This is a genomic window from Vibrio sp. V33_P6A3T137 (genome assembly GCF_009904835.1).
Taxonomy (GTDB): Bacteria; Pseudomonadota; Gammaproteobacteria; order Enterobacterales; family Vibrionaceae; genus Vibrio; species Vibrio metschnikovii.
This window is the reverse complement of sequence record NZ_WXWK01000139.1, coordinates 1-57,671: the sequence shown is the minus strand read 5'-3', so window position 1 is coordinate 57,671 and position 57,671 is coordinate 1. Positions and strand designations below refer to the sequence as shown.

54 protein-coding genes and 9 tRNA genes (1 of these 63 running past the window's edge) are annotated in these 57,671 nt (G+C 45.2%); 23 read left to right on the top strand and 40 right to left on the bottom strand.

Going from position 1 to position 57,671, the window contains the following annotated elements; all coding sequences use genetic code 11:
* A protein-coding gene (locus CAG60_RS13410) for a glycosyl hydrolase 2 galactose-binding domain-containing protein (RefSeq protein WP_161439159.1) crosses the window boundary here: on the top strand, positions 1-53 show its end. 739 nt of this gene lie to the left of the window's left edge; only the last 53 of its 792 coding nucleotides appear in the window; its start codon lies beyond the left edge, outside the window; its stop codon occupies positions 51-53.
* Between the two features lie 37 nt (positions 54-90).
* On the opposite strand, the gene CAG60_RS13405 is transcribed toward CAG60_RS13410, so the two are convergent.
* The 5 genes from CAG60_RS13405 to argR all read right to left on the bottom strand — a co-directional run bounded on the left by CAG60_RS13405 (position 91) and on the right by argR (position 5,877).
* A complete protein-coding gene (locus tag CAG60_RS13405) occupies positions 91-492 on the bottom strand; it encodes a DUF2061 domain-containing protein (protein ID WP_154169264.1) in 402 nt (133 codons plus the stop codon).
* A 118-nt stretch (positions 493-610) separates the two neighbouring features.
* Positions 611-1,048: a universal stress protein gene (locus tag CAG60_RS13400; RefSeq protein ID WP_161439145.1), complete on the bottom strand. Its 438-nt coding sequence runs from the start codon at positions 1,046-1,048 to the stop codon at positions 611-613.
* Between the two features lie 68 nt (positions 1,049-1,116).
* Positions 1,117-3,699, bottom strand: coding sequence for a TRAP transporter permease (locus tag CAG60_RS13395; protein WP_161439144.1), 2,583 nt, complete (start codon positions 3,697-3,699; stop codon positions 1,117-1,119).
* 359 nt (positions 3,700-4,058) lie between these two features.
* Positions 4,059-5,027, bottom strand: coding sequence for a TAXI family TRAP transporter solute-binding subunit (locus tag CAG60_RS13390; RefSeq protein ID WP_154169260.1), 969 nt, complete (start codon positions 5,025-5,027; stop codon positions 4,059-4,061).
* Between the two features lie 379 nt (positions 5,028-5,406).
* Positions 5,407-5,877, bottom strand: coding sequence for a transcriptional regulator ArgR (gene argR / locus CAG60_RS13385; protein ID WP_004396085.1), 471 nt, complete (start codon positions 5,875-5,877; stop codon positions 5,407-5,409).
* Between the two features lie 451 nt (positions 5,878-6,328).
* On the opposite strand from argR, the gene mdh reads away from it, so the two are divergent.
* The gene (gene mdh / locus CAG60_RS13380; protein WP_004396084.1) at positions 6,329-7,261 is read left to right on the top strand and encodes a malate dehydrogenase; all 933 of its coding nucleotides are present in this window, start codon (positions 6,329-6,331) and stop codon (positions 7,259-7,261) included.
* Positions 7,262-7,981: 720 nt separating this feature from the next.
* Entirely contained in the window at positions 7,982-9,388 is a 1,407-nt protein-coding gene (locus tag CAG60_RS13375; RefSeq protein ID WP_161439143.1) for a basic amino acid/polyamine antiporter, read from the top strand.
* An 88-nt stretch (positions 9,389-9,476) separates the two neighbouring features.
* Here CAG60_RS13375 and ispB read toward each other — a convergent pair whose 3' ends face one another.
* A complete protein-coding gene (ispB, locus tag CAG60_RS13370; protein WP_154170703.1) occupies positions 9,477-10,448 on the bottom strand; it encodes an octaprenyl diphosphate synthase in 972 nt (323 codons plus the stop codon).
* Positions 10,449-10,720: 272 nt separating this feature from the next.
* Between ispB and rplU the strand changes: the two genes are divergently transcribed.
* The 6 genes from rplU (at position 10,721) to folA (ending at position 14,584) form a co-directional block, all read left to right on the top strand.
* Positions 10,721-11,032 (top strand): 50S ribosomal protein L21, encoded by a 312-nt coding sequence (rplU, locus tag CAG60_RS13365; RefSeq protein ID WP_004396080.1) that lies wholly within the window; start codon positions 10,721-10,723, stop codon positions 11,030-11,032.
* A gap of 20 nt (positions 11,033-11,052) precedes the next feature.
* Entirely contained in the window at positions 11,053-11,310 is a 258-nt protein-coding gene (gene rpmA / locus CAG60_RS13360; protein ID WP_004396079.1) for a 50S ribosomal protein L27, read from the top strand.
* 207 nt (positions 11,311-11,517) lie between these two features.
* Complete coding sequence (cgtA, locus tag CAG60_RS13355; RefSeq protein ID WP_004396078.1) at positions 11,518-12,687, top strand: Obg family GTPase CgtA; 1,170 nt, start codon at positions 11,518-11,520, stop codon at positions 12,685-12,687.
* Between the two features lie 130 nt (positions 12,688-12,817).
* On the top strand, positions 12,818-13,579 hold the full coding sequence (locus CAG60_RS13350; RefSeq protein WP_004396077.1) for a threonine/serine exporter family protein: 762 nt from the start codon (positions 12,818-12,820) through the stop codon (positions 13,577-13,579).
* A 2-nt stretch (positions 13,580-13,581) separates the two neighbouring features.
* Positions 13,582-14,055, top strand: a complete 474-nt coding sequence (locus tag CAG60_RS13345) for a threonine/serine exporter family protein (RefSeq protein ID WP_161439158.1) — start codon at positions 13,582-13,584, stop codon at positions 14,053-14,055.
* 28 nt (positions 14,056-14,083) lie between these two features.
* On the top strand, positions 14,084-14,584 hold the full coding sequence (gene folA, locus CAG60_RS13340; RefSeq protein WP_004396075.1) for a type 3 dihydrofolate reductase: 501 nt from the start codon (positions 14,084-14,086) through the stop codon (positions 14,582-14,584).
* 52 nt (positions 14,585-14,636) lie between these two features.
* Here the strand turns inward: folA and apaH are convergent, their stop codons facing one another.
* The 6 genes from apaH to lptD all read right to left on the bottom strand — a co-directional run bounded on the left by apaH (position 14,637) and on the right by lptD (position 21,599).
* The gene (gene apaH / locus CAG60_RS13335; RefSeq protein WP_004396074.1) at positions 14,637-15,452 is read right to left on the bottom strand and encodes a bis(5'-nucleosyl)-tetraphosphatase (symmetrical) ApaH; all 816 of its coding nucleotides are present in this window, start codon (positions 15,450-15,452) and stop codon (positions 14,637-14,639) included.
* A 10-nt stretch (positions 15,453-15,462) separates the two neighbouring features.
* The gene (apaG, locus tag CAG60_RS13330; protein WP_004396073.1) at positions 15,463-15,843 is read right to left on the bottom strand and encodes a Co2+/Mg2+ efflux protein ApaG; all 381 of its coding nucleotides are present in this window, start codon (positions 15,841-15,843) and stop codon (positions 15,463-15,465) included.
* Positions 15,844-15,910: 67 nt separating this feature from the next.
* Positions 15,911-16,726: a 16S rRNA (adenine(1518)-N(6)/adenine(1519)-N(6))-dimethyltransferase RsmA gene (rsmA, locus tag CAG60_RS13325; protein WP_154169254.1), complete on the bottom strand. Its 816-nt coding sequence runs from the start codon at positions 16,724-16,726 to the stop codon at positions 15,911-15,913.
* 13 nt (positions 16,727-16,739) lie between these two features.
* Positions 16,740-17,729 carry a 4-hydroxythreonine-4-phosphate dehydrogenase PdxA gene (gene pdxA, locus CAG60_RS13320; RefSeq protein ID WP_161425473.1) on the bottom strand — a complete coding sequence of 330 codons (990 nt, stop codon included), beginning with the start codon at positions 17,727-17,729 and terminating at the stop codon, positions 16,740-16,742.
* Positions 17,719-19,014 (bottom strand): peptidylprolyl isomerase SurA, encoded by a 1,296-nt coding sequence (gene surA, locus CAG60_RS13315; protein ID WP_154169252.1) that lies wholly within the window; start codon positions 19,012-19,014, stop codon positions 17,719-17,721. Before surA ends, pdxA begins: the two co-directional genes overlap by 11 nt.
* A 227-nt stretch (positions 19,015-19,241) precedes the next feature.
* Complete coding sequence (gene lptD / locus CAG60_RS13310) at positions 19,242-21,599, bottom strand: LPS assembly protein LptD (protein ID WP_161439142.1); 2,358 nt, start codon at positions 21,597-21,599, stop codon at positions 19,242-19,244.
* Between the two features lie 146 nt (positions 21,600-21,745).
* Here lptD and djlA point away from each other — a divergent pair, with 146 nt between their 5' ends.
* A complete protein-coding gene (gene djlA / locus CAG60_RS13305; protein ID WP_161439141.1) occupies positions 21,746-22,594 on the top strand; it encodes a co-chaperone DjlA in 849 nt (282 codons plus the stop codon).
* 134 nt (positions 22,595-22,728) lie between these two features.
* On the opposite strand, the gene CAG60_RS13300 is transcribed toward djlA, so the two are convergent.
* The 12 genes from CAG60_RS13300 to mutY all read right to left on the bottom strand — a co-directional run bounded on the left by CAG60_RS13300 (position 22,729) and on the right by mutY (position 26,729).
* Positions 22,729-22,804 (bottom strand) — tRNA-Asn (locus tag CAG60_RS13300).
* A gap of 16 nt (positions 22,805-22,820) precedes the next feature.
* A tRNA-Thr gene (locus CAG60_RS13295) sits at positions 22,821-22,896 on the bottom strand.
* Between the two features lie 36 nt (positions 22,897-22,932).
* Positions 22,933-23,008, bottom strand: a tRNA-Asn gene (locus tag CAG60_RS13290).
* A 16-nt stretch (positions 23,009-23,024) separates the two neighbouring features.
* Positions 23,025-23,100: transfer RNA gene (locus CAG60_RS13285), tRNA-Thr, on the bottom strand.
* Positions 23,101-23,153: 53 nt separating this feature from the next.
* A tRNA-Phe gene (locus CAG60_RS13280) sits at positions 23,154-23,229 on the bottom strand.
* Positions 23,230-23,667: 438 nt separating this feature from the next.
* A tRNA-Asn gene (locus CAG60_RS13275) sits at positions 23,668-23,743 on the bottom strand.
* Positions 23,744-23,755: 12 nt separating this feature from the next.
* Positions 23,756-23,831 (bottom strand) — tRNA-Phe (locus tag CAG60_RS13270).
* 6 nt (positions 23,832-23,837) lie between these two features.
* Positions 23,838-23,913 (bottom strand) — tRNA-Thr (locus CAG60_RS13265).
* Between the two features lie 53 nt (positions 23,914-23,966).
* Positions 23,967-24,042, bottom strand: a tRNA-Phe gene (locus tag CAG60_RS13260).
* A gap of 109 nt (positions 24,043-24,151) precedes the next feature.
* Complete coding sequence (gene mltC / locus CAG60_RS13255; protein ID WP_161439140.1) at positions 24,152-25,282, bottom strand: membrane-bound lytic murein transglycosylase MltC; 1,131 nt, start codon at positions 25,280-25,282, stop codon at positions 24,152-24,154.
* A gap of 95 nt (positions 25,283-25,377) precedes the next feature.
* Positions 25,378-25,653, bottom strand: coding sequence for an oxidative damage protection protein (locus CAG60_RS13250; RefSeq protein WP_004396066.1), 276 nt, complete (start codon positions 25,651-25,653; stop codon positions 25,378-25,380).
* Between the two features lie 20 nt (positions 25,654-25,673).
* Positions 25,674-26,729, bottom strand: coding sequence for an A/G-specific adenine glycosylase (gene mutY / locus CAG60_RS13245; RefSeq protein ID WP_161439139.1), 1,056 nt, complete (start codon positions 26,727-26,729; stop codon positions 25,674-25,676).
* A gap of 209 nt (positions 26,730-26,938) precedes the next feature.
* On the opposite strand from mutY, the gene trmB reads away from it, so the two are divergent.
* Both trmB and glsB read left to right on the top strand, forming a co-directional pair.
* Positions 26,939-27,658, top strand: a complete 720-nt coding sequence (gene trmB / locus CAG60_RS13240; RefSeq protein WP_158144306.1) for a tRNA (guanosine(46)-N7)-methyltransferase TrmB — start codon at positions 26,939-26,941, stop codon at positions 27,656-27,658.
* 191 nt (positions 27,659-27,849) lie between these two features.
* Positions 27,850-28,770: a glutaminase B gene (gene glsB, locus CAG60_RS13235; protein ID WP_154169242.1), complete on the top strand. Its 921-nt coding sequence runs from the start codon at positions 27,850-27,852 to the stop codon at positions 28,768-28,770.
* A gap of 56 nt (positions 28,771-28,826) precedes the next feature.
* Here the strand turns inward: glsB and hemW are convergent, their stop codons facing one another.
* From hemW to CAG60_RS13205, 6 genes are all read right to left on the bottom strand, one after another.
* Positions 28,827-29,996, bottom strand: a complete 1,170-nt coding sequence (hemW, locus tag CAG60_RS13230; protein WP_161439138.1) for a radical SAM family heme chaperone HemW — start codon at positions 29,994-29,996, stop codon at positions 28,827-28,829.
* Positions 29,990-30,595, bottom strand: coding sequence for an XTP/dITP diphosphatase (locus CAG60_RS13225; protein WP_161439137.1), 606 nt, complete (start codon positions 30,593-30,595; stop codon positions 29,990-29,992). The genes hemW and CAG60_RS13225 overlap by 7 nt, the downstream gene beginning before the upstream one ends.
* Before the next feature lie 92 nt (positions 30,596-30,687).
* Positions 30,688-30,981 carry a DUF167 family protein YggU gene (gene yggU, locus CAG60_RS13220; protein ID WP_161439136.1) on the bottom strand — a complete coding sequence of 98 codons (294 nt, stop codon included), beginning with the start codon at positions 30,979-30,981 and terminating at the stop codon, positions 30,688-30,690.
* Entirely contained in the window at positions 30,981-31,538 is a 558-nt protein-coding gene (locus CAG60_RS13215) for a YggT family protein (protein ID WP_040904707.1), read from the bottom strand. The genes yggU and CAG60_RS13215 overlap by 1 nt, the downstream gene beginning before the upstream one ends.
* Before the next feature lie 52 nt (positions 31,539-31,590).
* Positions 31,591-32,409 (bottom strand): pyrroline-5-carboxylate reductase, encoded by an 819-nt coding sequence (gene proC, locus CAG60_RS13210; RefSeq protein ID WP_158144302.1) that lies wholly within the window; start codon positions 32,407-32,409, stop codon positions 31,591-31,593.
* A gap of 82 nt (positions 32,410-32,491) precedes the next feature.
* Positions 32,492-33,208 (bottom strand): YggS family pyridoxal phosphate-dependent enzyme, encoded by a 717-nt coding sequence (locus CAG60_RS13205; protein WP_161439135.1) that lies wholly within the window; start codon positions 33,206-33,208, stop codon positions 32,492-32,494.
* Positions 33,209-33,234: 26 nt separating this feature from the next.
* On the opposite strand from CAG60_RS13205, the gene CAG60_RS13200 reads away from it, so the two are divergent.
* Both CAG60_RS13200 and CAG60_RS13195 read left to right on the top strand, forming a co-directional pair.
* Positions 33,235-34,272, top strand: coding sequence for a type IV pilus twitching motility protein PilT (locus CAG60_RS13200; protein ID WP_154169236.1), 1,038 nt, complete (start codon positions 33,235-33,237; stop codon positions 34,270-34,272).
* Between the two features lie 10 nt (positions 34,273-34,282).
* Positions 34,283-35,389 (top strand): PilT/PilU family type 4a pilus ATPase, encoded by a 1,107-nt coding sequence (locus CAG60_RS13195; protein ID WP_161425468.1) that lies wholly within the window; start codon positions 34,283-34,285, stop codon positions 35,387-35,389.
* 2 nt (positions 35,390-35,391) lie between these two features.
* On the opposite strand, the gene ruvX is transcribed toward CAG60_RS13195, so the two are convergent.
* The 7 genes from ruvX to metK all read right to left on the bottom strand — a co-directional run bounded on the left by ruvX (position 35,392) and on the right by metK (position 41,019).
* Entirely contained in the window at positions 35,392-35,817 is a 426-nt protein-coding gene (gene ruvX, locus CAG60_RS13190; protein ID WP_161439134.1) for a Holliday junction resolvase RuvX, read from the bottom strand.
* Positions 35,818-35,877: 60 nt separating this feature from the next.
* On the bottom strand, positions 35,878-36,441 hold the full coding sequence (locus CAG60_RS13185; RefSeq protein WP_040904706.1) for a YqgE/AlgH family protein: 564 nt from the start codon (positions 36,439-36,441) through the stop codon (positions 35,878-35,880).
* A 39-nt stretch (positions 36,442-36,480) separates the two neighbouring features.
* Positions 36,481-37,437, bottom strand: a complete 957-nt coding sequence (gene gshB, locus CAG60_RS13180; RefSeq protein ID WP_158137782.1) for a glutathione synthase — start codon at positions 37,435-37,437, stop codon at positions 36,481-36,483.
* 14 nt (positions 37,438-37,451) lie between these two features.
* Complete coding sequence (rsmE, locus tag CAG60_RS13175; protein WP_161439133.1) at positions 37,452-38,183, bottom strand: 16S rRNA (uracil(1498)-N(3))-methyltransferase; 732 nt, start codon at positions 38,181-38,183, stop codon at positions 37,452-37,454.
* 300 nt (positions 38,184-38,483) lie between these two features.
* Positions 38,484-39,197: an endonuclease gene (locus CAG60_RS13170; RefSeq protein ID WP_161439132.1), complete on the bottom strand. Its 714-nt coding sequence runs from the start codon at positions 39,195-39,197 to the stop codon at positions 38,484-38,486.
* An 85-nt stretch (positions 39,198-39,282) separates the two neighbouring features.
* Positions 39,283-39,771 carry a SprT family zinc-dependent metalloprotease gene (locus tag CAG60_RS13165; RefSeq protein WP_161439131.1) on the bottom strand — a complete coding sequence of 163 codons (489 nt, stop codon included), beginning with the start codon at positions 39,769-39,771 and terminating at the stop codon, positions 39,283-39,285.
* A gap of 93 nt (positions 39,772-39,864) precedes the next feature.
* Positions 39,865-41,019 carry a methionine adenosyltransferase gene (gene metK / locus CAG60_RS13160; protein WP_154169230.1) on the bottom strand — a complete coding sequence of 385 codons (1,155 nt, stop codon included), beginning with the start codon at positions 41,017-41,019 and terminating at the stop codon, positions 39,865-39,867.
* A 444-nt stretch (positions 41,020-41,463) separates the two neighbouring features.
* Here metK and tkt point away from each other — a divergent pair, with 444 nt between their 5' ends.
* The gene (gene tkt, locus CAG60_RS13155; protein ID WP_161439130.1) at positions 41,464-43,458 is read left to right on the top strand and encodes a transketolase; all 1,995 of its coding nucleotides are present in this window, start codon (positions 41,464-41,466) and stop codon (positions 43,456-43,458) included.
* Positions 43,459-43,532: 74 nt separating this feature from the next.
* On the opposite strand, the gene CAG60_RS13150 is transcribed toward tkt, so the two are convergent.
* Positions 43,533-44,435, bottom strand: coding sequence for a LysR family transcriptional regulator (locus CAG60_RS13150; protein ID WP_161439129.1), 903 nt, complete (start codon positions 44,433-44,435; stop codon positions 43,533-43,535).
* Between the two features lie 142 nt (positions 44,436-44,577).
* Here CAG60_RS13150 and CAG60_RS13145 point away from each other — a divergent pair, with 142 nt between their 5' ends.
* From CAG60_RS13145 to mscS, 5 genes are all read left to right on the top strand, one after another.
* Positions 44,578-46,533 carry a TonB-dependent receptor domain-containing protein gene (locus CAG60_RS13145; RefSeq protein ID WP_161439128.1) on the top strand — a complete coding sequence of 652 codons (1,956 nt, stop codon included), beginning with the start codon at positions 44,578-44,580 and terminating at the stop codon, positions 46,531-46,533.
* Between the two features lie 126 nt (positions 46,534-46,659).
* Positions 46,660-47,685 (top strand): erythrose-4-phosphate dehydrogenase, encoded by a 1,026-nt coding sequence (gene epd, locus CAG60_RS13140; RefSeq protein WP_154170701.1) that lies wholly within the window; start codon positions 46,660-46,662, stop codon positions 47,683-47,685.
* 147 nt (positions 47,686-47,832) lie between these two features.
* Entirely contained in the window at positions 47,833-48,996 is a 1,164-nt protein-coding gene (locus CAG60_RS13135) for a phosphoglycerate kinase (RefSeq protein WP_040904704.1), read from the top strand.
* A 152-nt stretch (positions 48,997-49,148) separates the two neighbouring features.
* Positions 49,149-50,225, top strand: a complete 1,077-nt coding sequence (gene fbaA, locus CAG60_RS13130; RefSeq protein ID WP_161439127.1) for a class II fructose-bisphosphate aldolase — start codon at positions 49,149-49,151, stop codon at positions 50,223-50,225.
* 217 nt (positions 50,226-50,442) lie between these two features.
* Positions 50,443-51,306 carry a small-conductance mechanosensitive channel MscS gene (mscS, locus tag CAG60_RS13125; RefSeq protein WP_161439126.1) on the top strand — a complete coding sequence of 288 codons (864 nt, stop codon included), beginning with the start codon at positions 50,443-50,445 and terminating at the stop codon, positions 51,304-51,306.
* A gap of 77 nt (positions 51,307-51,383) precedes the next feature.
* Here mscS and CAG60_RS13120 read toward each other — a convergent pair whose 3' ends face one another.
* A complete protein-coding gene (locus CAG60_RS13120) occupies positions 51,384-52,013 on the bottom strand; it encodes a LysE/ArgO family amino acid transporter (RefSeq protein WP_158144295.1) in 630 nt (209 codons plus the stop codon).
* Positions 52,014-52,133: 120 nt separating this feature from the next.
* Here CAG60_RS13120 and CAG60_RS13115 point away from each other — a divergent pair, with 120 nt between their 5' ends.
* The 3 genes from CAG60_RS13115 (at position 52,134) to CAG60_RS13105 (ending at position 55,838) form a co-directional block, all read left to right on the top strand.
* Positions 52,134-53,030, top strand: a complete 897-nt coding sequence (locus CAG60_RS13115) for a LysR family transcriptional regulator ArgP (RefSeq protein ID WP_161439125.1) — start codon at positions 52,134-52,136, stop codon at positions 53,028-53,030.
* 140 nt (positions 53,031-53,170) lie between these two features.
* Positions 53,171-53,869 carry an oxidative stress defense protein gene (locus CAG60_RS13110; protein ID WP_158144294.1) on the top strand — a complete coding sequence of 233 codons (699 nt, stop codon included), beginning with the start codon at positions 53,171-53,173 and terminating at the stop codon, positions 53,867-53,869.
* 127 nt (positions 53,870-53,996) lie between these two features.
* Entirely contained in the window at positions 53,997-55,838 is a 1,842-nt protein-coding gene (locus CAG60_RS13105) for a sensor domain-containing diguanylate cyclase (RefSeq protein WP_161439124.1), read from the top strand.
* 106 nt (positions 55,839-55,944) lie between these two features.
* On the opposite strand, the gene pykF is transcribed toward CAG60_RS13105, so the two are convergent.
* Positions 55,945-57,357, bottom strand: coding sequence for a pyruvate kinase PykF (gene pykF, locus CAG60_RS13100; protein WP_004396037.1), 1,413 nt, complete (start codon positions 57,355-57,357; stop codon positions 55,945-55,947).
* Between the last annotated feature and the right edge of the window lie 314 nt (positions 57,358-57,671).

Below are 57,671 nucleotides of genomic sequence, written 5' to 3'. Positions count from 1 at the left end.
CGGTTAAACTGGCATTGAGTGACACCTTGTGTGTCACTCATTTTCCGTTATAACGCGGCGGGTGGCTCCGATCATTTTGGCTCATGTTACCTAGTGTGCACAGCCAAAGTGTTTGTCGGTGCTTTTTTTCTGCGGATGCAAGCTTTGCCATACTTTTTCATGAAAGTAGTAAGCACAGGTATTAAAGCTGGGTTCAATCATCGCCATGATGCCGCCAATTAACCAACTTCCAGTGAGTAAATAAGCAATACCAAAAGCAACGCTAAAGTGGATGACGGCGAAGCTGGCGGTTTTTATCCGAGTCTTGCCCGCGTAACGTTGCAGTGCTGGATGCTGAGTCCATACCCGTTCATGGAAATAAAAAGCGACAGTATTGACCATCGGCTCCAGCATAGCGATTAAACTACCGAGAATGATATCGCCTGTCAGTAGATAAGCGATAGTAAAAGCGATGGTAAAGTGAATAGCAGCGAAGCTGAGTGTTTTTTTCATGATCCGGTCCCACCTATTTCTTTTTGATGTAAACATTATTGATAATTATTCTCAAAAAGAAAAGGAGAATCGAACAATTAATCTCATCGGTAAAATCGATGAACCTTCCGTTTGCTAATTAACCTTGTGGTTTGATGACTAAAACGGGGATGGGGGCGTTCTCGACGACCTTGCTGGCTACCGAACCGAGCATCACTTTGTCCATTCGTGAGCGCTTATGGCTGGGCATAATAATTAACTCTGCCTTGAGCTTGGCGGCATATTCCAGAATGGTCGTGTAGGGCTTTCCTTCAGTGACATGCAACTGATAGTGAATGTCCTCTGGCAGATACTGCTGAGCAAATGCTTGTAAACGTTGCCCAACGTCTTGCTTCATTTTATTGGCAGCGTCACGCGGGAAATAAGTTGCGACCATCGACATGTGAATACCCGGTAGTACGGTTAAAAGATGCAGTTGAGCACCACTGTGTCTTGCTTGCCATACCGCACTTTGTGCGGCTTTATCAGCAAAGCCTTGTTCATTTAAATCGACGGGGACTAAGATATGTTTATACATGGTTTTTTATCTCTGTATGGCTTTCCCCCGCAGATTCGATAGCCAGGGGAAAGCAAAGTCATAATAGGTTAAGGTTGTATTGCCGTTTTCTTGAGGGCGCGGCGTCTTTGATTCCAGCCAAGCAGTAAGGTCAGCAACAGTGCAGGGACAAAGACCCATTCTTTCATTGGACGATCGCTATCCACGACGACCGTACGGACTTCCCAATCAAAATCGATCCCTGCCGCTTCAGCTGGACTACGAAACTCAACAGCGTCGATCAGCATTCGATTATTGATCTTATTAACGGTAAGCCCCATCGAACGAATCCGTTCTTCGGCCGTTAGCGCTCGATCATCAAACGGCAGTTGCACGGTTTTCGACACATAGTCGCCCATTAAGGTTTCTCCTGCGACGCTCATCACAATCGGTTGACCCACCGGCGCTTTATCGACGATATAGGCTAAGTCCGTACCTGGGTATTGATACTTAGCCGGATAAATTTTGTCCCACCAAAATCCAGGTCGTAAAAAGCTAAAGGTCAGCAGCAACAGCAACAGGACTTCCCACCATTTTGCTTTGGTAAACCACCAGCCTTGAGTCGCGGCTGAAAATAACAGCATGGCGATGATCGAGGAGCCGACGGTTAAGGCTAAGTGCCACCATGATTCAATGCCCATCAATAATAACTGGGTATTAAAGATAAACATAAATGGCAAAATAGCGGTTCGTATGTCGTAGGTGAAGCCTTGAATACCGGTACGAATGGGGTCCGATTTCGCTATTGCGGCAGCAGCAAAAGCAGCCAGACCGACAGGGGGCGTATCATCGGCTAAAATACCGAAATAAAATACAAACAGGTGTACGGCAATTAATGGAATGATCAATCCACTCTGTGCGCCTAAGGTGACGATCACCGGAGCCATCAACGTCGATACTACAATGTAGTTGGCAGTTGTCGGTAATCCCATGCCTAAAAGTAAGCTAATCACAGCGGTGAACAGCAACATCAGCATAATGTTACCGCCAGAGATAAACTCGACAAAGTCGGTCATCACTAAGCCAATGCCCGTTAAGGTGACTACACCAACCACGGTGCCAGCAGCGGCGGTCGCGACACCAATCCCTATCATATTGCGTGCACCAGACACCAAACTTTCGAGTAAGTCTGTAACGCCAGCTTTGGCTTGTTGAGCGGCATCGTTAGTGCGATTAAACCAAGCAATGATCGGTCTTTGCGTTAAGAGAATAAAAATCATAAACACACTGGCCCAGAAAGCCGACAATCCGGGGGAGAAACGCTCAACGGTCAAACACCAGACTAAGACCACGATCGGCAGTAAGTAATGCAGTCCAGATTTGACTGTTGGGCCAACGTCTGGGATTTCCTGAATGTTTTCATCCAAACTAAATTCACGCTCGTGAGTGTATTGAGCGGAGATTTTCAACAGCAAAAAATAACAGATTAACAGTGCCAGCGTGACGATCGGTGTCGCTGCCGCGCCAAACACATCTTTTGTCCAACCGACCCCGTAATAGACCACTGCACTCACTACACATAACCCTAAAATGGTGCCAGTGAAAGAGAGCAAACTGTTGAGTAACGTTGAAGGGCGACGGCGAGGTAGGCCAGTCATCCCTGCTTTACAAGCTTCTAGGTGGACAATATAGATAAGCGCAATGTACGAGATAAGCGCAGGTAGTAGGGCTGCTCGGATCACCTCGACATAAGAGATACCCACGTATTCGACCATCAAAAAGGCCGCAGCGCCCATGATTGGTGGCGTAAGCTGACCATTGGTTGAAGCGGCGACTTCGATGGCTCCAGCTTTCGTACCAGAAAAACCCACTCGCTTCATGAGCGGAATAGTAAAGGTCCCGGTTGTGACCACGTTAGCTATCGACGACCCTGAGACTAAACCGGACAGTCCTGAGGCGACAACGGCTGCTTTCGCCGGTCCGCCACGCATGTGACCGAGTAAAGAAAACGCCACTTTGATAAAATAAGCACCAGCACCGGCCCGTTCTAGCATCGCACCAAAGAGCACGAATAAGAACACAAAAGAAGTCGAAACCCCTAAAGCGATACCAAATACGCCTTCAGTAGTCAGCCAGAGATGGGACATGGCCTTATTAAAGCTTGCCCCTTTGTGTGCGATGACGTCGGGCATATGTGGCCCAGCAAAGGTGTAGAGCAAAAAGAGCCCTGCCACACACATTAACGGCGGACCTAATGCACGACGTGTAGCTTCCAGGAGCAGCAGCATACCCATACCAGCAACAATGATGTCAGTATCGGTGGGTGCACCGGAGCGACCGGATAAAGAAGTATAAAAAAGATAGATATAAGCAGCCGAGAAGCTGCCCGCCAGAGCTAAGACCCAATCCACGGCTGGAATGCGGTCACGGGGAGAATGTTTTAACGCGGGATAAGCGGTAAAAGCGAGAAAAACCGCAAAGCTTAAATGGATAGCGCGAGCTTCGGTATCATTTAAAATCGCAAAGTTAAAAATAAATGGCAGGGGTGAAGCATACCAAAGTTGGAAAAGAGACCAGCACAGTGGTACAAACCACAAAATGCGCCCAGAGAAACCCTGTGGATTTCTTGCGCCAGTATCTGCCTGTGCAACCATCTCTTGCACATCCTGCGACGGAGTTGTTGCCTGCGTCATGTACGTTATCCTTAATATTGATGGTTATCCCTTTTCTATTGCTTAGTCGATAGTCAGTGAACGGTATTGATACTCTCAAGTACATGGAGATTCACAACATAACGCTGAACGTTAGGCTGTATGGTGTTCGCTGAAGGCTCAATAGAAGAGGGTGCTGTGCAAATAAATAATCATTCTATGCCTTCCCCTAAAAACATTGATGTTCAGTCACTTTACTGTGTCAGCCATGGTTGTCAGGAGAGGAAATAGATAGCCATAAAACAAAGTACTTTGAGTAGAGACCGCCAATCAACCCCCACGCGCCGTGTGCTGGGCATGGGGATTGGAGGATGGGTCGACTACCTACAACGAATCGCGATTTATTTTAGTAAACCAACTTCTTTGTAATATTTTTCAGCACCAGGGTGGAGCGGAATCGAAAGGCCGGCTTTGACCATGTCTTCTTTTTTCAAGGTTGCAAAGGCGGGATGAAGACGAGTAAAGGTATCAAAGTTTTCAAACACCGCTTTAGCAACATTATAAGCAACGTCATCGGAGACATCGGCACTGGTCACCAGTGTGGCAGCAACCCCAAAACTCGTCACTTCGTTATCGGTCCCACGATACATGCCCGCAGGAATGGTGCTGTAAGCGTAGTAAGGACGTTCGGCTACAATTTTCGTCACTTCAGGTCCAGTTGCTGAGACCAATTTAGCGTTACAAGAAGTCGTCGCCTCTTGGATGGCTCCATTGGGGTGTCCGACCATATAGATAAAGGCATCAATACGATTATCACATAACGCTTGTGAGCGCTCAGAGCCTCTTAGTTCAGAGGCTAGTCTGAAACTGCTATTAGTCCAGCCAAAGGCGTCCATTACCACTTGCATGGTGGCGCGGTCACCGGAACCTGGGTTTCCGATATTAACGCGTTTTCCTTCAAGATCTTTTACATTATTGATGCCCGAGTCTGCGCGAGTGATGATGTTAAAAGGTTCAGTATGCAAAGAGAACATCGCGCGTAGCTTTTTGTAAGGGCCGAGTTCAGAAAACTGACTGGTGCCATTATAACCGTGGTATTGCCAGTCAGATTGAACGATAGCAAAATCGAGCTCGCCATTACGCATGGTATTGACGTTGTAAATCGAACCACCGGTTGATTCCACAGAGCAACGAATATTGTGCTCTTGACGGTCTCGATTCACTAAGCGACAAATCGCACCGCCAGTTGGATAGTAAACGCCGGTTACGGCTCCAGTACCAATAGTAATAAATTCCTGAGCGTGAACCGCACTCGCTCCCATGACAGCCGCAGCGATAGCACCCACTTTAATGATCTTGTTCAATAACATGAATATCCCTTCCTTTTATTTATTATTCCCAAAGAGCTTGTACGGTTGTCGAGGGGTATGATTCCTTTCCCCTGATGACTTGAGGTTATTGCGCGGTTAGCGCCCTCGGCAAGTCGTTTGGTTCTAGAAATTGGCGCTGGTTCTGCTGAAAAACAGAAAAAGTGCCGAATGATAATAACAAAAAATACTCAATAAATTATAGAATTGTAAAAAATTATCATCGGTAGCACTGTGGTATTGAGCGATAGGTAATGTTATTGAATGAGGCTAATTATTTGATAAGTATTAATTTAAAGTCTTTTTTGTTGGCTATAGCAAGATACGCGAGATGTGAATTGGGTCACATTTGTTTAACAATGTAACCCGTCATTAATGCGCTTTAACCAGCGTATTCAAAGAGCTCGCAGACAGAAGTAAATAGCTGTTTAGTCGTAATATTCATGGTTGGAGTAATGAAAATAGTATCATCGCCAGCGACAACACCTAAAATACCTTCTGATTTACCAAGAGAGTCGAGTAAACGAGCAATTAACTGCGCTGCACCTGGGCCGGTGTGTATCACGACTAAAGCGTTATTATGATCGACATCGAGGACAAGCTCTCTTAGTGAGCTGGATACCGTTGGCACTCCGAGCTCAGCGGGTAAGCAATACACCATCTCCATTTTGGCATTACGAGTACGAACGGCACCAAACTTGGTTAGCATACGCGATACTTTAGACTGATTGATGTTATCAAATCCTTCATTCTTTAAAGCATCAACAATATCGCTTTGTGAGCCAAAGCGTTCTTCTTTCAATAGGGCTTTAAAAACACGAACTAAGTTATCTTGTTTATCTGTAGGGCGCATTGTGGATTTTCTTTTGCTGTTCAACCATTAATGACTATTGTCACATAGCTCACGATAGAGAGGCAAATTATCGTCGAAAACTGTCTAAATGGTCACTGTAAAAATACCGTATTTACGTTTATATCCTTCTTACTTGTCGCTACAGTGGGATTGGTTACGCTCGCTTACCCTCATCATAGCGTTATCGATGCTCATGGGGATTCTCTCACTTGTCGCCTATCTGTAACGCTCAGTCGTTTGCTTATCAATGAGGGGCTAATGCTTTGTCATAACTGATAAATCCCCTCATAATGCCTAACGAGCGGTCGCGTCTTAGTGAGGAATTGCGCAAAGTCGCAAAGCTGAGGTTAATTGATTGTAATCAAGATGTAGTTGCTATAGCTTTTTGACATCGGATAAAAAGATACCCTACCAAAAACATATAAAAGATTCACTCTCAAGGAGAACTACGATGAAAGTCGCTGTTATTGGTGCCGCTGGCGGCATCGGTCAAGCCCTAGCTCTGTTATTAAAAAATCATCTTCCTGCTGGTTCAGATCTTGCTTTGTATGATATTGCTCCAGTGACGCCTGGTGTGGCTGCTGATTTGAGTCATATTCCAACGCCAGTGTCGATCAAAGGTTATTGCGGTGAAGATCCAACACCTGCATTAGAAGGCGCGGATGTCGTGCTGATTTCGGCAGGTGTGGCACGTAAGCCGGGAATGGATCGGGCGGATCTTTTCAATGTTAACGCTGGAATCGTCAAATCACTCGCTGAACGAATCGCTAACGTTTGTCCAACCGCTTGTATTGGGATCATCACTAACCCGGTCAATACAACCGTGCCTATTGCGGCTGAAGTATTGAAAAAAGCAGGTGTTTACGATAAGCGCAAGCTATTTGGTGTCACGACACTGGATGTTATCCGTTCTGAAACTTTTGTGGCGGAATTAAAAGGCAAAAATCCTAGCGAAGTCCATGTGCCTGTGATTGGTGGCCATTCTGGGGTAACGATTCTCCCTTTACTGTCACAAGTGGATGGTGTTGAGTTTACTGAGCAGGAAATTGCAGCGCTAACTAAACGCATTCAAAACGCGGGCACTGAAGTTGTGGAAGCCAAAGCGGGTGGTGGCTCGGCAACACTATCAATGGGACAGGCTGCGTGCCGTTTCGGCCTCTCTTTAGTGAAAGCACTACAAGGCGAGTCAGTGATTGAATACGCTTATGTTGAAGGTGGTAGCGAACACGCACCTTTCTTTGCTCAACCGATTAAACTGGGTAAAAATGGTGTTGAGGAAGTGCTGAGCTACGGACCATTGAGTGACTTTGAAAAAGCAGCGCTCGACGGTATGTTAGAAACGCTCAATAAAGACATTGAGATCGGTGTTGAGTTCGTTAAATAACGATCGTTAGACGTAAGATCATTTGACTCGCTATTTCGTTCGCTCACCCAGCGTGCGTATTGGCAGTCGTTATGGTAAAGCATGAAAACTAAGAATAATGCCGCAGGTTTCGACTTCGTGGCATTTTTTTTGGCGATGATCTTATGATCTAAAACCCGTATCAACCATCCTTCTTATTTTTCCTAAAAGATCAAGAATTGATCGTCCATTCTTAAGGTTCTCTTCTCTGCGATTCATCATCCTTTATCCCTTTCCTACTTGAAGCTTGCAGGGGGCTAGGTCGTTCACCTCAATCATAGAGTCTGTCTAGGCTCATGGGGACTCGCTTACTTGCCGATTACCTGCAACGCCAAATTGTTTAGATATAGTAAGCCGCACTGCATCGGTTGATGTGTTGTAGAGCGATATTATTCGAGCGTGTTTTTCTCAGTTTCAAATGATGATTAAGCTTTTGATTGTTTGAATTTTTTATCTATGAAAGTAGTCATAAAAGTGGCATTAGATTAAATTTTTATTCATTAATTCTGGGAAAATAGTATTATCTGGCCTTTTTTATGGTAGCTAAGGCTATTTTATGGCGCAATCTGACATAGATTTGATCGTTGGCAATGAATGTGTAAAAACGTTGGCTTTGTTAGTGAAGTGGATCACGTTGAGTCTGCTATTGAATGCTATTTCTGACTACTATAGCGTTTTCCAGAAGCAAGGTTGGAAATAATCATGGATAACAAATTAGGTTTAGGCTCTTTAACCGCCTTGGTTATTGGTTCTATGATCGGGGCTGGGGTATTCAGCCTACCGCAAAATATGGCAGCAGTGGCGAGTCCTTTGGCGGTGATGATTGGCTGGTGTATTACCGGGATCGGTATGATCTTCCTTGCCTTATCATTTCAGCAATTAGCGATCCATAAACCAGAGATTAATAGCGGTGTGTTTGGTTATGCCCGTGCTGGCTTTGGTGATTTCGCTGGATTTTGTTCGGCCTGGGGATACTGGTTCAGTGCGATGGTCGCTAATGTTTCCTATTTAGTGATTGTCTTTAGTACTTTAGGCATGCTGTTTGATACGCCTGATCGGGTTATTTTTGGCGATGGTAATACGTTGATTTCGATTGCGGGTGCCTCGGTACTTCTTTGGTTAGTGCATTGGCTGGTTTTACGTGGCGTGCAAACGGCAGCGTTGATCAATTTGGCGACCACCTGCGCGAAAATGATCCCGTTGGTACTGTTTATTTTATGTGCCATGGTCGCTTTTCGATGGCAGACGTTTACGGTCGACTTTACGGGACTCCACTTTGGCGCTGAGCACGATTTATGGTCGCAAGTCAAAGCCACCATGTTGATTACCGTTTGGGTATTTATTGGGGTCGAGGGTGCGGTGGTGGTCTCTAACCGAGCTCGGGTGCGACGTGATATTGGACGAGCGACAATCTTTGGTTTACTGACCGCGTTAGCCATTTATGTCTTAGTGACATTGCTATCGATGGGCGTGATTATTCCCGTCGAGCTAGCCAGCTATCAGAATCCGTCGATGGCGAGAGTACTAACCGAGATACTGGGTCCTTGGGGGCAGTATATTATTGCGATTGGTTTAATTATCTCTGTTTGTGGCGCATTTTTAAGCTGGACAGTGTTGGCTTCGGAAGCGCCATTTTTAGGGGCAAAAGACGGTATGTTTCCCGCTCGGTTGGCGAAACAAAACGCGGCAGGTAGCCCGGCGAGTGCATTGACGTTAACCAACGTTTGTATCCAAGTGTCATTAATCGTTGTGATGTTTGCTGGTAGTACCTACGACACCTTGCTGATTTTTGCTTCGGAAATGATCTTAGTGCCGTACTTTTTGGTCGGTGCTTACACGCTGAAGTTGGCGCTTAGTGAGTCTAAACAAGGCAAAATATTACTGATAGGATGTGGAGCAACGCTTTACGGTGCTTGGTTGTTGTATGCCTCTGGATTGCATTATTTATTGCTTTCAAGCCTGTTGTATCTGCCTGGTATTGCTTTTTATATTAAAGCCAAACGAGAGCAGGGAGTGCAGCCTTTTCTAGGGCGAGAGAAACTCGGTGCTGGCACTTTAACCCTATGTGCTTTGTTTGCCTTTGGTTTAATCTGGCAAGGGTGGTTTTAGATAACCAGCAAAGACTCACTTGTCGCCTTACTTGAGTCGGGGCGACAAGTGAATGAAGTAATAAGACTGAGCTCGCTTACGAGTCTTATTACTTACTGCGTTTGACCGCCATATGAGCCAAAGCGATCAATGCTTGTTTGTAGTCACTTTCGGGTAGAATAGCCAATTCGGCAATCGCTTTATCGGCTTCTTGTTGCGCTTTAGCGGTGGTGTATTCTAATGAACCTGCTTGCTGCATCGTTGCTAAAATCGCCGTTAATTTCTCCATCCCATTGGCTTTTTCAATCGCTTCACGAATCATCGCCGATTGTTCTCCTTGGCTATTGCGCATCGCATGCAGCAACGGAAGCGTGGGTTTACCTTCTGCGAGATCATCACCGACATTCTTGCCCATTTCTTTGCCATCAGCGGTGTAATCCATCACATCGTCAATCAATTGGAAGGCAGTACCTAAATATTTACCGTAGTTTTGCATCGCCCGCTCAACTTCGGGAGAGGCATCACATAACATCGCTCCAATTTGCGTGGCGGCTTCGAATAATCGTGCGGTTTTTGAGTAAATGACCTGCATATAACTCTCTTCCGTAGTATCGGGATCGTTACAGTTCATTAATTGCAGCACTTCACCTTCAGCGATAACGTTGACTGAATGGCTCATCAACTTGAGGATCTTCATCGAACCGAGTTCGGTCATCATTTGGAAAGAGCGGGTGTAGATAAAATCGCCCACCAGTACGCTAGCGGCGTTACCAAACGTCGCATTGGCAGTGGCTTTGCCTCGCCGCATATCGGATTCATCCACCACATCATCGTGTAGCAAAGTTGCCGTATGAATAAATTCAATAAACGCAGCAGCCATGGTGTGCCCCTCACCTTGATAACCTAAGGCTTTGGCTGACAAAATGGCCAGTAATGGACGTAGGCGTTTACCGCCACCACTGACGATATAAAACCCCAGTTGATTGATAAGGGAAACGTCAGAATTGAGTTGAGCAAGTATCGTTTTATCCACTTTTGCCATGTCATCGGCAGTAAGCGCTTGGATAGCTTTAAAATCCATCATAAATCCGGCTGAAGTTAGAGCTTGTAAGGCATTATGTTCTGCTTGAGTTAGTGAATAATACACTAAAAAATATTGATTAATACATGGCTTAAAGGCATGATTGCCGCACTTTTGTTTGGCGATTAGCTTTTCGCCAATTTTTTTTAAATATGGCTTGTCATGGGGACGCCATTCACGTAGAATCTGCGCCCTATTGATGATTAGTTTAGCGCACACCCTTTTTGCTCAAAAATGTTAGCATAGGCTGTGCGGAAAGAGCGGAGTAAAATATGTACGCTGTTTTCCAATCTGGTGGTAAACAACACCGTGTAAGTGAAGGTCAAACTCTTCGCTTAGAGAAATTAGACGTTGAAACTGGCGCAACAGTAGAATTTGATAAAGTTCTTCTGATCGCTAATGGTGAAGCAATTCAAGTTGGTGCTCCTCTAGTTGAGGGCGGTAAAGTGACTGCTGAAGTGGTACAACACGGTCGTGGCGATAAAATAAAAATCGTTAAGTTCCGTCGTCGTAAACACTCTCGTAAGCAACAGGGTCACCGTCAGTGGTTCACGGAAGTGAAAATCACTGGTATCAACGCTTAAGTTATTAGGAGAGTTTAACAATGGCACACAAAAAAGCTGGTGGTTCTACTCGTAACGGCCGCGATTCAGAAAGTAAACGTCTTGGTGTTAAGCGTTTCGGTGGTGAAGCTGTATTAGCAGGTAACATCATCGTTCGTCAACGTGGTACTAAGTTCCACGCTGGTAATAACGTTGGTATCGGTAAAGACCACACTCTTTTTGCTCTGTCTGATGGCAAAGTAAAATTCGAAGTGAAAGGTCCTAAGAACCGTAAATTCGTTAGCATCGAAGCTGAATAAGTTTAGTTTCTCGCTGAATTTAAAAACCCTGCCGTTTGGTGGGGTTTTTTATTTATCGGCAAAGTGCTTATAACTAGTGATCCCTATTGTTTGGGTTGACTCGTTATGTGTTCTAAAGCAGAGATGAGACGCTGATTAATGTCTTCTGCTAAAATTGATACTATTAATAAGCAATGGTATTGCAGCGCAAATTGTGCGGAGTAACAAATGAAATTCGTTGATGAAGCGGTAATAAAAGTTCAGGCTGGTGACGGCGGCAACGGCGTGGTCAGTTTCTGGCGTGAAAAATTCATTACCAAAGGCGGTCCAGATGGTGGTGACGGCGGTGACGGTGGTGATGTTTATATACTGGCTGATGAAAACCTAAATACACTGATTGACTACCGTTTTCAGCGTTTTTACGATGCTGAGCGCGGAGAAAATGGGCGTGGTGCGAACTGTACTGGCAAGCGTGGTAAAGACAAAGTATTGCGCGTTCCTGTTGGTACACGTGCGGTTGATATCCATACTAATGAAGTGATCGCTGAAGTCGCTGAGCATGGCAAAAAGGTGATGATTGCTAAAGGTGGTTGGCACGGTTTAGGCAATGCTCGTTTTAAATCGTCGGTAAACCGTGCTCCGCGTCAGAAAAGTATGGGTACTAAAGGTGAAGTGAGAGAAGTGCGTTTAGAGCTACTTCTGCTTGCTGATGTCGGTATGCTTGGCTTGCCTAATGCTGGGAAATCAACCTTTATTCGTGCCGTATCGGCAGCAAAGCCTAAAGTGGCTGATTATCCTTTTACAACCTTGATCCCAAGTTTAGGTGTCGTGAGTGTCGTCCCTGAAAAGAGTTTTGTGGTTGCTGATATTCCCGGGTTGATTGAAGGTGCTGCGGAAGGTGCTGGGCTAGGTATTCGATTCCTGAAACACCTAGAGCGTTGTCGAGTATTGCTACACATGATCGATATCATGCCTGCAGATCAAAGCGATCCTGTTCAAAATGCATTAACGATCCTTGATGAGCTTGAGCAATACAGTGAGAAATTGGCTCAAAAACCACGTTGGTTAGTGTTCAATAAAACCGATCTCATGCCAGAGCAAGAAGCCAATGAAGTGATTCAAAACGTTTTGGACGCACTGGGATGGGAAGATCAATACTTTAAGATTTCTGCTATCAATCGTCAGGGTACCAAAGAGTTGTGCATGAAGTTAGCTGACTTTATGGAAACCTTACCTCGTCAGCAAGAAGAGATTTCTGAAGAGCAAAAAGTGGAATTTATGTGGAATGATTACCACAAAGATGCCATTGCCAATCAACCGATCATTGACGAAGATGACGACGACGATGATTGGGATGATGAAGAAGACGACGGTCATGTTATTTATGTCCGTGAATGATCCACTTGATGTTTAACGTTAGTGAGCCGCAATCTTGATTGCGGCTTTTTTATATTCTAAATCATATCGTCACGACACATTTTGTTGCAAACTAGGTCTTAGATAAATCGAGGCAGTTAGGAATGGAATCATGACATCCAAACAACGAGCAATTTCACGTTTGATTGCTCAAGCGGGTCAAATGTTACTCGCACATGGTGCAGAAAGTACTTTGGTTGGCGATATTATGCGACGTATGGGGCTGGCTTCTGGCATGGATGAAGTGGAAGTCTCGCTCTCTGCGAGCTCATTAGTGGTGACTACCGTTTATCATCAACATTGTATAACCACCGCTCGACGTTGTGCTGATCGTGGCATTAACATGCGAGTGGTGACCCAGATCCAGCGTATTTGTATTTTGATGGAGCGAGGCTTACTCGATTACTCGATGGCACAGCACAAACTTGAACGAATAACGCCAGAGCGTTATAACCGATGGTTAGTGGTGGTGATGATCGGTTTGTCATGCGCGGCGTTTAGTCGTTTGGCTGGTGGTGATGGAATCGTGTTTCTAATGACCTTTATCGCTTCTGCCATCGGCATGATGGTGCGCCAAGAGATTGGTCATCGCCAATTTAACCCTTTACTTAATTTTGCGGCGACAGCGTTTGTCACGTCACTCATTTCTACTCAAGCGGTGATCTATCAGCTTGGTAATAAACCAACCATCGTGATGGCGTCTTCAGTATTAATGCTGGTACCGGGCTTTCCATTGATCAACTCGGTTTCTGATATGCTGAAAGGTTACATTAATATGGGCATCGCTCGCTTTGTGATGGCAAGCTTACTGACCTTAGCAACCAGTTTAGGGATTATTGCCGCGATGAGCGTGACGGGAGTGTGGGGATGGTAGCGCTGGTGAGTTGGGATTTATTACTCGGGTTAATCAACGATATGTTGTTTGCCTCGATTCCTGCTGTTGGGTTTGCGTTGATCTTTAATGTCCCAGTCCCAGCATTAAAGTATTGCGCTTTAGGAGGAGCCATCGGTCATGGAACGCGTTATTTGATGCTGCATTTTGGTATTCCGATTGAGTGGGCGAGTCTGTTTGCGGCAGGGATTGTGGGTATGATTGGTGTTCAGTGGTCGAGACGATTTTTGGCTCATCCTAAAGTCTTTACCGTAGCAGCATTAATTCCTATGGTTCCCGGTGTATTTGCTTATAAGGCAATGATTGCGATGGTAGAAATTCACCATTTAGGCTTTAAACCTGAGCTGTTTGCGAGTTTAATGGAAAACTTCTTAAAAGCGATGTTTATCATTGCGGGATTAGCAGTTGGCTTAGCAATACCCGGGCTGTTATTCTATCGTCGCAAACCCATTGTCTAGAAGCTTAAGCAAAAGTAGGAATAGAAAGATGATCATCAGTATGATTGCCGCGATGGCAAACGAAAGAGTGATAGGTAAAGACAACCAAATGCCGTGGCATTTACCCGCTGACTTTGCTTGGTTCAAACGGTGTACTATCGGCAAACCGGTGATCATGGGACGCAAAACTTATCAATCGATTGGACGTCCTTTGCCTGGGCGTCACAATATTGTTATCAGCCGAGATCCCGAATTGGTGATCGATGGGGTTGATGTTGTCTCTTCACTGGACGCTGCCTTGCTTAAGGCGGGGGCGGTCCCTGAGGTGATGATCATTGGTGGTGGCAGTATTTACACGGAATGTTTACCTCAAGCCGATAAACTGTACATCACGCTGATTGATGCTCAGTTCATCGGCGATACTCATTTCCCCAATTGGGGAACGAATTGGCATGAATGTTACCGTGAACATTACTCGGCGGATGACAAAAATGCTTATTCAATGGACTTTATCATCTTAGAACGCGAGACTGAAAAACCTAGAACCTAGAACCTAGAACCTAGAACCTAGAACCTAGAACCTAGAACCTAGAACCTAGAACCTATGACTTAGACTCTAATGCTGGCTGCTTAAAGACTTGTTTATCTTCCCAACGTAACATGGTCAGCGGCCCGCCCCATACGCAGCCAGTGTCTAAGCCAATTACGTTTGGACTGAAGTAGCCCTCTAGCGCTGCCCAGTGGCCAAAAATCACCGTTTTTTCTAATTCAATCCTTTGGGGTAGGGCAAACCAAGGCATCAGCTCGTGGCTACTCACTTGAGCGGGAGGAAGTTTACACGCCATATCAAGACGCCCATCAAAAAAGCAAAAGCGCATGCGAGTGAAGGCATTAATGATATAGCGATAACGCTCAATCCCTTGTAAATCGTCATTCCATAAGTCCGGGGTATTGGAATACATATTGGTCAGTAACCATGGCCATCGTTGGCTACGTAATACCGTTTCTACCTCGTGGGCAGCTTTTCGAGCGGTCTGTAAATTCCATTGGGGTGAGATGCCCGCATGAGTGAGGACAAACTCGGGGTGTTCTAACAAGAGTGGCCATTGGCGAACCCAATCTAGTAGCTCATCAGCGTCAGGCGCAGCAAAAATGGCCAATGTTTTATCTTTGTTTTTGGCTGGATGAATGCCCAGTGATACGGCTAATAGATGTAAATCATGATTGCCGAGCACCGTTTTTGCAGCGGGTCCTAAGTCACGAATAAAGCGCAGTGTTTCTAGTGATTTTGGGCCGCGCGCGACTAAATCACCAGCGAGCCATAAGGTGTCACTAATAGGATGAAAGTTGACTTGTTTGAGCAATAGCTGCAGTTCATCTAAACAGCCTTGAATATCGCCGACAATGTAATTTGCCACACAAACTCCCTTAATTCAGTACGTTGGGAACGGCTAGGCGAAAAGGGTCTATTTCAGCTAGAAAAGGTTCACCGAGGCTGTTGATCATTCCATAATGGCCTTGCATGACGCCAACCGGCGTTTCTAATGCCGTGCCACTGGTGTAGGTATACTCATCATTGGCGGCAATAACGGGTTGTTCTCCAACGACGCCTTCCCCTTCAATCCGCATCTGTTTTCCGTTAGCGTCGGTCACTAACCAAGAGCGACTGATAAGTTGTACGGTTTCGGTACTGAGATTTTTTATGGTAATAAGATAAGCAAAAACGTAACGGTGCGCTTCAGGATGGGATTGTTCTGGCACGTACTTAGTTTGAACCTGAATCTTGATACAAGGATGAGTAATATCCATAAATACTCCTGATTCGGATGACAAAACGAAGAAAATATAGGATGGCACATTGGCCATCCTAGTCTATTTATGCGGGTTGAGTATTCTGAGCATCAAGCCAATTTGCCATCGATACAAACTGCTGCAAGGTCAGGTTCTCTGGACGCATCGTTGAGTCAATCGCAAGCTGTGCAAAGGTCTCATCATCCAATAACCCTTTATAGCAGTTACGCACCGTTTTACGGCGTTGATTGAATCCTTCACGTACGACACGATCCAACCATTTTAAACTCGTTGCAGGGTGCGGTAGTTCTTCGTAAGGCAATAAACGAACCACCGCAGAATCGACTTTAGGTGGCGGAACAAAGGCACTCGGTGGGACTTCTAATACCGGAACAACTTTACAGTAGTATTGTGCCATGACGGTTAATCGACCATACGCTTTGCTACCCGGTCCTGCCGCTAAACGGTTGACGACTTCTTTTTGCAGCATAAAGTGCATATCTTGAATTTCTTTGTGAAATTCAAATAAATGAAACATTAGCGGTGTCGAGATGTTATAAGGCAAGTTACCAAAAATACGCAGTTTATTATTCGGTTTAACCAATTGCTGAAAGTCAAAACGCATGGCGTCACCTTCGTGAATCGTCAACTTGCTCGATAATTCAGGATGGTTGCGTAAACGCTCGGCTAGATCACGATCGAGCTCGATCACCGTAAACTTATCAACTTCACGGCCTACGGGCTCTGTAATGGCCCCTAAACCTGGGCCAATTTCTACCAAATTTTGACCTGGTAAAGGATTAATAGCGGATACGATCCCATCAATAATATAAGGATCGTTTAAAAAGTTTTGACCAAAACGTTTACGCGCTTTGTGCCCTAAATGGACATCATTTCTCATAGTGTTCTCAAAGTTATTGCGTTTTTTTATCAACTAATTCAATTGCTTGATCGAGAGCGGTTTTAAAACTGCCCACATCGGCTAATCCCGTTGCGGCTAAATCGAGCGCTGTTCCATGGTCTACCGAGGTTCGAATAAAAGGTAAGCCTAAGGTAATGTTAACTGAACGACCAAAGCCTTTGTATTTTAGTACAGGGAGAACTTGATCGTGATACATTCCTAAAACGGCATCCGCTTTTTGCAAATATTTTTCGCTAAAGATGGTGTCTGCCGGTAAGGGGCCCACTAAATCGATACCTTGTCGGCGAAGTTTTTCTAAACTTGGGGTGATGGTATCTATCTCTTCATGACCCAATACCCCTTCTTCTCCTGCGTGAGGATTAAGACCGCAAACATAAATTGTCGGCTGAGCAATCGCAAATTTCTCGACCAAATCATGGTGAAGAATACGAATGATGCTTTCTAGACGTTCAGCCGTTATCGCAGCAGAGACCGTTGCCAATGGTATGTGTGTGGTCACGAGAGCGACGCGTAGTCCTTCCGTTGCCAGCATCATTACCACTAATGGGGTATTGGATAGCTCGGCAAAAAACTCCGTATGACCACTAAAAGCGACGCCTGCGCGATTAATCACGCCCTTATGCACTGGGCCGGTGACAATAGCATCAAATTCACCATTCATACAGCCCAATGCCGCTCTTTCTAGCGTTTTTAATACATAATGACCGTTCGCGGAATTGAGCTGTCCAGCAATGACCTGTTCTGATACGGCAATTGAGTCAACCAGTAAATACCCCGCTTTTTGCGGTGTGGCTTTTTGATCGGGCTGATAATCAAGTAGCTTTACTGCAATTCCCAGTGCTTTGGCGCGCTCTGCGAGCATCTGTTTATCGGCGCAAATTACCAGTTGATGTGGCCAATCATTTTGCGATAGTGCCAGTACTAAATCAGGGCCGATACCAGCAGGTTCTCCGGCGGTGACTACGATACGTTTAATCGTCATCTTGATCATCCTGTAGGATTTCAACAAAAGCACCGGCGCGCAGCTCTTGTAGCCAAGTACTGGCTTCTTCATTGAATTTACGGTTAAACAAAATGCGATAAGCTCGATTTTTCATTGCGGCATCAGTACGGTCAACTTCGCGGCGATCCAAGACTTCGACAATATGCCAGCCGTGTACGGTTTTAAAGGGTTCACTAATTATTCCAACCGGAAGTGTCTCGATTTGATGTTTAAACTCAGGAACATACAATTCAGGTGTTTGATAACCTAATTCGCCATTTTGCGCTGCAGAGCCTGGGTCTTGGCTATATTGTTGGGCTAATTCAGCAAAGCTGGCTTCACCAGCATTGATACGACGTACTAAATCATTGAGTTGATTTTTTGCACCTTCATCGCTCAAAATAATCGTTGGTTTAATCAGAATGTGACGTGCATTGACTTCCGTCACCGCAACCGTTTCTAAGCCTTTGATATCATCAATTTTTAGAATGTGGAAACCGACACCACTGCGAAATGGGCCAATAATACTGCCTTTATTTTGCATTTTAATTTGGTCGGCGAAAATCGTCGGCATTTCTTCTTTGCGCATCCATCCCCAATCTCCCCCTTGTAGTGCCCGTGGGCCTTTTGAATAGGTGATGGCCATGGTGCTAAAGTCTGCGCCTTGGTTGAGTTCAGCGACTAACTTATTGGCTTGTGCTTCAACCTCGGATTTGTCTTGTCCATCGTTAAAACGCAGTTGAATATGGCTGATTTTATATTGTACGGTCGCGCTGGTTTCTTGAGCGAGCAGCTCTGCCAAGGTATCGACTTCGGCTGGAATAATGTTAATACGACGGCGTACTAATGCGTTACGTGCTTCGCTGGCGGCGATCTCTTTTCTGATTTGTTCACGAAATTCTGGGTAGGTTAATCCTTGTTCAGCAATCGATAAGCGAAGTTGTTCTGGTGTTTGTTGGTTATTGTGAGCAATCTCGGTAATCGCGTCATTTAGGGTATTGTCATCAATACGTACCCCAATACGATCGGCTTCTTGCTGTTGCAAAGTATCGACAATCAGTTTTTCGATGATTTGTTCACGCAAAATGTTTTCAGGAGGGAGTGTTTGCTGGTTTGTTTTTGCATTCGCTCTTACTGTTAGTAGTGCGCTGTCTATATCGCTTTGCAAAATCACACCACTATTCACAATCACGGCTACGCGATCAAGCTCGACAGGTTGAGCTTGCACCGTCGCAATACTCACTAAGCTGGTTAACGTATATAAAGCCAATGTCCACAGTTTCATTAGAAATCCTATTCATTATCGAGCGTTAATCGTTGTTGCTCACGGTCATTATCCCCTTTCTACTTGATGAAGCTACAGCGATGTTGGCTATGTTCGTTCGCCGCAATCACATAGTCTGTCTATGTTCATTGGGACTCACTCACTTATCGCCTACCTACAACTCCAAGTAGTTTGGGGATATTCGGAAAATTCAGAGTTTTTAGGCTTAGATGCCCAAATTTACTGCCCTAATTATTTAAGAAAAACGGGCGTCCATAACCCAAGGAATTATCAGAACTTTTAATTCCAGCCATGCTTTCACTGGAGCTCACTTTGGTGCCAAAGCCGATAATACCAATGTTAAAACTAAAGTTATTTTCATAGTTTGGATCTTCGAAACCCAGATAATCGCCATTTGGGGTTCTATTCCAATCTTTTAACTGATTACTGTAAGAGAAACCCATGTACCAGCAATCAGAGGTATAGCGAATGCCCACCAGCCATTCCAGTGCTTCATTGGTGGTCATGTCGTAAAAATATTGTCCAGTAACATGCCATTTATGAGAAAGCTGATAGCCGCCAAGTAGGCCTGCTTGAGATATCCCTCGTCGAGTAATACTGCTCACCGGAATACTGTCACCCACCGTATCTTCGATATACTCTTTGGTAACGTAACGATAATTGGTTTGTAGATAGCCGCCGTTAAAGCGGTATTCCAAGGTACTGTTGGCCAATTGCATCGCACTGGTGTCGATGTCGTACTGAATGCCGCCGTGATAAAAGAGAAAATCATCGTAATTAAAATCCATTTCTACGGCCCAAGCGGAATAGTTCGATTGAGTATCTTCCACTTGGCTACTATCGGTATTGCTTGATTTTAAGCCTTTATCGATATAGAAAATTTGTCCAAACGCGATGTTTAGTCGTTCTTTGTATTGGTCATCAAAAAACCGCGTTGATGCGCCGTAGCTGACTTGGTTGGCGGCAGAGATAAAATCTACGCCACTGTACTTTCTACTTCTGAATAGGCCGTAGTAATCGGTTTGTAATAATGTCGTATCATAACGTGCGATATTTTGTTGGTTTTCTTTTGGAACATACAAGTACTGAACTTGTGGTTCAAGCGTTTGGGTATAGCCATTAAATAGCGTGGTGTCTCGTTCTAAGACGATACCGGCATGCGTTCTGAATTCAGGAATAACCCTTGATACACTTTCTTCTAATTCTTGGTAATCACTACTGATCACGCCAGATAAATCTTGTTGGTAATAGGTCGCTAACAGCCTTGCTTCTGTGGTCCATGTTCCCCATGTGTTTCCTAGCGGGATGCTAATACCGGGTTCGATATGGGCACGAGTTGCCGACGGTTTACCGATTGCATCGGTTTCAAAACGTGAAATGTGGCTTTTAATGTCTACATCTAGATAGCGCAGCAGCTCTGGTGCATAGTAGTTAAAAGCGACTTGCGGCATTAATCGATAGGGGAGGTTATCTTTATCGGTTAATACTTGAAAGTCTCTTGCCAACAATGAGGTATCCCATGCGGAAGAGCGGTAAGTCACTCGTGCTTGCTGCATCAGTTGGCCATCTTCTCGATTACCAATCCCTGAGCTTAAATCTGAAAAATACTCGACATCACTGACACGGGAGTAATCCAGATCCAGTTTCCATGCTTGTTGATAAATACCATCGTGGCGATATTGGAAACCCCAACGTTTCCCTTGTTCTGGATGTAATTCATCATCAGGTAAAAATTCACCTTTGAGGCTACCAGAACCAAATTCGGTGAGATAACGAAACACGGTATTTAACTGAGTCCCACGATTATCCATATAACGCAGAGTGGTTTCTAAATCGTAGTTAGGCGCTAAGTTCCAATAAAAAGGAACTGAGATTTCAAAACCATCACGTGAACCATAGGAAATATCTGGATAGAGGAAACCCGTTTTACGAGTATCGCCAATCGGTACGGTGAGATAAGGCAAATAGAACACGGGGACGTTTTGGATCTCTAAACGAGGATTGTAAAACGTCGCTTGTTCAGCGTCTTGGTCAACGTCAATACTTGAGGCACGCAAACGCCAAGCGCTATCACCTTCTGGACAAGAAGTGATTGAGCCATCTTCAATCTCATAAATGGCTTTACCAGTTTTGGCGATATAAGCGGCATGACCGCGACCCGGTTGACATAAAAACTGATATTGGGTGTTCTCTAATGTGATTTGATCAATATTGAGTTGATTGGTCACTCTATCTGAGGTTGCTTTGACTTGACCATCACTAAAGGTCACATTACCTTCGGCCACAACAATATTTTCTTGTTGATGGAGTGTCACATTATTAGCGCGGATCTGTTTTTGTCCTTGTAAAACGACGACATCGCCAGAATAAGTGGCGCGCTGACCACTAATTGCTTCTAGCTTATCCGCTTTGACCTTGATAGGCTGTGGATTCGGATTTTCCGACTCGGGTTCATTCACTAGGCATTGATCAAGAGTGGGCAGTTCCTGCACACTGTTATCCACCGTTGCTTCTGCTTGAGTCTGTGGCGCAAAGAGCGCGGCGCTGATCGAAGCGGCTAAAAATGTGCGGGAAAAACGTGACATCGAGTTGTACTATCCTGTTGTTCTGTTTGATTCCGACTTTAAGAGTGTTAAGTCAATAAAATGCTTCCTTATCATAAAGGAAAATAACGCTCCCGGCACTATCAGACCACAGCACACCTAAAAAATTCATAGATTGAGAGCACATAATGCATATTTTTGGCAAAATTCTTGGCGCTTTCTTTGGCCTGCTATTTGGCGGCCCATTAGGCGCAATCTTTGGTCTATTTCTTGGCCACCAGTTTGATAAGGCTCGTTATCGAAGCCAAAACCCGTTTACAAATGGACAATTCAGTTCAGGACCAACACAAACCGAAAGACAGGAAGAATTCTTTAAATCCGCTTTCGCTGTGATGGGACACGTTGCCAAAGCTAAAGGTCAAGTCACCCAGCAAGAAATTCAATTGGCCAGTATTATGATGGACAGAATGAACTTGCATGGTGACCAGCGCCGCGCTGCACAAGATGCTTTTCGCGAAGGTAAAGAAGCCGACTTTCCTTTGCAACAAACATTAGAAAATGTCCGTTTTTTTACGGGTGGCCGATTTGATTTAATGCAATTCTTCCTTGAATTACAAGTTTCTGCTGCCTTTGCTGATGGTGATTTACACCCAAGCGAACGTCAGGTTTTACATAAAATTGCTCAGGGACTTGGATTCTCATCGGATCAACTAGAGCGCCGTTTACGTATGCAAGAAGCCGCGTTTCGTTTTCAGCAAAGTGGTGGTTTTACCGGACAGCAAAGTTCGGGGTCGAGTCAATGGCAGCAACCCTCCAATCGAGATAGATTGGCCGATGCCTTTTCCGTTCTGGGTGTTAATCAAGATGCGGATGTACAAAGCATTAAACGGGCCTATCGTAAATTGATGAATGAGCATCACCCAGATAAATTGATGGCTAAAGGCTTACCCCCTGAGATGATGAACATGGCAAAAGAGAAATCACAAGAGATCCAACATGCTTATGATTTGATAAAGAAAGAGCAGGGGTTTAAGTGAAACGGTTTATGTATGGTGATTAAAGTCCAGTGACGGTTCGACATCGCAAGGCTTATCTCTGAGAGGGATAAGCCTTTTTAATCACCATTGAATTGCCATAAAAAAAGCCCAGTCAATGACTGGGCTTTAAAATTTGGCTCCTCCTGCTGGGCTCGAACCAGCGACCTGCGGATTAACAGTCCGTCGCTCTACCAACTGAGCTAAGGAGGAACAGATTTTTTAATAATGGTGCCGACTACCGGAATCGAACTGGTGACCTACTGATTACAAGTCAGTTGCTCTACCTACTGAGCTAAGTCGGCATTAATAACGGATGACGTGTCATCGGTTAATAATAGTGGCTCCTCCTGCTGGGCTCGAACCAGCGACCTGCGGATTAACAGTCCGTCGCTCTACCAACTGAGCTAAGGAGGAACAGATTTTTTGATAATGGTGCCGGCTGCCGGAGTCGAACTGGCGACCTACTGATTACAAGTCAGTTGCTCTACCAACTGAGCTAAGCCGGCTCACTTTATCAGTTAAGATACTGGTTGCGCTTGCACCAATCTCTATCAGAATATGGTGCCTCGAGGCGGAATCGAACCACCGACACGAGGATTTTCAATCCTCTGCTCTACCGACTGAGCTATCGAGGCAACGGGGTGTATTAAACGAGTTTTCCGATCCTTCGTCAACAGTAAAATGCAAAAAAAAACTCGTTTGCTGATTTTCTATACTTAGTGGGCTGTTTTTATCCATTTTTGTTTAGAAAAGCTAACAGAAACAGCGGTAAATTCTTACCTATCCTTCGACTTAACGTTTTTATCGTGTCGTTAATCGGATAGGGAAGAATCGTTTGATTAAGCTCAAGCTAGGATGAGTGAATGGTTTGTGGTTAAACGTTGTCCGCGATAAAAGTTTTTTAATCGCGCTGAAAAAGAAATCACCTTGTCTTCTCGGTAAGGTGTAGAACAGAGTATCGACAGATGAGTTCAAACAGTTTGCGTACCATTGAATGTGGCAGGGGGGAATAGGGTGATCGCCAGTGATGGCTAGATAAAGAAAAGCCCAGTCAATGACTGGGCTTTGAAAAGTGGCTCCTCCTGCTGGGCTCGAACCAGCGACCTGCGGATTAACAGTCCGTCGCTCTACCAACTGAGCTAAGGAGGAACAGCTTTAATATGGTGCCTCGAGGCGGAATCGAACCACCGACACGAGGATTTTCAATCCTCTGCTCTACCGACTGAGCTATCGAGGCAATAAATGGTGCCGACTACCGGAATCGAACTGGTGACCTACTGATTACAAGTCAGTTGCTCTACCTACTGAGCTAAGTCGGCGCACTTAATTTATTGCTTGTTGTTACTGATTACAGCACCAACAATAAAATTTGTGGTGCCCGGAGGCGGAATCGAACCACCGACACGAGGATTTTCAATCCTCTGCTCTACCGACTGAGCTATCCGGGCAACGGAGCGCTATTAAACGGATTTTCCCTCTGTACGTCAACCACTATTTTTAAAAAAGACAGAAAACCGGTTTAAGTGCCGCTATTTTAGACAAGTGGAGCGTGAAAGATTACTTCGCGTTAAATTCTCGTTTAAATTGAGTTACTTTTTCTAAGTAGCGCCGTGCTTCTGCATTAGGATGACGATTGGTCAAAGCCCAATACACCTGATTAGGTTGTATGCTATTTAAATTATTCATGGCTCGCTGTCGATCTTGATGGAATGTTCGCAGAACACCGCCAGCGCCTCCGTTGTAAGCAGAAATCATGCTGTACTCAAGAGAAAGAGGATGACGGACATCTTTCAAATAACGGTTTTTGAGTAGATAAAAATAAGCGGTACCGGTATCTATGTTATTTTCTGGATTAAAGAGGTATTCAGGTGTTGGCTCACCGGGTTTATTTTTAACCAAGTTAAAAACATCCCGTCCCGCAGTTTTCGGCACTACTTGCATTAAGCCATAAGCGTTAGCCCAACTGACGGCATAAGGGTTAAAGCTACTTTCTGTTTTGATGATCGCGTAAATAAGATCTTCTGGGATACCATATTTACCGGAAGCTCGGCGAACAATGTCGGCGTATTGGTAGCTACGGATCTGCATTTGATCCGCGACCATCGGAATTTCAACATAATAGGCTTTCTTAAAATCAACTTGTTTGACTTTGAGGTGATGAGCAATCAGGTAATCGGCGTAGCGGTTGGCACGCCAGCGCCACTGAATGGGTTGCTTATCTTGGTCGACAACTTGTTGGTATAAGAAAGGTTGTCCTTTTAGCTCAATGTTTTGTGATGAAAAAAGATCGACGCTAGCCGGATCGTCAGGCGTTAATAACGTGGTGATGATCGCTCTTTTTAAGTGTCCTTGAGGATCCGTGGGTGAGATGGTTTCAACCAATATTTTACCATCACTAAAATTGACTTCCGTTCGGCTAAGGTAATTATCGATGTATTTTACGTAATTACTTTTACCAGCAATTTTGATTTCTCGGCTACCCCAGCGGCGTTCGATATTGCCAGAGAAACTGAGGATCAAGCTATCTAATGCGGCGGTGTCTTTTTCAAATTGCCCGGGTAATTGAGCGAGATTTTTTGCAAAACGGTTGGTTGGCTCATAATCCACCGCATAGAAACGTTCAACAAACTCACGACTGCAGCCGACTAAGAGTAAGAGTGTGGTTAAACAGTACAGTGATTTTTTCATCGCTTTCCTAGGCAAATCAATTTCCCTGCTGATTTGATCTTGCAGCGAAAATAAACAGCTGCAAGATCAAATTGTCTAGAGATTATCTGTGAAACTCAAGCTTGGCTTGGTGGAGTATAACCTTCAATATGGACCTCTTTACCTTCGAAGAGGAAATTGACCATTTCATTTTCGAGAAATTTGCGGTGTTCAGGATCCATCATATTGAGTTTTTTTTCATTGATCAGCATAGTTTGTTTGGTTTGCCACTCTGCCCAAGCTTGCTTACAAATATGATCAAAAATACGTTTACCCAGCTCTCCGGGGTAGAGCTGAAAATCCAAACCGTCAGCTTCTTTCTGTAATCGAGCACAAAATACCGTGCGGCTCATAATGACTTCCTCTTAATCGTTTACGGATGAATTTCAAAGGGTAAGCTGTGCAACAACTGCTTCACAGGGGCTGCTAAGCCGATTTCTTCAGGCTGTTGTAAGTTATACCAAAGACCTTTCGTTCCTTCCATGATGATGTCTGGTTTATGAGTCAGTTCCAATAGAATCGGGGTAATATCTAAATGGTAATGACTAAAAGTATGCCGAAAGGCAATTAATGTGCGCTGAGATTGAATGTGGTTATCTTGTACAGCACGATGCGCTAACGTTGTTTCAATCTGCTGATCGGTATGTTGTGGAAAACAGTATAATCCGCCCCAAATCCCGACTTGTGGGCGTTGTTCAAGCCAGACTTGACCCTGATGATAAAGAATGACAAACCACGTTTGCTTGACTGGTTTGTCGCTTTTCGGTTTTTTACCAGGATAATCTAAGGGGTTACCTTGTTGCTTGGCAATACATAAGGATTCCACTGGGCACAGTGTACATTTTGGCTTGCTACGGGTACAGATCATCGCTCCCATGTCCATCATCGCTTGATTGTATTTATCGACATCGACGCTTGGGGTCTGTTGCTCCGCATGCAGCCAAAGCTGGTTTTCAACGATTTTCTTTCCCGGCCATCCTTCAACAGCAAAGCAGCGAGCTAGGGTCCGTTTAACGTTGCCATCTAAAATAGCATGCGGCTTTTTAAACACTGAAGAGAGCACTGCCGCTGCTGTCGAGCGACCAACACCAGGTAACGCATTCATCGCCTCCAGCTCGGTTGGAAACTGGCCTTGATACTGATCGACAATGATCTTTGCAGTTTTATGTAAGTTCCTCGCCCGAGCGTAGTAACCAAGGCCGGTCCAATAGTGTAGCACTTCGTCTTGTTGAGCCGCCGCTAAGTCAGCAACACTAGGAAAACGTTCAATAAAGCGCTGGTAATAAGGGATCACTGTGGTTACTTGGGTTTGTTGCAGCATGATTTCTGATAACCATACCGTATAGGCCGTTTTATTTTGCTGCCAAGGCAGATGCTTTCGCCCATAGGCGTCATACCAAGTCAAAATTGCGGAAGCGAATGGAGTCACGACATGCTCTGTAATAATAAAAATAATGAATCAAAATTGCACCACAGAATGCCCGTCGAGTACAACCGATAAATTATAAGGGTATCTTTAAGGTTTCAGGTGATCGTTCTAGTGAAGCGCTGGACTATAATAACACTTGCATGGCAAGCAATTCTTTGGATAATCACACTCCCTTTGAGTGAAGACGAAAAAATAGACAGGCAATCGCAATGAGTGAAGTTACCACCAATCAATTGACAGAAGATGGCAAAGTGCTACGTAGAATCCGTAGTTTTGTGCGTCGTGAAGGTCGACTAACCAAAGGTCAAGAAGCGGCGATGAAAGCCTGCTGGCCAACCATGGGGATTGATTATCAAACCGAGTTACTGGATTGGGCTCAGGTGTTTGGTAACCAAAATCCAGTGGTGTTAGAAATTGGGTTTGGCATGGGAGCCTCATTGGTTGAAATGGCAAAAAATGCCCCACATAAAAATTTCATTGGTATTGAAGTGCATAGCCCTGGTGTTGGTGCTTGTTTGGCTTCCGCCCGCGATGCTGGTGTGACTAACTTACGAGTGATGTGCCACGATGCGGTTGAAGTTTTTGCTAACATGATCCCTGATAATAGCTTGGCGACGCTACAACTGTTTTTTCCTGATCCTTGGCATAAAAAACGTCACCATAAGCGCCGTATTGTGCAGTTAGAGTTTGCAGAAATGGTGCGACAAAAACTGATCGTTGGCGAAGGGGTGTTTCATATGGCAACGGACTGGGAAAATTACGCTGAGCATATGATCGAAGTGATGAATCAAGCACCTGGTTATCGTAATCTCGCGCAGGAAGGGGATTATATTCCACGTCCAGAAGAGCGTCCGTTAACCAAGTTTGAACAGCGCGGCCATCGCCTAGGCCATGGCGTATGGGATATTAAATTCCAACGAGTGAGTTAACCTGTCCTACCAGTTTATGCTGGACAAGTATCAAGCTCGGCAAGATACTGCTTAGAACTTAGCCAACATGGTTTATCGTGTTGGCTTTTTTGACTCTCCCTACATTAAAAATCTGTTGGGCGATGAGACGGTAACTCATTTGGCCGTTCCATTGTTTTCAGCGGCAATAATAATAAAAGTAAACTCAGACTATGAAACCAAGCTCCGCTATTTTAGCGACCATTCTCGATGAAGTTCGTCCATTGATTGGACAAGGCAAAGTGGCTAACTACATTCCCGCTCTGGCCCAAGTGGCGAGCGATAAACTCGGTATCGCGGTTTACACTAACCAAGGCGAGATCTTTGCTGCTGGTGATGCGCAGGAGGGATTTTCCATCCAATCCATTTCCAAAGCGTTAAGTTTAACCTTGGCGATGGGTTTATATCAGCCAGAGGAGCTGTGGCAGCGGGTTGGCAAAGAGCCTTCTGGACAAGCTTTTAATTCATTGATTCAGCTGGAAATGGAGCAGGGCATCCCGCGTAATCCATTTATTAATGCCGGAGCGATTGTGATCGCGGATATGCTTTATAGCCGCTTATCCGCCCCTCGCCAGCGTTTGCTGGAATTTGTGCGTCAGTTAAGTGGTGAAGAGCAGATCATCTATGACAAAGTGGTGGCAGCGTCGGAAATGATGCACAGTGATCGTAATGCTTCGATTGCTTATTTAATGCGCTCGTTTGGTAATTTTGAAAACGAAGTGATTCCGGTCTTAAATAACTATTTTCACGCTTGTGCACTAAAAATGAGCTGTGTTGAATTAGCGAAAACATTCAGCTATTTGGCCAATAAAGGGGTATCGGTACACACGGGGCAGCGCGTGGTTAGTGTGACGCAAAGTAAGCAAATCAATGCGTTATTAGCTACCTGTGGTCTTTATGATGGTGCAGGTGAATTTGCTTATCGAGTTGGAATGCCGGGTAAATCGGGGGTCGGTGGTGGCATCATTGCTATTGTACCCGGTGAGATGACTATTGCGGTTTGGTCTCCTGAGCTTGATCCATCAGGTAACTCGTTAGCGGGCACTAAAGCGCTGGAGCTGTTGTCCGAGCGCATTGGGCGCTCAATTTTCTAGCTGATTAAAATGGCTACTGGCAATCATTCGATTGTCAGTAGCGAGTTGTTGTTGAGTTACTCTTCAGCCATAAATGCCGCCAGTAAATCATTCAAAAATAACTTACCATGTTCAGTGATCTGCCACGAAGTCGCATCTTGGGTTAAGTAATTCATCTCACACGCCCATTGGATGGTTGGTTCAATCACACTTAACGCTAGCCCTGTGGTGGTGATGAAATCTTGTTTTGGACACGCTTCGAGCAGACGAAATCGGTTCATGAAAAATTCAAAAGGACGATCGCTTTCGGCAACGAGTTGTTCATCACTCAAATAAGGCTTCACCATATTTTGATAAGCCGCTAAGTAACCACGTGGATGTTTCACCTTAGTGGTGCGAATAATTCGGCCATCAGCAAAGCTCAATTTGCCGTGCGCTCCACAGCCAATGCCCAGATAGTCACCAAATCGCCAGTAATTGAGGTTATGTTGGCATTGATAACCAGGCTTGCTGTAGCCAGAGATTTCATACTGTACATAACCTGCCTCAGTGAGTTTTTGATGGCCAAGTTCAAAAATATCCCACAGCGCATCATCATCGGGCAGAGTGGGGGGCTTAGAATAAAACAGCGTATTGGGTTCAATGGTTAATTGATACCAAGACAGGTGAGGAGGATTTAACGCTATCGCTTGGTCTAAATCATCCAAGGCTTGCGCTAGGCTTTGATCGGGCAGGCCGTGCATTAAATCCAAATTAAAGCTTTTTAAACCAATGGCATGCGCCAGTTTTGCCGCACGTACTGCCTCTTGTTGGCCATGAATACGACCTAAGTGGGCTAACTTCTCGGCGGCAAAGCTTTGTACGCCAATCGAGATTCGAGTGACGCCTGCGAGGCGATAAGCCACGAAACGCTCAGCTTCAATCGTACCAGGGTTGGCTTCCATGGTGATCTCAATCTCAGGTTGAAACGGAATGCGCGCGGCAATGCCGTCAATCAAATCTTGGATGCCTTGTGGTGAAATTAAGCTCGGCGTCCCCCCGCCGATAAAGATCGAATGCAATCGCCTTGGATCGTTAGCAAGCTGATAGCGCTCAATATCACGATCCAGATCTTCCAGTAGTGCCGCGATATATTGCGTTTCAGGGATCTCTTCTTTTAAGGCGTGAGAGTTAAAATCGCAATAAGGGCATTTTTGTACGCACCACGGGATATGGGCGTACAAGCTCAACTTGGGCGGCGTTAGCATGAGGCGCGTTGCTCTTTTAAGGCTTGGAACAGTAATTGTAGAGCCTTAGCGCGATGAGAGAGCTGCTTTTTACGGGCGGCAGGTAACTGGGCAGAAGCGCAGTTTTCTTCGGGAACCCAGAAAATGGGATCGTAACCAAAGCCATGCTCACCGCGAGGCTCAGTTAAGATTTCACCTTGCCACTGACCATGACAAACCAGAGGTGTTGGGTCGTTAGCATGGCGCAGATAGACTAAAACACAGTGAAAGCGAGCGGTTCTCTGTTCACTCGGCACACCTTCTAAACTGGTTAATAACTTTTGCAGGTTATCGTTATCTGAAGCATTGGCTCCGGCATAGCGCGCAGAATAAATGCCCGGTGCGCCATCAAGATAGTCAACCTCGAGTCCAGAATCATCGGCAATCGCTGGTAGACCAGTAAGGGCAGCGGCATGACGTGCTTTGATGATGGCATTTTCAATAAAGGTTAAGCCTGTTTCATCAGCATCTGGCACATTTAATTCACTTTGTGCGATAACCTCAAAACCGAAATCGGCTAATAAATCGGCCATTTCCGCGACTTTTCCTCGGTTACCAGTGGCTAAAACAATCTTATTCATAAATCTCTCACGTCTGAATGGGGAGCTCGATGAGACTTGTCGTCATCGCTAACGGTTATTGTACAACAGTTCGGAGAAAAAAATTCCCCACATTAAGTGGGGAACAGAGCTTGAATTTCGGCAGGGATCACCGTAGGTGAGAGGATGCGTACTTGTTTATGCCGCCCTAGCTGGCCTTTTTCTATTTCAACCGCGCTTTTCGATACTTTACACAGTTTGGCAAAATAGCGGCTTAAATGGGCATTCGCTTTTCCATCAACAGGTGGCGCAGTGATGGCTATTTTGAGCTCATCACCGTGCTGCCCCACTAAGCTATCGCGGCTGGCTTTAGGTTGGACATAAATCCGCAGGCAAAGATCTTGCCCATCAAGCCAAGCGATTGACATTACAACTGATACCAAATGGGGCCAATGAAATCACCCATTAAAAAGTTAGCGAATTGTAGAATAATAAACAGCACTAAAATGCTTAAATCGAAACCACCCATCGCTGGGATGATCCGGCGAATAGGGCTTAGCATAGGTTCGGTTAATTGATGGAAAACAAACTCTATTGGGCTACGTCCTTGGCTGACCCAGCTCAAAATCGCCCGGATCAGTAAGATCCAAAACAGTAATCCACCGGCTGCTTTGACTAAAGACAATAAGCCAAACCATAAGAAATCGAGACTGAAGACCATCGCACCCTTAGAGACCATCAGGATCAGGACGACGAATTTGAGCACCGATAACACATAAGCAAAGAGGATGGTGGCAAGGTCCAGATTACCCACCGAGGGGATCATTCGACGTAATGGCGCAACCACGGGTTGAGTGGTTTTGACAATAAATTGTGAAAACGGATTATAAAAATCGGCGCGAGCGGCTTGTAGCCAAACACGCAGAATAACCACCATGATATAGATATCAAACAAGGTGGAGATTAAAAAGCTCATAGCATTCATGAGAAAGCCCTTATGATAAATTAATGAATAGAGTACTGAAATGGCGGTCTATTTAAAATAGTTTTTCCATCTCTTGCGCACGATGGACTGCGGCACGCATGGCCTTAGCAACGATATCCGATAGCTGATGCTGCTCAAAGGTTGCGATAGCTTGTGCTGTCGTGCCTCCTTTGGACGTCACTTGTTCACGTAAGATAGCTAGCTCTAGCTGCGGGTTTGCTGCAACCATCTGCGCTGCGCCTAACGCCGACTGCTCCACCAATAAGCGTGCGGTTTGCTTATCAAATCCCTGAGCGATTGCCTCGGCTTGCATGGCTTCCATAAACAAGAAAAAGTAGGCCGGTGCGCTACCTGCGGCGGCGATGACACTATTGATTGCTGATTCTTCACTCACCCAGCAAGTTTTTCCCACCGAACTCATCAACTGCTCAGTGAAGTTTTTGTCACTTTCACTTGCCTCTGGTGCGGCAAATAACCCTGCCATGCCTTGATTAACCAATGAGGGGGTGTTTGGCATCACCCGTACTAACGCAGGTTGAGTATTGAGCAATTGTTGCAAGCGCGCTACCGAAATCCCCGCGGCGATAGAAATAACTAATTTATTTGACCAATCAATAGCTTGCATCGGTTGACATACTTCAGCCATTAATTGAGGTTTTACCGCCAGCACCACGACATCCGCTTGCTGAGCGGCGGCGAGATTATCGCTGGTGGTTTTAATCGCATACTGAGTATGTAACGAGGCTAAGTTGGCTTGGGACGGCGCGCTGGCAATGATCCGCTGCGCTGGATAACCACTGGCAATCAGGCCAGCGATGATCGCATGAGCCATATTTCCTGCGCCAATAAAAGCAATCGTTCTTTGTTCCATAATGATGTTCTATCCTACAGTTGGCTACTCTGGTGGTAGCGGGTCATTGTTCGACGAAAAGTAAACCTGCTTTGAGCAAGGATCATGGTTTCGTTGAGGTTGGATAATCGCGCTGGCCAAAAATCGCCGTTCCAATGCGTACCATCGTACTTCCGGCTTCGATGGCCGCTTGCATATCACCACTCATCCCCATTGATAGAGTATCCAGTGCTGGATAGCGTTCCCTTAAGCGTGCTTGCAGGTCAGCTAAGCGCTGAAAAGCAACCAATTGCTCAGCATAATCAGCGACGTTCTCTGGGATGGACATCAACCCTCTTAATGTGAGGTTCGGTAGTTCAGAAATCAACTCTACTAAGGGAAACAACGCTTGCTCACTAATACCGGATTTTGAGGTTTCACCACTGGTGTTTACCTGAATTAAGACCTGTAACGGTGCTTTGTGAGCCGGACGTTGCTCACTCAGTCGCTGAGCGATTTTTGCTCTATCCACGGTGTGCATCCAGTCAAAATGTTCGGCAATAAGACGAGTTTTATTGGATTGCAATGGGCCAATAAAATGCCATTCTAAATCGAGTTGTGGATGATGCTCAGCAAAATAGCGAATTTTATTCACCCCTTCTTGAACATAGTTTTCTCCAAAAGCAAGTTGCCCAGCAAGGGCTGCTTCGAGAATTGCCTCGACAGGTTTGGTTTTACTGACCGCTAAAAGTTGCACAGAGCTTGGAGAGCGACCACACTTTTGTTGTGCGCTCTTAATCTGTGAGGTGATCTGTTCAATGTTTTGTTGAATACTACTCATGGCTCGACTTTATTAAGGAAAAATAAATGGATATCTCAGAGTTACTGGATTTTAGTGTAAAGCATAATGCGTCAGATCTACATCTTTCTGCAGGTGTTCCGCCCATGGTCCGGATTGATGGTGAAGTCCGTAAGCTGGGAGTGCCTGCTTTTAGTCATGCTGACGTGCATCGATTAATCTTTGCCATCATGAATGATGCCCAGCGCAGTGAATATGAAGAGCGCCTCGAAGTCGATTTTTCATTTGAGCTACCGAATGTGGGACGTTTTCGGGTTAATGCCTTTCATCAGTCGCGCGGCAGCTCCGCCGTATTTCGAACGATTCCTACAGTGATCCCAACGTTGGATCAGTTGAATGCTCCGGAGATCTTTCGAAAAATATCCAATTATGAGAAAGGGTTAGTCCTTGTTACTGGCCCCACTGGATCCGGTAAATCGACAACGTTAGCGGCAATGGTTGATTATATCAATACTCATCATAATAAACACATTTTGACCATTGAAGATCCGATAGAATTTGTGCATAGCAATAATAAGTGTTTGATTAACCAGCGTGAAGTTCATCGTGATACACATAGTTTTAAAAATGCGTTACGTTCGGCGCTGCGAGAAGACCCTGATGTGATCTTAGTCGGTGAGCTGCGTGATCAAGAGACAATCAGTTTAGCGTTAACCGCCGCTGAAACGGGACATTTAGTGTTTGGTACGCTACACACTAGTTCTGCCGCAAAAACCATTGATCGGATTATCGATGTATTCCCGGGCAGCGATAAAGACATGGTGCGTTCGATGTTATCGGAATCGCTGCGTGCGGTGATTGCGCAAAAACTGTTTAAGCGAGTCGGAGGGGGGCGCGTGGCGTGTCACGAAATTATGTTAGCGACTCCTGCGATTCGTAACTTGATCCGAGAAGATAAAGTCGCACAGATGTATTCGATCATCCAAACGGGCGCTGCGCATGGGATGCAAACTATGGAGCAGCATGCTAAGCAGTTGGTCGCTCAAGGGGTTGTGGATTTACCAGAGGTCCAACAAAAACTTGGTTTAGACAGCTCATCATTCTAAGGAACGCATCATGCAATTGGATCAAATATTACAAGAGATGCTCACCCAAGGGGCGTCCGATCTCTACATCACTGTCGCGGCTCCAATTTTGTATCGCGTCAATGGCGATCTCCAACCTCAGGGGGAAGCGTTAAGTGAATCTCAGGTCAAAGAGTTGTTATTGCGGATGATGGATAGCGACCGACAAACGGAGTTTAACCAAACGCGTGAGGCCAATTTTGCGATTGTGCGTGATTTTGGCCGTTTCCGAGTCAGTGCCTTTTTTCAGCGTGAGCTACCGGGTGCCGTTATTCGCCGGATCGAAACGCAAATTCCTAGTTTTGATGACTTGCAGTTGCCGGAGGTGCTTAAAGATCTCGCGCTAACCAAGCGGGGTTTAGTGTTAGTGGTCGGTGCGACAGGCTCGGGAAAATCAACCACCATGGCGGCGATGACCGGTTATCGTAATTTGAAAACCCGCGGGCACATTCTTACTGTCGAGGATCCGATTGAATTTGTTCATCCTCATCAAGGCTGTATTGTGACTCAGCGTGAAGTCGGCTTAGATACTGAGAGCTATGAAGTGGCATTGAAAAATTCACTTCGCCAAGCGCCGGACATGATTTTGATTGGTGAAATACGCAGTCGTGAAACCATGGAATACGCGATGACCTTTGCCGAAACTGGGCATTTATGTATGGCAACCTTACACGCCAACAATGCCAACCAAGCCTTAGAGCGTATTTTACATTTGATGCCGAAAGAGAAAAAAGAACAGTTTCTGTTTGATTTATCGATGAACTTAAAAGGAGTGATTGGTCAGCAACTGCTGCGTGATAAACAAGGTAAAGGGCGTCATGGCGTGTTTGAGATTTTGCTCAATAGTCCAAGAATGGCGGATTTGATCCGCCGTGGCGATTTGCACGAATTAAAAGCAACCATGGCTAAATCGAAAGAAGTGGGAATGCAAACCTTCGATCAAGCGCTGTATCAATTGGTGATTGACGATAAAATCACTGAGCAAGATGCGCTGCACAGCGCCGACTCAGCCAATGATTTACGCCTTATGCTCAAAACCCAGCGGGGAGAGGGCTACTCTTCTGGTGCGTTGGATAATATTAAGATTGATATGGAGTGAGACTAGTTTGCCCATTGTCTTTCAAACCAGCTTTCTAAGATCACGACCGCTGATTGGCAGTCTATATTGCCTTTACTGAGTGCCTTGTAGCCGCCGTGGGCAAACAGCTCGGAGCGTGCCTCTGCGGTCGATAGGCGTTCATCGTGCAGCTCAACGGGTAAGCCGAAGCGTCCGTGTAAGCGGTTAGCAAATTTTTTCGCCCGTGGGGTGATGGTATCTAAATCTTTGCCATGTAAGTCAGTGGGTAAGCCAACCACTAATAGATTGGGTTGCCACTCTTTGATCTGTTTTTCTATCTCATCCCAACTGGGGATGCCATCATTGGCTTTAAAGGCTTTTAATGGCGAGGCCGTTCCGGTAATTTCTTGACCGATAGCACTACCGATACTTTTAGTGCCGAAATCAAAGGCCATAATGGTACGCGACATAATAGACGTCTCATTGCTGTGGCGCATTAACTCGATGGTTAATGCGCCTTAAAGGTTAAGTTAGGCATGGCCTGATTGAGGAGCCAGTTGGGCGGGATTAATGCCTAATTTTTGAATCGCTTTTTGCCATTTTTCATGGACTGGCGTATCAAAGATTAAATCGGCATCCGCTTCAATGGTTAGCCAAGAGTTTTCGGTTAACTCTTGTTCTAATTGGCCTGGAGACCAACCAGAATAACCTAATGCGACAATATAACCATTCGGTTCCGCCTCAGTACCGAGTACACAGAGGATATCTTTCGAAGTGGTTACCGCAATATCGTCGGTCATCTTCATGGTCGACTCATAATGATCTTTCATTCGATGCAGAACAAATCCACGATCTTCGGAAATCGGCCCACCGTTAAAGACCGGTTTCTTTAGGCTTTGCTCTCGAGAGTGTGGGTAAGCGGGCTCGATCTCGACTTGTTTTAGCATCCCACTGACCGTAATATCGATCGGAGCATTGATCATTAGCCCCATTGCACCCTCTTCATTATGTTCGCAGACATAGATCACGCTGCGTTTGAAGTAAGGATCTTGCATACTGGGCATGGCAACGAGAAAATGATTAGTCAGATTCATCTAATCTTCAATCCTTTGGTATTGAGGAGCGTTAAGCTCCTACATAGATAAGGCCTTAATACGACGTTCAATCGCATCCATCAGCTTGCCGGTAATCGAGATATCAAAAGCGGCTTCGATTTCACGAATACAGGTTGGGCTAGTGACATTGATTTCGGTGAGTTTATCACCAATCACATCAAGACCGACAAAGATCAAGCCTTTTTCTTTTAATGTTGGAGCCACAGCTAACGCAATCGCTTTATCGGTTTCACTCAGTGGTCGAGCTTCTCCCCTTCCTCCAGCCGCTAAGTTACCACGGGTCTCACCTTGAGCAGGAATACGTGCTAAGCAGTATGGCATTGGCTCACCATCGACGACTAAAATTCGTTTGTCACCGTTACTGATATCGGGGACAAAGGTTTGTGCCATGCAGTAGGTTTGTCCGTGGTTGGTCAGCGTTTCGATGATCACCGATACGTTAGGATCGCCTTGTTTAATGCGAAAAATCGATGAGCCACCCATACCATCGAGCGGTTTTAAGATCACATCGCCGTGTTGCTCACGAAAGGCTTTAATTTTTTCCGCTTTACGAGTCACCAGTGTGGTAGGCGTTAATTCTGGAAACCAAGCGGTAAATAATTTTTCATTACAATCACGCAGGCTTTGCGGTTTATTGACGATCAGTGTGCCTTCTTCTTCCGCTCTTTCCAGAATATACGTTGCATAAATATACTCGGTATCAAAAGGGGGATCTTTGCGCATCAATACGGCATCAAGATCCGCGAGACGAATGGTTTGCTCAGACTGAAATTGATACCAAGCCGCGGGATCTTCTTTGACGCTGACCACTTTAGTATCCGCCATAGCCACACCTTGTTCTAAGTGCAGATCAGCCATTTCCATGTAATGAATTTGATAACCACGACGCTGTGCTTCAAGCATCATGGCAAAGCTGGAATCTTTTTTAATATTAATTGATGAAATGGGATCCATCACGATGCCAAGTTTAATCATTGAATTTCTCCGAGTTAGCCAAGATCGCCGAAACGAACTTGTAGCGCTGTAATGGCAGTCAGTGCTGCGGTTTCGGTGCGCAATACGCGAGGACCGAGCAATGTTTCTGCAAAGTGGTATTGTTCGGTCATGGCAATTTCTTGCTCAGATAGGCCACCTTCTGGACCTATCAATAAACGGACGTTGCTTACCGGCTCAGGTAAGGTATTGATCGAATAGGACGCGCGAGGGTGTAAATTGAGTTTAAGTGCCTGACTAGGCTCAGCGCACCAAGCTTCTAATTCCATCACTGGGCGGATGACAGGGATCCGATTTCGGCCACATTGTTCGCAGGCAGCAATCGCTATTTTTTGCCATTGCTGAAGTTTTTTTTCAAAGCGTTTCGGATCCAGTTTTACCCCACAACGCTCTGATAATAAAGGCGTAATAGTATTCACGCCAAGCTCGACCGATTTTTGGATGGTGAATTCCATTTTATCACCACGAGAAATCACTTGCCCAAGATGTAAATTGAGCGGTGATTCAATGCTTTTTTCAATGCGTTGCTGAATGTCAACGGTCAGCTGTTTTTTGCTGATCTCACTGATCACCGCAGGAAATTCAGCATCACTCCCATCAAACAACGTCACCGATTGACCGGGCTGCATACGCAGAACTTTACCGATATGATTGGCGGCGTCGTCACTGAGGGCAAGCGTGCCCAATTGGTGGATAGGGGAGGGATGATAAATTCGAGGAATACGCATGCCAAGTTCCTAATAATTGATGACAAAGCGATACTTTGGTGACTTGAAGATCGCACAGTATGGATAATATTGGTACGTTAAGTGACGGGTTCAAGTCATGGAGTATCCGTGTTACCCGACCGATGTCTTGATAACCACAATCTAGTGATGATAGCTCACCTGATCACCGCGTTGAAGGGAAATATCTTTTTCTGCGGCGTTTGAGGGACGGTCACCGTTTAAGATGCGATGACACTGCCCCTATTCGTTTAAGCGTTCAGCTTGAAGTTTTAGTCATTGTTGTTGATGACGATCTTGGCTCTATTCACGGTGGCGACGAGAACACTGTGTATCAACAAATGGATTAGAGTGACCTTGAATGGTGGTAATACGTCGGTTACGTTCACACTCCCATTCATCAGCCGGGTATTGATTATCCCAAACCTGCATTAATTGTGCTTGTTGCTTAGATAGCTTAAACCCATAGTGCTGACTCATATACAAATAGGTACGGGCGATAGCGCCACGAGCTCTTGTCGGCGGCATAGCCTTACGCTGAGCAAAGTTAATTTGCATTTCACAGCGACCATACGTCGCGCCATCAATCCCATTCCATTGACTAAAATTGAAGTTAGAGCGATCGCCATTCACTTCACCAATCGCGGGAGTGAGGTTGTGTAAATCGGCCTCCATTTGACGAAATTGCTCATCGTGGCGTGCACAGTGTTTGCGCCCGCCTTCTTGCCAACATTGTAACTGATGACCAAACTGCCAAGCAGGCACCACGTGCTCCCATTCAATTCGATTGGCGCGGGTGGCTTGTTTGCGAACTTCATAGCCACAGCCTTCAAGATCAGGAATACCTCGTTGACCTTGCCAGCTAATCTCACAGCCACAGTAGAAGCTAACCGGATGATCTTGATAAAGTTTAACGGCGATACGTTTGGCTTGAGCAAAAGAAGTTGGGGCAGCAGCGAGGCTACTGGTAGTAAAAACAAATAAACCTAAAATCGACAGCAAACGTAAATAAAACATGGCAAAAGACTGAGATAAGTATGATTTTTCGCAGTCTACCACTCAAAAAATGACTTGCCTATTGATAGATGAATGAGGAGTCGGTTTATCCAGTAAAGACCAGAGGTGTTTGACAGTGGCGGCAATGATAGCTGCTTTGTTGACGTAACACCTTGTTATGACGACGAATTGATAATGAGTGAACTTGACACGCGCAGCGATAAGCAAAGGTTTTACCCTGGACAGAGCCAACATCGAAGCTGTGAGTGGTTCTGGGGGGCAGATTAAACACCTGTGACATAACGGATTGCCATTCACGACCGTGAGGACGTACTCGTCCATAACGTTGATAAGTGATCAGGTGAGCAATTTCATGGGGGATCACTTCATCGATAAAAGCTTGCGGATTTTCAGTCAATAAAATCGGATTTAAGCGAATTTCCCAGCGTTGCAAATAGGCTTTACCTGCGGTTTTACCGCGTAGTTTTAGGCTGAGGTTTGGTCGGGAGAAAGGGGTATTAAAGTATTCTGAGGCCCGTTCAATACAGCGTTGTATTTGCTGCTGGGCACGATAATGCAATTCAAAATTGATCAAAGGACCTCCAATAAAAAACCTCAGACGGATCTGAGGTTTATCCAATCATGGCTTACCACTCGTTGGAGAGTAAGCCATTTCGGCTATGGATAATTATTTTAAACCGGCAAAGTCACGCAATAGGGCAGCTTTATCTGTCGCTTCCCAAGGGAATTCTTCGCGACCAAAGTGACCATAAGCGGCGGTTTTCTTGTAGATCGGCTGTAGTAAGCTGAGCATTTCTTGCAAACCGTAAGGACGTAAGTCGAAGAACTGACGAACCGCTTCAATGATAATATCGTGTGGTACTTTCTCGCTACCGAAGGTTTCTACCATGATCGACGTTGGATCAGCGACACCAATGGCGTAAGAAAGTTGAATCTCACAGCGATCCGCAAGACCGGCAGCCACAATGTTTTTGGCAACATAGCGAGCAGCGTAAGCGGCTGAACGGTCAACTTTTGATGGATCTTTACCAGAGAAAGCACCACCACCATGACGTGCTGCGCCGCCGTAGGTATCGACGATAATTTTACGACCCGTTAAGCCACAGTCACCCATTGGACCACCAATCACGAAACGACCAGTTGGGTTAATGAAGTATTTGGTGTCTTTGGTTAGCCATTCTGCAGGTAGAACAGGCTTGATGATCTCTTCCATCACGCCTTCACGTAGATCAGCGGTGGAAACGGAATCACAATGCTGAGTAGACAGTACCACAGCATCAATACCGACGATCTTACCTTGGTCATATTGGAAAGTGACCTGAGATTTTGCATCAGGGCGCAACCAAGCTAGGCTACCATTTTTACGCACTTCAGCTTGACGCTGCATTAAACGGTGTGCATAGGTAATCGGTGCAGGCATCAGCACTTCGGTTTCGTTACAAGCGTAACCAAACATGATGCCTTGGTCACCTGCGCCTTGATCTTTAGGATCGGCTTTATCAACGCCTTGGTTGATATCTGGTGACTGTTTACCAATGGTATTGAGTACCGCACACGAGTTGGCATCAAAGCCCATCTCAGAGTTAACATAACCAATTTCACGTACGGTCTGGCGAGTCAGCTCTTCAATATCCACCCACGCTGACGTCGTTACTTCACCGCCAACCATGACCATTCCGGTTTTGACATAGGTTTCACACGCGACACGAGCTTTTGGATCTTGTTCTAAAATGGCATCAAGAACCGCGTCAGAGATTTGGTCGGCAATTTTATCAGGATGACCTTCTGATACAGATTCAGAAGTAAACAAATGTTTAGCCATGATAGCTCCAATTTTCATATTAGTAGCGACCCGTTATTCGATAAACGCGTCGGTAAAATTGTTCAATATGTAGGCGTTTCTACATCTAGACGTCTATTCTAGTTTTCAATGCTCAAATTACAAGCTCTTTTTTAGTTTATCTTATGGCCAAACGTTTGCTTGGTTTTGTGATGTTTTTATAATTACGATGAAATTTCATGTAACCGATTGCAAAAATCAGCCTAAGAGGCAGTAAAAGGTTTGCAGAGCGTAAGGGGCTTTGCGACAATATTGAGCACTTTTTCTATACCCTTCCCACTTTAAGCGGCGGCGGTTCAGTGATTTGGTTTGCCTTCTATTCAGAGCAATAGTGTTGCTGTTAGGAGCGAGAGCACCCATCGTTGATTTGCAACTTTGATTGGTTTGGGAGATCGCTTTTTATTTCATCGCTTTTTAGGAGCTGATATGTCTTCGCGTAAACAACTGGCTAACGCGATTCGTGCGTTAAGCATGGATGGTGTTCAACAAGCTAACTCTGGGCATCCGGGAGCCCCAATGGGCATGGCGGATATCGCTGAAGTGCTGTGGCGCTCACACCTCAACCATAATCCGCACAATCCACAATGGGCTGACCGCGACCGTTTTGTGTTGTCTAACGGCCATGGCTCAATGCTGATTTACTCACTGCTGCACCTAAGTGGTTATGAGTTATCGATTGATGATCTGAAAAACTTTCGTCAGTTGCATTCCAAAACCCCAGGTCATCCAGAATACGGTTACGCGCCAGGTATTGAAACCACGACTGGTCCTCTAGGTCAGGGGATTACCAATGCAGTGGGCATGGCGATGGCTGAAAAAGCGCTCGCGGCTCAGTTCAACAAGCCAGGTCACGACATCGTTGATCACTTTACTTATGTCTTTATGGGTGATGGCTGCTTGATGGAAGGCATTTCTCACGAAGCCTGCTCACTGGCTGGCACGCTTGGCCTTGGTAAGCTTATCGCGTTTTGGGATGACAACGGCATCTCGATTGACGGCCACGTTGAAGGCTGGTTCTCTGATGACACGCCTAAGCGTTTTGAAGCCTATGGCTGGCATGTGATCCCAGCGGTTGATGGTCACGATGCAGAGGCGATTAACGCAGCGATTGAAGCCGCCAAAGCTGATCCTCGTCCAACATTGATCTGTACCAAAACCATCATCGGTTTTGGCTCACCCAATAAAGCGGGTTCTCATGACTGCCATGGCGCGCCATTAGGCCACGATGAAATTAAAGCGGCGCGTGAATTCTTGGGTTGGCAATACGCTCCATTTGAAATTCCGGCTGATATTTACGCTCAGTGGGACGCCAAAGAAGCGGGCCAAGCTAAAGAAGCGGCTTGGGATGAAAAATTTGCCGCTTACGCTGCCGAGTACCCAGCAGAAGCGGCTGAGTTCAAACGCCGTGTTAATGGTGACCTTCCAGCGCAGTGGGAAGAGCAAGCCAATGCTATCATTGCTGAGTTACAAGCTAACCCTGCTAATATTGCGTCACGTAAAGCCTCGCAAAATGCCCTTGAAGCGTTCGGTAAATTATTACCAGAATTTATGGGCGGCTCTGCTGACCTAGCGCCATCAAACTTGACCATGTGGTCTGGTTCAAAATCACTCACCGCTGAAGATTTCTCTGGCAACTACATCCATTACGGCGTACGCGAATTTGGTATGACGGCTATTATGAACGGTATCGCGTTGCACGGTGGCTTTGTCCCTTATGGCGCGACCTTCTTAATGTTTATGGAATACGCTCGTAACGCAATGCGTATGGCGGCGCTGATGAAGATCCAAAACATTCAGGTTTATACTCATGACTCGATTGGTTTGGGTGAAGATGGCCCGACTCACCAACCGGTTGAGCAAATCGCTTCACTGCGTTTAACTCCGAATATGAGCACATGGCGTCCCTGTGACCAAGTGGAATCTGCAGTCGCCTGGAAACTGGCCATTGAACGTAAAGAGGCGCCATCAGCGCTGATCTTCTCACGTCAAAACCTCGCTCAGCAGCCTCGCACGGCAGCGCAAGTGGCTGATATCGCCAAAGGTGGTTATATCCTTAAAGATTGCGCTGGCAAACCAGAGCTTATCTTGATTGCGACCGGCTCTGAAGTTGAGCTAGCGGTGAAAGCGGCAGAGCAGCTAACCGCTGAAGGTAAGCAAGTCCGCGTGGTTTCAATGCCATCGACCGATGCTTTCGACAAGCAAGATGCAGCGTATCGTGAAGCGGTATTACCTGCAGACGTGACCAAACGTATCGCGATTGAAGCAGGCATTGCGGATTTCTGGTACAAGTACGTTGGTTTTGGCGGCAAGATCATCGGCATGACGACGTTCGGTGAATCGGCACCAGCGGATCAACTGTTCAAAATGTTTGGTTTTACGACTGAAAATGTGGTGAAAACAGCTAACGAACTGTTGGCTTAAACGAACTACTGGCTTAATGGTTGATATTGAGTTCTAACTGAGCCCAGCTTATTTGCTGGGCTTTTTCTATGGAGCTAAGCCGTTTTCCATTCATTAGGGCAAGCATGACGCAAAGCATCAATAAACAAGCGTAAACGCAAAGGGTGACGCCCCGCTGGATAGTAACAAGCCACCTCACTGGGTGGAGATAACCACTCTGGTAAACAAGCAGCAAGACTCCTCGGATGAGCGCGTTCAAAGCCTTCTGCAAACCAAGTGGGTAGCAAGCCAATTCCTCGCCCTTTGGCTATCGCGTCGGCTTGCATGGCTAAGCTATCACTTTGTAAACGACTTTTCAGAGCTGGTAATACCCAGTCTCCTTGAGTCTGATGAGTTAGGGTTAATCCTTCTTGGCGACAGGCGATAAAATCTATCCAAGTATGATTTATAAGCTGCTCAGGATGTTCGGGCTTAGGGTGAGTGGCTAAATAATTTGGAGAAGCGTACGGTGAATAATGCCAATTACCGAGAAGCTCGCGCCGCCATCCAGAGGGGGTGATAGCCCCGATCCAAATCATCAAATCAGGTTCTAACAGGCTATTTTCGGCTACGTAGTGACTGTGTACTCGAATGGTTACTTCGGGGTGTGCCAGCATAAACTCATCGAGAACGTGGCTTATCCACCCTCGGACTAAGTTGGGATGAACGACTAACGTCAGGTTACCGCTGATTTGATTGTTCAGCTCTTGAAGAGCTTCAATACCTTTTGATGCCAATTCAACTAATTGCTCGCTATAAACGGCAAACACTTGTCCGGCCTTAGTTAATGTGAGTCGGTTGCCTTGACGAGTGATCAGCGCTTGCCCTAAATCACTTTCGAGCATAGCAAGCCGTCGACTTAGTGTCGATTTTGGTTGTTCAAGCGCTTTAGCGGCAGCGGTCAGACTTTTGTGCTGACAGAGTGCATGGAAGGCTTTGATAGCACTTAAATCATGCATGATAACAGTGACCTCGTTATTCAATAATCGTGTTGTTCCATATCTGGGACTGACTATTCCATCTGTCGGTCTATCTCAATGATTCAAATTGTGAATAATTCCACTTCGAAATTAATAATCATTATCATTTATGGAGTGGTGAATGTCTAGATTAAATCCAACCCGCGTCGCTTTGGCCGTAGCGTTTGGTCTATTTGCGTCGGTACCAGTGAGTGCTCAGCAAGAGCGTCAAGTTGACGAAACACTGGTCGTGACCGCGTCAGGTTTTGAGCAGGTGGTGAGAAATGCGCCAGCCAGTATCACGGTGATCAGTGCCGAAGAGATGGCCAAGGGCTCATTTAGAGATTTAACCGATGCGTTGCGCTCGGTACCGGGCATTTATATTTCTGGTGGCGGCGCCAGTCAAGACATTAGTATTCGCGGCTTAGATGCTAAATATACGCTGATTTTAGTCGATGGAAAAAGACAAGGCAGCCGTCAAACGCGCCCTAACAGCGATGGACCAGGCATCGAGCAAGGCTGGATCCCACCACTCAATATGATAGAACGAATCGAGGTTGTACGCGGCCCAATGTCTTCGTTGTATGGTTCTGATGCAATGGGCGGGGTGATTAATATTATCACTAAAAAAGTATCGGATACTTGGAATGGTTCACTTCGTCTAGAAAGCCAACTGCGCGATCGTGGTTATGCCGGTGATAGCCAGCAAGCCAGTGCAACTATCGCTGGTCCTTTGATTGATGGTTTACTTGGGGTTCAGCTTTCTGGTTCCGTTTCTCGACGTGCTGAAGATGACAAAATCGGTTATTACCCTGAACAAGAGATGAACAGTGCCAATGTCCGTTTTGATCTCACCCCGACTGACACGCAAGATATTCGTATCGATATTAATCAAAGTCGTCAACAGCGGGACAGTTCTAAAAAAAGTGCCGAACGTCCATCACAAGGGGATTATGAACGTTCGTATTATGCCCTTTCTCATGAAGGACGTTGGGAGTTTGCAACCAGCCAATTGAGCTATAGTCACGAAAAAACAGACAATGAAAGCCGTCAAATGACGATCACTAACCAAGTGGTTGACGCCAGTTTACAACGTGCGTTTGACGATCATTTCGTGACTGTTGGTGGACAATACTTTAACGAATCGTTGGATGATGCCGGTAACAAATACAATCCTAGCGTAAATTCATTAGAACGTTGGCGCGGTGCCTTTTTCATTGAAGATGAGTGGCAAATGACACAAGACTTTGCCTTAACCCTTGGAGCACGTTTTAATCGCGATCAGCATTATGGCAATGAAATTACCCCCCGTGCCTATGCTGTTTGGCAATTAAGTGATCACTGGACGGTAAAAGGTGGCGTGACTAATGGCTTCAGTGCTCCAGGGTTGCGTGAAGTCTCTAGCGATTGGGGACAAGTGACGGGTGGTGGGCGTCGTAATGGGGTGATTTTAGGCAACCCTGATCTCAAACCTGAAAAAACATTGAACCAAGAAATTGCGATCTTCTATCTGCTACCAACAGGGTTTCAGGCATCACTCAGTGTATTTAATACCGACTTTAAAGATAAAGTGTTGATTACCACTCTATGTGATGATGCCAGCAACGGTGGAGGATGTGTTTCACCTTCAGGCAGTCAGCATGATTTTATTCAGCAACGAGAAAATGTCGATAAAGCACGGATTCAAGGGATAGAAACCAGTTTTAAAATACCAGTCATGGAACAACTCGCTCTATCGGCCAACTATACCTTTACGGACTCAGAGCAGCGCAGTGGGGCGAATCGTGGCGATCCATTAAGTCGAACTCCACGCCATCAAGCATCCATCAATTTAGATTGGGATGCCAGTGAGCAGCTAACGTTTTGGACACATGCCAAATACAAAGGCAGTGAATATGCGATTGTGCGAGGCGGGGCTGTTGGAGATAAATACGATGCTTACCAAACCTTAGATATTGGTGGTAATTATCAAGTCAACAAAGAGACACGTTTACTGTTTGGTATCTATAACCTCACCGATACCGATATTTCACAAGATAAACATGGCAAAGTGCTGGATGGACGCAGCTACTGGATAGGGGCGGATATCAGTTTCTAAAAGCGTTATACCGGGCTCACTTTATTTAGTGAGCCTTTTTTTATCGACGATGGATGAGTGGGGGTGTTGCTCTTAAAGGCTATCAGTTACTATCCTCCTCTCGAAAACAATTAAGACGATGGAATGATGCTTAAAGTTGCGATCAATGGGTTTGGGCGTATCGGGCGTAATGTCTTGCGAGCGATATATGAGAGTGGAAAAAATCAGCAAATCAAAGTAGTGGCAGTCAATGAACTGGCATTACCCGATGCGATGGCCCACCTTCTGCAATACGATACGAGTCATGGCCGTTTTGGTAAAAAAATCACCAATGATCAAGAGCATATCTATGTGCATCATGAGGCAGGTGTCTATGATTCGATTCGGATCCTTCATCTTAGCGAAATCAAACTACTGCCTTGGCGCGATCTTGGGGTTGATATTGTTCTCGATTGTACCGGAGTCTATGGTTCCAAAGCCGATGGCCTAGCCCATATTACCGCGGGTGCTAAGAAAGTGCTCTTTTCCCATCCCGGGAGTCATGATCTCGATAACACCATCATTTATGGTGTTAACCATCAAACGTTGACTGCTGAGCACCGCGTGGTTTCCAATGGCTCTTGTACCACCAACTGCATTGTGCCGATCATAAAAGTCTTGGATGAAGCCTTTGGTATTGACTCTGGTACCATCACCACCATTCATTCAGCGATGAATGATCAGCCCGTGATTGATGCTTACCATACCGATCTGCGTCGCACGCGTTCTGCTAGCCAATCGATCATTCCCGTTGATACGAAATTGCATAAAGGTATTGAAAGAATTTTTCCGAAATTTTCTAACAAATTTGAGGCAATTTCAGTGCGCGTGCCAACAGTTAACGTCACAGCGATGGATTTAAGTGTCACATTAAATACAAATGTGAAAGTTAATGACGTAAATCAAACCATCATACACGCATCTCGGTGTACATTAGATGGCATTGTTGACTATACTGAAGCTCCATTGGTATCCATCGATTTTAACCATGATCCACACAGTGCGATTGTGGATGGTTCACAAACCCGAGTCAGTAACGGGCAACTGGTTAAAATGTTGGTTTGGTGCGATAACGAATGGGGCTTTGCGAACCGCATGCTGGATACGGCGCTCGCAATGCAAGCATCCGAGTAGGAGCAGGATGATGGGGATGGCTGAGTATTGAACTTGAAATACATCGTGACGGTCTCCATATCAATAACCAGTTTGAAGAATAACTAAGCTCGGCAAGGTTGCCGGGTTTCCAAAAACTTTATTTATTAATATTTGAGAGGACAAACCATGTCTGTAATCAAGATGACCGACCTGGATCTAGCAGGTAAACGCGTATTTATCCGTGCTGACCTAAACGTACCAGTGAAAGATGGCAAAGTGACTTCGGATGCACGTATTCTTGCGTCTTTACCAACCATTCAGCACTGCATAGCGGCTGGCGCTAAAGTAATGGTGACTTCTCACCTCGGTCGTCCAACGGAAGGCGAATACACGGAAGAGTTCTCTCTATTACCCGTCGTTAACTACTTAAAAGACGCGTTAGATTGCGAAGTTAAACTGGCTAAAGATTACCTTGATGGTTTGGAATTGAACGCTGGCGAATTGGTCGTTCTTGAAAACGTTCGCTTTAACAAAGGCGAGAAGAAAAACGAAGAAGAATTATCGAAAAAATACGCAGCGTTATGTGACGTGTTTGTGATGGATGCGTTTGGTACGGCTCACCGTGCTCAAGCGTCGACTCATGGCGTTGGTATGTTTGCTCCGATCGCTTGTGCTGGTCCACTATTGGCGGCAGAACTTGAAGCATTGGGTAAAGCGATGGATAACCCAGAGCGTCCATTAGTGGCTATCGTTGGTGGTTCAAAAGTATCAACAAAACTCACCGTACTCGAATCCCTTTCTAAAATTGCTGACCAACTGGTTGTTGGCGGTGGTATCGCGAATACCTTTATTGCCGCTGCGGGTCACAATGTCGGTAAGTCTCTTTATGAAGCCGACTTGCTTGATACAGCGAAAAAGTTAATGAAAGAGTGCTCTATTCCTCTTGCGACTGATGTTGCTTGTGCGAAAGCGTTTGATGAAAACGCCGCAGCGGAAATCAAGCACGTTTCTGAAGTGCAAGATGACGATATGATTTTCGACCTAGGCCCAGATTCAACCGCAGCATTGGCTGAAATCATCGCTAACGCAAAAACCATTCTATGGAACGGTCCTGTTGGCGTATTTGAATTCAAAAACTTCGAAGCAGGTACCAAAGGTATCTCTGAAGCGATAGCCAAATCGGCAGGTTTCTCAGTAGCGGGTGGCGGTGACACGCTAGCAGCGATCGATAAGTTTGGTATCAAAGCTGACGTATCTTATATTTCAACCGGTGGCGGTGCTTTCCTTGAATTTGTTGAAGGTAAAGTTCTACCAGCAGTAGAAATGCTAGAAGCACGCGCGAAAGCATAATGACGATGAGAGCGGGGGGCAACTCCCGCTTTCTTGTTTGCTGCACGAGGGTATTTATTCTGCTAGAATAGCGCCAGTTGTGAGCAAACGTTTGCAAGAATGTAAACTTAACTGTTTTATTTTTAAACGACAGAAAAAATAGGATCAAATCCATGTCTAAGATCTTCGATTTCGTAAAACCTGGTGTGATTTCTGGTGATGACGTACAGAAAGTATTTGCAGTAGCGAAAGAGCATAACTTTGCTCTACCTGCTGTTAACGTTGTCAATACTGACTCTATCAACGCGGTACTAGAAGCTGCAGCCAAAGTGAAAGCGCCAGTCGTGGTGCAATTCTCTAACGGTGGCGCTGCTTTCTTTGCTGGTAAAGGCGTTAAACTTGAAGGCCAAGGTGCTCAAATCCTTGGTGCAGTAGCTGGTGCAAAATACGTTCACGCTGTTGCTGAAACTTACGGTGTGCCAGTGATTCTACACACTGACCACGCTGCGAAGAAATTGCTGCCTTGGATCGATGGTCTACTTGATGCTGGCGAAGAGTTCTTTGCTCAAACAGGTAAGCCTCTGTTCTCTTCTCACATGCTAGATCTTTCTGAAGAGTCTTTAGAAGAAAACGTCGAAACGTGCGCGAAATACCTAGAGCGTATGGCGAAAATGGGTATGACCATCGAAATCGAACTGGGTTGTACTGGCGGTGAAGAAGACGGCGTTGATAACTCTCATATGGATTCATCTGAGCTGTATACTTCTCCAGAAGACGTGGCTTACGCTTATGAAAAACTAAGCGCAGTCAGCCATCGTTTCACTATCGCTGCTTCTTTCGGTAACGTACACGGTGTTTATCAAGCGGGTAACGTGGTATTGACTCCAACCATTCTACGTGATTCTCAAGCGTACGTTTCTGAGAAATTTGGCCTTCCAGCTAACTCTCTAAACTTCGTTTTCCACGGTGGTTCTGGTTCTTCTGAAGCGGAAATCAAAGAGTCAATCAGCTACGGTGTTATCAAAATGAACATCGATACTGATACTCAGTGGGCAACATGGGATGGTATCCGTAAATATGAAGCGGAAAACCACGATTACCTACAAGGTCAAATCGGTAACCCAACTGGTGAAGCTGCACCAAACAAAAAATACTACGATCCACGCGTATGGCTACGTGCAGGCCAAACCTCAATGGTTGCTCGTTTAGAGAAAGCTTTCGCTGACCTTAATGCGATCGACGTACTATAAGTTCACTTCTCTGAACTAAGTGATGAACCCGCTCAATGAGCGGGTTTTTTTATGGCTAGTGATTAGGAAATAGATCTGCTAGTTTAAAGAATAATCTTATGTTTGCTGAGATTTAAATAAGTATACTTTGCGTGGGATATTACATAGGGCAGTTGTCACTCCTTTGTATACATCAAAAAAACAATATCGATATCATTGATTGTAGAGGATATACAATATGGCGAATGAGTCAGTGGGAATAGAAGTTCCTGGCGTTGAAAGCTTACATCAGGTCAATAGTTGGTTAACCAATAACTCAGATTTATTTATTCAATACGGTGTGAATATTATTTCCGCTATTTTGATTTTGTTTATTGGTAACATCATTGTCAAAACGATCGCGGGTAGCTTAGCAAACGTGTTGATGAAAAAAGAGATGGATAAGGCGGTTGTTGATTTTATCCAAGGCATCGTACGTTACACACTATTCATCATTGTATTGGTTGCCGCATTGAGTCGTATCGGAGTCCAAACTGCTTCCGTCGTGGCAATTATTGGTGCTGCGGGTTTAGCGGTAGGTTTAGCGCTGCAAGGCTCTTTATCCAACTTTGCCGCTGGCGTTTTAATCGTTGCTTTCCGTCCGTTTAAATCGGGTGACTATATCGAAGTGGCTGGAACCGCTGGATCGGTTGATTCGATTCATATTTTCCAGACGATTTTAAAAACACCCGATAACAAAATGGTGGTATTACCTAACTCTGCGGTAGTGAATGGCGCAATTATCAATTATTCACGCCACGCCACACGTCGCGTCGATTTACTGATAGGCGTATCTTATAAATCGGATCTGAATAAAACCAAGCAGGTACTGCGTGATGTGGTTGAGCGCGATCCTCGGGTATTAAAAGATCCAGAGGTAAGAGTTGAAGTGCATCAACTCGGTGATTCATCGATTAATTTTATTGTTCGCCCTTGGGTGGAGAGTGCAGATTACTGGCCTGTTTATTGGGAGTTGACGCATAAAATTAAAGAAGCGCTCGATGAAAATGGTATTGAAATTCCGTTCCCACAAATGGATGTTCATTTGAATAAAATCAGCTAACGGACGTTATTGGTTGAGCTGAGTAAATAGATGAACAATAGAAAATAACAACGGAGGTTTTGGCCTCCGTTGTTATTTTAGTTCCAATACTGCTGAAGGTTATTCGCCAATAGAAAAGCAATGGTAAACATCATTGCCGCGATCACCAGATCGATGCCTTTTTTGACGGCGGGTTTGGATAAGGTTGGCCCTAATTTGGCTGCGCCTATCGATAATGAATAAAACCATACGAAGGAAGCGATCATCGTTCCTAAGGCAAATGAAAGCCGATCATGACCTTCAAATTGACCACCAATCGATCCTAAAATCACCACCGTATCTAAGTATAAATGCGGGTTCAGTACGGTGACCGCTAATGCCCCAAGAATCACCGTTCGTTTACCTCTTGCCGTGATCTCAGAGGAAGACTCTTGTTGTTGCGACGGTTTAAAAGCCGTTTTTAATGCCAATAAGCCGTAGCCAGTTAAAAAAGCGATCCCACCTAAAGTAACCGCAATCAATAAACTTTCATTTTGTGACAGCAATGCGCCGCCGCCAAATATTCCCAAGGAGATAAAGATAACATCTAATACGCTACAGATGGTTGCCGTGGTTAGATGGTGATGACGTTTAATGCCTTGGTTTAACACGTAAGCGTTTTGTGCTCCGATGGGAATAATCATCGTTGCCCCGAGTCCGAAGCCTTGTAGCAAAATCCAGAAGTTCACAGTTGTCTCATTAATAGAATGCTAAATAATGGCCGCAAGATACCCAGAGTTATTTGATTAGTATAATTAATAATTTTAATATAAAATAAGCTTGGCTTATTTTCTGTAGGGTGGACAAGAATGCGTGGCTTAGATTACAAATGGATAGAAGCACTGGATGCGGTTTTACAATATGGAGGCTTTGAGCGTGCGGCTGAAAAACTGTGTATTTCTCAGTCTGCTGTTTCGCAGCGTATCAAACAACTGGAGAAATTCATCGCACAGCCAGCACTGGTACGTAGCGCCCCACCGAAGCCAACTCTGATAGGCAAAAAATTGCTTGGCTTGTATCGTCGGGTTCTCCTGCTGGAGCAAGAAACCATGCCAGAGTTATTAAATGATACCTCGGCACGTCCGGTTACCTTATCAATTGCTACCAATGCTGACAGTTTAGCCAGTTGGGTCATTCCAGCTCTACAGCCGATCATGAGTAAAGAAAACGTCGCCTTTCAATTCTCTATTCTTGATGAATCCCGTTCGATAGAAAAAATGAAGAATGGCGAAGTCGTGGGAGCGATCAGTTTAGATGATCAACCGTTACCGGGTTGTCGAGCGGAATACTTGGGCAAAATGGATTACTTATGTGTCGCCAGCCCCAGCTTTATGACGCGCTATTTTTCGAATGGTGTGAATGCGCAAACTCTGCTCCATGCCCCATCGGTATCATTTGATATGCAAGATAGCCAACATAAACAATTTTTAAAACAGCACTTTGCTGTGCAGAGTGAAATGCGGATCAATCATAAAGTCGGCAGTTCAGAGGCTTTCGTTGCCCTTGCAAAAGCGGGGTTGGCTTATTGTTTAATTCCACGTTTACAAATTGCAGAGGAGTTGGCAAAAGGTGACTTGGTTGAGGTGACGCCTGGGCAAACCGTAACCAATGTGATCTATTGGCATCATTGGCTATTAGAAACGGGGATTTTAGCTCAGCTATCAACAGGGATCGTTAATTATGCGAGGACACATTTGCCACAGTAAGTTTAAGTGAGTTCAATGAGTTAAAACGGTGTCAGTTTATCAGCAATGCCAAGTGAATCACTCTATATTGGTTTATGATGATATAACGAGTTAACGTGATTTATCTATCACAACATTTTCCAACATAAAGGATGAGTAATATGAAATCGCTACGTCAATGGCTTATAGTCTTATGCAGTCTTACGGCGGTGAGTGCGCAAGCTCAGCAAATGAACTTTCCTCATATCGTGACTTCTGGTTATGGTGAAGTGATTGCTCAACCAGACAGAGCGCAGTTTTCTGTGAAGGTGGTTGAAACTACGATGAATGCTGAGCAAGCGAAAGCCACGGTGGATAAAGTGGTCGCGGACTTTGTCGATAGCCTTAAGCAGTCCGGTGTGAAAAGTGAAGATATCTCCAGCTCAAATTTGTATCTCACTCCTCAATATCATTATCCAAAGTCTGGACAGCCTGAGTTAGTTGGCTATCGAGCGCAGAGAAGTGTCACCGTTGAGGTCGAAAAACTCAGTGCTTTGAATCAGTACTTAGACTTAGCGTTGGCTTTGGGCATTAATCAGGTCGATAACGTTCAGCTAAAAGTCAGTGAACAAGCGAAATACCAACAGCAAGCGAGAATGGCAGCGATTGAAGATGCCAAACAAAAAGCCAATTCATTGGCTACTGGGTTTCAAAGTAAGTTGGGGCCTGTATGGCGTATTGAATACAGTTCAATCACTCCTCAGCCGGTGATGATGCGTTCAGTTAGCATGGCCGATAGTGCAGAAGTGAGTCAGAGCTATCAAGATTCAACGATTGTTATCCGTGATCGAGTCGATGTGATTTATAAATTGACCCACTAAATTTGACCTCAAGCGCACTCCGTTGCGTGGGTGCACTTGAGTGCTATGCGCTAGTTTTTTGTTCAGCAATAAGAAAATGCTGTTATAATGCGCATTCTGAGACGACTGAGTGTATATAATTAGGGCTATGAGATTTTCTAGAGCGATTACTTTTCTTCTCATTGCCTGCGCTTTGACCACCTCAATCATCGTTTTCTATTACGCTCAGCGCCATCAAAAAATTAAACAAAATCATATTAATCACGCCGCTCAGCAAGCACTCCATCAACTCTCTTACGGTGTGAGAGAGTACGCCAATATCCAAGATCAGCTTTTTTCTATTATTCATCTACTCAGTCATAGTCAGACGACCTGCGATTACGCCTTCTCACCTGAGCCGAACAATCAGCGCTTACTCGAAGAAGCGTTTGCGTCCGTTGCTCATTACCAAAAATGGTATAACTCAATCGTCTTTTTTGATAATGAAGGCCAAGCCAATGTCGGGGTGATGTACTCGGCTACAGAGTCGAGCAAAGTGATCAGCCATGCACTGGACAATCAAGCCAGTAGCGAACGACTTGCACTTGCTGAGCAGCTCAGTGACGAGCAAATTGGTATTTGGGGATGGAATGATCACCATCCGATGCCATCGATGCAGCTTATCACGCCCGTTAAGGTATTTGGGCTGCGTTACGGCTATATCATGATGGATATTAATCTTTGGCGTTTAGCAGAGCGAGTCAGTTATAGCTTACAACGCGATTTACAACCCGAAATCGTTACTGATCAAGGGGTTGTCTTGAGCCATAAGTTATCACAACATGCGTTAATGAAGCCTTTTATACTGGAAGATAATCTCGCACACCGTTTTCCGCTGACGTGGCAACGTATGCAGACCGCAAATACGGGGTATCAGCTTGAACAGGGGCATTTAATTGCCTTTGCATCTATTTCATTAACCGATGATCAAGCGATGTATTTGATTGTCCATTTAACTCCGGAAGAGTTAGCACAGCGCGCCGAACGTGATTTAAATGACCTAATCAAAGAAGGATTATTTGTATTGCTCATGGTGATGCTTTTCACTTTGCCAACCTTATCGATGGTGTTGCATTACCATCGACGCGATATAGAAAGTAAGCTTGCCCGCGCAGCACTAAATGGCATGACAGCGGTGATGATTGCCGATAAACACCATCAAATCATGATGGTTAATAATGAGTTTGAACGTATGACGGGGTTACCAAAAGCGTGGGCGATCGGCCGTAACGGACTGAAAACCTTGCTTTATCATAACGGCATGCCATTTATATTAAGTGTCTTAGAGCGAATTACCAGCGAGCATTATTGGCAAGGGGAAGTCGAGTTCGCCACTGCGCAAGGTGATATGTTGACTACGCTGATGCGTATTCAAGGCATTATAGAGTCAGGGCGAGTGAGTTATTATATTACGTCGATTGTTGATATTACCGAACGTAAGCAATTAGAGAATAAGTTGCGTGAATTAAGTGAGAAAGATAGCCTGACGCAGCTATGGAATCGACGTAAGTTTGAATTAGAGCTCACCCATCAAGTGGAACGTATTCAAGCTGAGGGCAATGCTTATCCCGTCTGTTTGGTGTTATTAGATATTGATTTCTTTAAGCGTGTTAATGATGAACAAGGTCACGATCAGGGCGATCGAGTGATCATCGACGTGGCGCGTTTACTGACGCAACACCTTCGCAGTTATGACTTTATCGCACGAATTGGTGGTGAAGAGTTCGCCGTTATTATGCCCTCAACCCGCATTGAGCAAGCGCAGCAGATTATTGAGCGATTAAGAGGGGCGGTGGAAGCCGAACCGCATTTATCCGTGACCGTCAGTGCCGGCATTACTGACTTAACCCTTGATGCAACACGTTCCTATAAGTACGCCGATATCGCTCTGTATGAAGCGAAAAAGTCGGGGCGCAATCAGGTGTCGACTTTTTTAAGTCAAGAGAGCTGATCATCGGTTAAGATAATCTTGGTGTCGGTATTAGCGAGATAAAAAAACGGGGCTTTTCAGCCCCGTTTTGCGTTTAGTTGATCACTTTCTCGGTATCGAGCAACGATTATAGAACGTGAACAGAAGCGGTATTGGTTGTACCTGATGCAACCAATGCGCCTGAAACCATCACGGCGATGTCGCCTTTCTTACCTAAACCCGATTCTAAAGCAATCTCTTTACCTAGACGGTAGAAATCATCGGTGCTTTCAATCGCATCAACAACAACAGGTGTTACACCTTTAGTCAGAACGAGTTGAGCGGCCGTTTTCTTGTTGGTTGTTACTGCAATGATGTTCGCAGTTGGGAAGTACTTACGCACTGAACGAGCTGATTTACCCGCTTCAGTTGCGACCACGATAAGTGGAGCCGCCAATTTCTCAGCAGTATCTACCGCACCTTTACAAACGGCTTCAGTAATGCGTAGACGTGGGCTGTCTAGACGAGAACCCAACTCCGCTTGTAGAACGCGGTCAGTGCGAGCACAGATTTGCGCCATGATAGTGACCGCTTCAACAGGGTATTTACCTTTTGCTGTTTCGCCAGAAAGCATCACTGCATCTGTACCATCCATTACCGCGTTGGCTACATCGCCAGCTTCTGCGCGCGTTGGACGTGGGTTCTTGATCATAGAATCAAGCATTTGCGTTGCGGTGATAACCACTTTACGTGCGCGGTTACATTTTTCGATCATCATCTTCTGTGCAAAGATAACTTCTTCAGCAGGGATCTCAACACCTAGGTCGCCACGAGCAACCATGATACCGTCAGAAAGCTCAAGAATTTCGTCGAAGTTATCCACACCTTCTTGGTTTTCAATTTTAGAGATAATTTGGATATCTGCGCCGCCGTTGGCAGTCAGTAATTCGCGAATTTCACGTACATCGTCTGCTTTACGAATAAAAGAAGCCGCAACGAAATCAACGCCTTGCTCACAACCAAATTTAAGGTCTGCTTTATCTTTTTCAGAAAGCGCTGGCAGGTTAACTGAAACGTTAGGTAGGTTAACGCCTTTATTTTCGCCCAGTGCGCCGTTGTTAAGAACTTTACATTTCACTTCAGTCTCAGTGGTGGCAATCACTTTCATTTCGATTAGGCCATCATCGACTAAAATAGTGTTGCCTGCGGCAAGATCTTTAGCAAAACCTGCGTAAGTTACAGCAACGATGTCTTTGTTACCGACAACTGAGGTATCAGTAGTAAACGTGAACTCTTGACCAGCAACGAGATCAACATCATCACCATTTTCTAGTTTGATGGTGCGAATTTCAGGACCTTTAGTATCCAATAGAATCGCGAGTTGCTTACCGGTGTTTTCCATTACCTTGCGGAAGTTCGCGATACGTGTACCGTGCTCAACGAAGTCACCGTGAGAGAAGTTAAGACGCATGACGTTCATGCCCGCATTGACTAGCTCAGTCAGTTTTTCTACAGATTCAGTTTTAGGGCCAATCGTACATACGATTTTGGTCTTTTTCATGGAAAGTGCTCTCCGGTAAATAAATTTAAGATGAATTTAAAGGGTAATGCTTAGCCTTAAAGTGTTCTCGGTAATGGCAAGCGTCTCCGTTTGCCTCTTAGGTTTCACGAGTCTGTTTCACTCTAAAGCTGAAAGTCTTTCAACAGATTTAGTCATTTTATGACTGCTTATCTGAGGTGAAATTTCACAAACAAACCCACAACGTCTACAAATAGCCATTGTGGTTAAAAATTTACGTCAAGTTCTGTAATTTTTTTTCTTTTCGGATACGAATTCTATCATCTAATGCTGCCAATATCACGATTTAAGACTTG

What these genes read in the sequence shown, in the direction of transcription:
- CAG60_RS13405 (WP_154169264.1), bottom strand. Translation starts at nt 492, where the DNA reads ATGAAAAAAACACTCAGCTTCGCTGCTATTCACTTTACCATCGCTTTT.
- CAG60_RS13400 (WP_161439145.1), bottom strand. Translation starts at nt 1,048, where the DNA reads ATGTATAAACATATCTTAGTCCCCGTCGATTTAAATGAACAAGGCTTT.
- CAG60_RS13395 (WP_161439144.1), bottom strand. Translation starts at nt 3,699, where the DNA reads ATGACGCAGGCAACAACTCCGTCGCAGGATGTGCAAGAGATGGTTGCA.
- CAG60_RS13390 (WP_154169260.1), bottom strand. Translation starts at nt 5,027, where the DNA reads ATGTTATTGAACAAGATCATTAAAGTGGGTGCTATCGCTGCGGCTGTC.
- argR (WP_004396085.1), bottom strand. Translation starts at nt 5,877, where the DNA reads ATGCGCCCTACAGATAAACAAGATAACTTAGTTCGTGTTTTTAAAGCC.
- mdh (WP_004396084.1), top strand. Translation starts at nt 6,329, where the DNA reads ATGAAAGTCGCTGTTATTGGTGCCGCTGGCGGCATCGGTCAAGCCCTA.
- CAG60_RS13375 (WP_161439143.1), top strand. Translation starts at nt 7,982, where the DNA reads ATGGATAACAAATTAGGTTTAGGCTCTTTAACCGCCTTGGTTATTGGT.
- ispB (WP_154170703.1), bottom strand. Translation starts at nt 10,448, where the DNA reads ATGGATTTTAAAGCTATCCAAGCGCTTACTGCCGATGACATGGCAAAA.
- rplU (WP_004396080.1), top strand. Translation starts at nt 10,721, where the DNA reads ATGTACGCTGTTTTCCAATCTGGTGGTAAACAACACCGTGTAAGTGAA.
- rpmA (WP_004396079.1), top strand. Translation starts at nt 11,053, where the DNA reads ATGGCACACAAAAAAGCTGGTGGTTCTACTCGTAACGGCCGCGATTCA.
- cgtA (WP_004396078.1), top strand. Translation starts at nt 11,518, where the DNA reads ATGAAATTCGTTGATGAAGCGGTAATAAAAGTTCAGGCTGGTGACGGC.
- CAG60_RS13350 (WP_004396077.1), top strand. Translation starts at nt 12,818, where the DNA reads ATGACATCCAAACAACGAGCAATTTCACGTTTGATTGCTCAAGCGGGT.
- folA (WP_004396075.1), top strand. Translation starts at nt 14,084, where the DNA reads ATGATCATCAGTATGATTGCCGCGATGGCAAACGAAAGAGTGATAGGT.
- apaG (WP_004396073.1), bottom strand. Translation starts at nt 15,843, where the DNA reads ATGGATATTACTCATCCTTGTATCAAGATTCAGGTTCAAACTAAGTAC.
- rsmA (WP_154169254.1), bottom strand. Translation starts at nt 16,726, where the DNA reads ATGAGAAATGATGTCCATTTAGGGCACAAAGCGCGTAAACGTTTTGGT.
- pdxA (WP_161425473.1), bottom strand. Translation starts at nt 17,729, where the DNA reads ATGACGATTAAACGTATCGTAGTCACCGCCGGAGAACCTGCTGGTATC.
- surA (WP_154169252.1), bottom strand. Translation starts at nt 19,014, where the DNA reads ATGAAACTGTGGACATTGGCTTTATATACGTTAACCAGCTTAGTGAGT.
- lptD (WP_161439142.1), bottom strand. Translation starts at nt 21,599, where the DNA reads ATGTCACGTTTTTCCCGCACATTTTTAGCCGCTTCGATCAGCGCCGCG.
- djlA (WP_161439141.1), top strand. Translation starts at nt 21,746, where the DNA reads ATGCATATTTTTGGCAAAATTCTTGGCGCTTTCTTTGGCCTGCTATTT.
- mltC (WP_161439140.1), bottom strand. Translation starts at nt 25,282, where the DNA reads ATGAAAAAATCACTGTACTGTTTAACCACACTCTTACTCTTAGTCGGC.
- CAG60_RS13250 (WP_004396066.1), bottom strand. Translation starts at nt 25,653, where the DNA reads ATGAGCCGCACGGTATTTTGTGCTCGATTACAGAAAGAAGCTGACGGT.
- trmB (WP_158144306.1), top strand. Translation starts at nt 26,939, where the DNA reads ATGAGTGAAGTTACCACCAATCAATTGACAGAAGATGGCAAAGTGCTA.
- glsB (WP_154169242.1), top strand. Translation starts at nt 27,850, where the DNA reads ATGAAACCAAGCTCCGCTATTTTAGCGACCATTCTCGATGAAGTTCGT.
- hemW (WP_161439138.1), bottom strand. Translation starts at nt 29,996, where the DNA reads ATGCTAACGCCGCCCAAGTTGAGCTTGTACGCCCATATCCCGTGGTGC.
- CAG60_RS13225 (WP_161439137.1), bottom strand. Translation starts at nt 30,595, where the DNA reads ATGAATAAGATTGTTTTAGCCACTGGTAACCGAGGAAAAGTCGCGGAA.
- yggU (WP_161439136.1), bottom strand. Translation starts at nt 30,981, where the DNA reads ATGTCAATCGCTTGGCTTGATGGGCAAGATCTTTGCCTGCGGATTTAT.
- CAG60_RS13215 (WP_040904707.1), bottom strand. Translation starts at nt 31,538, where the DNA reads ATGAATGCTATGAGCTTTTTAATCTCCACCTTGTTTGATATCTATATC.
- proC (WP_158144302.1), bottom strand. Translation starts at nt 32,409, where the DNA reads ATGGAACAAAGAACGATTGCTTTTATTGGCGCAGGAAATATGGCTCAT.
- CAG60_RS13205 (WP_161439135.1), bottom strand. Translation starts at nt 33,208, where the DNA reads ATGAGTAGTATTCAACAAAACATTGAACAGATCACCTCACAGATTAAG.
- CAG60_RS13200 (WP_154169236.1), top strand. Translation starts at nt 33,235, where the DNA reads ATGGATATCTCAGAGTTACTGGATTTTAGTGTAAAGCATAATGCGTCA.
- CAG60_RS13195 (WP_161425468.1), top strand. Translation starts at nt 34,283, where the DNA reads ATGCAATTGGATCAAATATTACAAGAGATGCTCACCCAAGGGGCGTCC.
- ruvX (WP_161439134.1), bottom strand. Translation starts at nt 35,817, where the DNA reads ATGTCGCGTACCATTATGGCCTTTGATTTCGGCACTAAAAGTATCGGT.
- CAG60_RS13185 (WP_040904706.1), bottom strand. Translation starts at nt 36,441, where the DNA reads ATGAATCTGACTAATCATTTTCTCGTTGCCATGCCCAGTATGCAAGAT.
- gshB (WP_158137782.1), bottom strand. Translation starts at nt 37,437, where the DNA reads ATGATTAAACTTGGCATCGTGATGGATCCCATTTCATCAATTAATATT.
- rsmE (WP_161439133.1), bottom strand. Translation starts at nt 38,183, where the DNA reads ATGCGTATTCCTCGAATTTATCATCCCTCCCCTATCCACCAATTGGGC.
- CAG60_RS13170 (WP_161439132.1), bottom strand. Translation starts at nt 39,197, where the DNA reads ATGTTTTATTTACGTTTGCTGTCGATTTTAGGTTTATTTGTTTTTACT.
- metK (WP_154169230.1), bottom strand. Translation starts at nt 41,019, where the DNA reads ATGGCTAAACATTTGTTTACTTCTGAATCTGTATCAGAAGGTCATCCT.
- tkt (WP_161439130.1), top strand. Translation starts at nt 41,464, where the DNA reads ATGTCTTCGCGTAAACAACTGGCTAACGCGATTCGTGCGTTAAGCATG.
- CAG60_RS13150 (WP_161439129.1), bottom strand. Translation starts at nt 44,435, where the DNA reads ATGCATGATTTAAGTGCTATCAAAGCCTTCCATGCACTCTGTCAGCAC.
- CAG60_RS13145 (WP_161439128.1), top strand. Translation starts at nt 44,578, where the DNA reads ATGTCTAGATTAAATCCAACCCGCGTCGCTTTGGCCGTAGCGTTTGGT.
- epd (WP_154170701.1), top strand. Translation starts at nt 46,660, where the DNA reads ATGCTTAAAGTTGCGATCAATGGGTTTGGGCGTATCGGGCGTAATGTC.
- CAG60_RS13135 (WP_040904704.1), top strand. Translation starts at nt 47,833, where the DNA reads ATGTCTGTAATCAAGATGACCGACCTGGATCTAGCAGGTAAACGCGTA.
- fbaA (WP_161439127.1), top strand. Translation starts at nt 49,149, where the DNA reads ATGTCTAAGATCTTCGATTTCGTAAAACCTGGTGTGATTTCTGGTGAT.
- mscS (WP_161439126.1), top strand. Translation starts at nt 50,443, where the DNA reads ATGGCGAATGAGTCAGTGGGAATAGAAGTTCCTGGCGTTGAAAGCTTA.
- CAG60_RS13115 (WP_161439125.1), top strand. Translation starts at nt 52,134, where the DNA reads ATGCGTGGCTTAGATTACAAATGGATAGAAGCACTGGATGCGGTTTTA.
- CAG60_RS13110 (WP_158144294.1), top strand. Translation starts at nt 53,171, where the DNA reads ATGAAATCGCTACGTCAATGGCTTATAGTCTTATGCAGTCTTACGGCG.
- CAG60_RS13105 (WP_161439124.1), top strand. Translation starts at nt 53,997, where the DNA reads ATGAGATTTTCTAGAGCGATTACTTTTCTTCTCATTGCCTGCGCTTTG.
- pykF (WP_004396037.1), bottom strand. Translation starts at nt 57,357, where the DNA reads ATGAAAAAGACCAAAATCGTATGTACGATTGGCCCTAAAACTGAATCT.